The following is a 56281-nucleotide window of genomic DNA, read 5'->3' as shown; positions in this document are numbered from 1 at the left end:
CCTGTAGGAGCGAGCTTGCTCGCGAAAAACATGCGGGCGCCGCGTTAAATCAGAAACGCTGCGTTATCGTTGACGTTTTTCGCGAGCAAGCTCGCTCCTACAGTTATAGGTGTTCGGCACCCAGAGCAGTCACGATCTGTGACAGCACCGCCGACTCCCCCTTGATGCGCACCTTCAAGCCATCGATCTCGCGACGTTCCGGGTAATGCTTGCGCAGCAGGTCGAAGGCCTGGCGCTGCTCCTGCACGGTACCCACCAGGCTGCGACGGAAATCCGCGTCGTCACCGCGTGGGTCGTACACACTGCGGCACAAGGTCGCCAGCGCCCAGGCCGGGTCAGTCTCAGGATGCAGGTGCATCTCGGCCAGCCAGGGGGCCGGCAGCAAATCACTCAGTCGAATACTCGGTTCATGGCCCAGGTGCGCGCACAGCGCCTGGTAAATCTGCGCAGTGCCACGCTGCTTGCCATCAAGGCTGTAACCGGCGATATGGGGCGTGGCCAGCACGCACAGGTCAGCCAGGTCGACGTCCACCTCGGGCTCGCCTTCCCACACGTCCAGCACCGCTTGCAGGTCTTCGCGCGCCAGCAACACCTCGCGCAGGGCCGCGTTATCCACCACCGCACCCCGGCTGGCATTGATCAGCCATGTGCCCGGCTTGAGCTGTTCCAGGCGCTGGCGATCAAGCAGGTGCCAGGTAGAACCGTTGCCGGACTTGATCAGCGGCGTATGCAAGCTGATCACGTCACATTGCTCGATGATCTGCTGCAGGCTGACGTAATCACTGCCCTCGGTAATCTGGCGCGGCGGATCGCACACCAACACATTCCAACCCAGGCCCTTGAGCACCTTGACCAAACGCCCGCCGACTTCACCCGCGCCGACAATGCCGTAGGTGCGCTGCTTGAGGTCAGCGCCTTCGATTTCAGCCAGGGTCTGCAAGCTGCCAAGCACGTAGTCCACCACCCCACGCGCATTGCAGCCGGGCGCGCTGGACCACTGGATACCCGCTTGCTTGAAGTAGTCGAGGTCCAGGTGGTCGGTGCCGATGGTGCAGGTGCCGACAAAGCGCACGTTACTGCCCTCAAGCAAGGCACGGTTGACGTTGGTCACCGAGCGCACCAGCAGTACATCGGCCTGCTCGACGGTGGCGCGGTCGATGGAACGGCCGGGCACGCGGCGAATCTCGCCAAACCCTTCGAAGAATGCATCGAGCAGCGGGATATTTTCGTCGGCAACAATCAGCATGGCAGGCTCCTTTGGCGGATTGGCAGTGTACAGAAGATCCTGTGTAGGAGCTGGCTTGCCTGCGATTGCATCGACCCGGTTTGCCTGATGGACCGAGGTGCCCGCATCGCAGGCAAGCCAGCTCCCACAGGGGTCAGCGCTGGCCCGGGCGCATCGCTTACAAATCCCTAACACAGGTTTTTTCCTGACCGCTGCGTCAACGCGTAGAATCCGCCGTCCTTGCGACTGCCTTTCTATTGGACACCTGTACGTGAACACTGCCACCGCTACCCTCTCCCGCCCCGCCCGCATCAGCCGGGAAGTGCGCGGCCTGCTGACGCTGGCCTTGCCGATCATGATCGGCCAACTGGCCACCACCGCGATGAGCTTCGTCGACGCGGTGATGGCCGGGCGCGTGAGCCCGCAGGACCTGGCGGCGGTGGGCCTGGGTAATTCGATCTGGATCCCGGTGTACCTGTTGATGACCGGCACTCTGCTTGCCACCACGCCGAAAGTCGCCCAGCGCTACGGTGCGGGCCAGTTCAGCGAGATCGGGCCCTTGGTGCGTCAGTCATTGTGGCTGGCCGTCGTGGTTGGCATCGCAGGGGCGCTGTTGTTGCTATGCGCCGAGCCGATCCTGCATGCGATGAAGGTCGAACCCGACTTGATCGAGCCGTCCATGGGCTACCTGCACGGCATCGCCGCCGGTATGCCGGCGGTGGCGTTGTACTACGTGTTTCGCTGTTTCAGTGACGGCCTGGGCCGCACACGGCCGAGCATGGTCATGGGCTTGTGCGGCTTGGCGCTGAATATTCCGCTGAACTACATCTTCATCTACGGCCACTTGGGCGTACCGGCCATGGGCGGCGTGGGTTGTGGCTGGGCTACCGCGATTGCGATGTGGGTGATGATGATCGGACTGGCCATCTGGACGCGCTGGGGCGCGGCCTATCAAAGCAGCGAATTGTTCAAGCGCTTCGACTGGCCGCAGTGGGCGGTGATCAAGCGCGTGTTGGGCATTGGCCTGCCGATAGGCGTGGCGATCTTTGCCGAATCGAGTATTTTTGCGGTGATCGCCTTGTTGATCGGCAGCCTGGGCGCCACGGTGGTCTCCGGTCACCAGATCGCGCTGAACGTCAGCTCCCTGGTGTTCATGATCCCCTATTCCCTGAGCATGGCCGTCACCGTGCGCGTCGGCCAGGCGCTGGGGCGCGGCGAACCTCGGGAAGCACGCTTCGCCGCCGGCGTCGGCATGGGCACCGCACTGGCGTATGCCTGCTTTTCCTGCAGCTTGATGCTGTTGTTTCGCGAGCAGATTGCAGCGATCTACACCCCCGACCCGGTAGTGATCCACCTGGCGTCGATGCTGATCGTGTTCTCGGCGCTGTTCCAGTTCTCTGACTCGATCCAGGTCACCGCCGCCGGCGCATTGCGCGGCTACCAGGACACCCGGGTGACCATGGTGCTGACCTTGTTCGCCTATTGGGGCGTGGGCCTGCCGGTAGGTTACGCCCTGGGCCTGACAAACTGGCTCGGCGAGCCCAGCGGCCCGAGCGGTTTATGGCAAGGGCTGATCGTGGGCTTGAGCTGTGCGGCGGGGATGTTGGTGGTGCGCCTGGCGCGCAGTGCACGCCGACGCATTCGGGCCGAAAAGGCGCAGGCTTAATCGGCTTTCTTGCGGATCCAGTACAGGTAGGTGCCAGCATCTTCCTGCTGACGCACCAGTTCATGGTCGAGAAACACGCAGAACTTGGGGATATCGCGACGGGTCGACGGGTCGGTCGCGATGACCTTGAGCAGGCCGCCCGCCGGCAGGTCGCGGATGTGCTGGTGCAGCATCATCACAGGTTCCGGGCAGTTGAGGCCGGTGGCGTCGAGGGTGCCGTCGACAGGCTGTTCAAGACTCATACTTCACTCCTAAAACTGGCACCGCTCAACAATGTGGGAGCGGGCTTGCCCGCGATGACGGGGGCACATTCAACATAAACTTCGACTGTTATACCGCTTTCACAGGCAACCCAGCTCCCACATTTAATATCAGCGGCCTTTGGATTTCTTTACGTCTACCAGGCGGCGCAGGTGACAGGTCACTTCTTCGCGGTCGTGGTAGAGCTGCTTGCAGCCGATCTCCACACGAATGCCGCGCGCCTTGAAGCCCTCTTCGATGCGCTCCAGCAGGCGCTTCACCTCGGCGTAACGCTGCTTCATCGGCAACTTCAGGTTCACCACCGCCTCGCGGCAATGCCCTTCGCCAATCCAGGTTTCCAAGAGTGCCGCGTTGCGCGCAGGTTTCTCGACGATATCGCAGACCATCCAGTCCACCGGCTGCTTGGGCACGAAGGTGAAGCCGTCGGCCATCAGGTGTTGCACCAGGCCGGTGTCCATCAGGCTTTCGGCCATGGGGCCGTTGTCGATGGCGGTCACCAGCATGCCACGGTTGACCAGTTGCCAGGTCCAGCCGCCCGGTGCTGCGCCGAGGTCGACGCCGGTCATGTCGCCGTGCAGGCGTTCGTCCCACTGGTCACGGGGGATGAAGTGGTGCCAGGCCTCTTCCAGCTTGAGGGTCGAGCGGCTGGGCGCATCACGCGGGAACTTGAGGCGCGGGATGCCCATGGGCCACATCGCCGAGTTGTTCGACTCGGCCAGGCCCATGAACACTTCGCGGCCGCTCTTGAAGGTCAGCAGCAGGCGCGGCTTGCTTGGGTCGTCCACCAGCTTGCCGGCGTTAAGCAGGGCTTTGCGCAGGTGCACTTCGAATTTCTTGCAGAAGTTCGACAGTTCCTTGCCGTCATTGGTGTCGACCATCTCCAGCCACAAGCTGCCGCACAGCGGAAACTCGCGCAGGTGGGCGAGGATCACGCTGATGCGGTCGGTTTCCGGCAGGTCGATAAACACCCCGCGCGCCCACTGCCTGGGGAAGATCAGCTCGGCAAAGCGCTGGCCGTGCATCAGGCGCTGGGCGCCGTCTTCTTCGGTGCAGACAAATTCGGCGCAGGCGCTGCCGGTCTTGGCCTTGGCGTAGCCGGAAACGTTCAGGCGCGCAGCGTGCTCCGCGATCTCGGAACAGACTTCGCCTTCAAAACCCGGGCGGCAGTGCATAAAAAGGGTGTTCATTGAATCTCCTGGTGAATCAACCGGCGTTGCGCTATCGCAATACCTGTCATGAAAACGCGCGCATGATAGCCGAGTTCGGAACCTTGGACTCAGCGATAGAGTCCAGTTATTAGCCTGCTAATGAAAACAGCGCTAACGTGATAGCTCTGTTCGTCCCGTCAGGTCCGTAGCCGTGCGGACCATAAGGAGTCATGTAATGTCATCCCTTGATAGCCTGAGAACCCTTAAGACACTGCAAATAGACAGCAAAACCTACCACTACTTCAGCCTGCCCGAAGCCGCCAAGAGCCTGGGTGACCTGGACAAGCTGCCGATGTCCCTCAAGGTGCTGCTGGAAAACCTGCTGCGCTGGGAAGACGCCAAGACCGTCACCGGCACCGACCTCAAGGCCATCGCCGCCTGGCTCAAAGAACGCCAGTCCGACCGCGAGATCCAGTACCGCCCCGCTCGCGTGCTGATGCAAGACTTTACCGGGGTACCCGCCGTGGTCGACCTGGCCGCCATGCGCGCTGCCGTGGCCAAGGCCGGGGGTGACCCACAGCGCATCAACCCGCTGTCACCGGTGGATCTGGTGATTGACCACTCGGTGATGGTCGACAAGTTTGGCAGCACCAGCGCCTTCGAGCAGAACGTCGATATCGAGATGCAGCGCAACGGCGAACGCTACGCCTTCCTGCGCTGGGGCCAGAGCGCCTTCGACAACTTCAGCGTGGTACCGCCGGGCACCGGCATCTGCCACCAGGTCAACCTCGAATACCTGGGCCGCACCGTGTGGACCAAAGAGGAAGACGGCCGCACCTACGCCTTCCCCGACACCCTGGTCGGCACCGACTCCCACACCACCATGATCAACGGCCTCGGCGTATTGGGCTGGGGCGTGGGCGGGATCGAAGCCGAGGCGGCGATGCTTGGCCAGCCGGTGTCGATGCTGATCCCGGAAGTGATCGGCTTCAAGCTCACCGGCAAGCTCAAGGAAGGCATTACCGCCACCGACCTGGTGCTGACCGTCACGCAAATGCTGCGCAAGAAAGGCGTGGTGGGCAAGTTCGTGGAGTTCTACGGCGACGGGCTGGCCGATTTGCCCCTGGCCGACCGCGCGACCATCGCCAACATGGCACCGGAATATGGCGCGACCTGTGGCTTTTTCCCGGTGGATGAGGTGACCCTGGACTACCTGCGCCTGTCCGGCCGCCCGGCTGAGACGGTCAAGCTGGTGGAAGCCTATACCAAGGCCCAGGGCCTGTGGCGCAACGCCGGCCAGGAGCCGGTCTTCACCGATACCCTGGCCCTGGACATGGGCACTGTCGAGGCCAGCCTTGCCGGGCCCAAACGCCCCCAGGACCGCGTCGCCCTGCCGAATGTAGGCCAAGCGTTCAGCGATTTTCTCGACCTGCAATTCAAGCCCACCAGCAAAGAAGAAGGCCGCCTGGAAAGCGAAGGCGGAGGCGGCGTTGCCGTGGGCAATGCCGACCTGGTCGGCGAGGCGGATTATGAATACGAAGGTAACACCTATCGCCTGAAAAACGGCGCGGTGGTGATCGCCGCGATTACCTCCTGCACCAACACTTCCAACCCCAGCGTGATGATGGCGGCCGGGCTGGTGGCGAAAAAAGCCGTGGAAAAAGGCCTGACCCGCAAGCCCTGGGTGAAAAGCTCCCTGGCGCCGGGCTCCAAAGTGGTCACCGACTACTACAAGGCTGCGGGCCTCACCCAGTACCTGGACAAGCTTGGCTTCGACCTGGTGGGCTACGGCTGCACCACCTGTATCGGCAACTCCGGGCCCCTGCCCGAGCCGATCGAAAAAGCCATCCAGAAGGCCGACCTCACCGTGGCCTCGGTGCTGTCCGGCAACCGTAACTTCGAAGGCCGCGTGCACCCACTGGTGAAAACCAATTGGCTGGCCTCGCCACCCCTGGTCGTCGCCTACGCGCTGGCCGGTACCGTGCGCATCGACATCAGCAGCGAGCCGCTGGGCAATGACCAGCAGGGTAATCCGGTGTACCTCAAGGACATCTGGCCCAGCAGCCAGGAAATCGCCGAAGCGGTGGCCCAAGTCAGCACCAGCATGTTCCACAAGGAATATGCCGAAGTGTTTGCCGGCGACGAGCAATGGCAAGCCATTGAAGTACCGCAGGCAGCCACCTACGTATGGCAGCAGGATTCCACCTACATCCAGCACCCGCCGTTCTTCGACGACATTGCTGGCCCGCTGCCGGTGATCGAGGACGTCAAGGGCGCCAACGTGCTGGCCCTGCTGGGGGACTCGGTAACCACCGACCACATCTCCCCTGCCGGCAATATCAAGGCCGACAGCCCGGCCGGGCGCTACCTGCGCGAACAGGGCGTGGAGCCGCGTGACTTCAACTCCTACGGCTCACGCCGGGGCAACCATGAAGTGATGATGCGCGGCACCTTCGCCAATATCCGTATCCGCAATGAAATGCTCGGCGGCGAAGAAGGCGGTAACACGCTGTATATCCCTACGGGCGAGAAAATGGCGATCTACGATGCCGCCATGAAGTACCAGGCCTCGGGCACACCGCTGGTGGTGATCGCTGGCCAGGAATACGGTACCGGCTCCAGCCGCGACTGGGCAGCCAAGGGCACTAACCTGCTGGGCGTCAAGGCGGTGATCGCCGAGAGCTTCGAGCGTATCCACCGCTCCAACCTGGTAGGCATGGGCGTGTTGCCGTTGCAGTTCAAGCTGGATCAGAACCGCAAGACACTCAAGCTCACCGGCAAGGAGAAGATCGATATCCTCGGACTGACAGCTGCCGAGATCGAGCCGCGAATGAACCTGACGCTGGTGATCACGCGGGAGGATGGCAGCAGCGAGAAGGTTGAGGTGCTGTGCCGGATTGATACCTTGAATGAAGTGGAGTACTTCAAGGCCGGTGGGATTCTGCACTACGTGCTGCGCCAGTTGATAGCGTCTTAAGAGCAACGCAGATCAAAGTTGGGAGCTGGCTTGCCTGCGAAAGCGGTGGGTCAGCCAACATTTTTATAGCTGATACTCCGCCATCGCAGGCAAGCCAGCTCCCACAGTCTTGATCACATTCCAGGCATGAAAAAGGCGCTGTATCTTTCGATACAGCGCCTTTTTACGGTGTGCGGTTTAGCCGAACAGCCACTTCCAGAGCAGCACCAGCACCACCACCGCCAGCACCGGCCGCGCAATGCGGTAGGCTTTGGGATGCTTGCGCTTCCACTGTTTGACCTGGCCGCTGAACTTGTCGCTGAAGGTCTTGCTCCAGGCGTACGCCTGGTTGATGCCGCCCACGCGCTCGTCATCGAGGTTCTGCGGTGCGGTTGCGCGGCCCAGTTGCTTGCTGACCCAGCGGTTGATGCGGGTCATCACGCGGTTGCTCAGTGGCCGCTCGATGTCGCAGAACAGGATCACACGGGTCTGTTCGGTTTCGTTTTTCACCCAGTGCACGTAGGTTTCATCGAACATCACGTCTTCACCGTCGCGCCAGGCGTAGACCTGGCCGTCGACGAAGATACGGCAGTCGTCGGAGTTCGGCGTGGACAGCCCCAGGTGATAACGCAGGGAACCGGCAAACGGGTCGCGGTGCGGGTTGAGGTGACTGCCGCCCGGCAACAGCGCAAACATCGCGCCCTTGACGTTAGGGATGCTGCTCACCAACGCCACGGTCTTGGGGCACAGCGCCTCGGCCGATGGCAGCGGCTTGTCGTACCACTTGAGGTAGAAACGCTTCCAGCCCTTCTTGAAGAACGAACCGAAACCGGCGTCGTTGTTCTTTTCGGCGGCGCGGATGTAGCCCTCGTCGAACAGGTGCATGGCCTCTTCGCGGATCACTTCCCAGTTGTCCTTGAGCACATCCAGTTCCGGGAACTTGCTGCGGTCCAGGTAGGGCTTGGACGGCACCGCGGAAAACAGGTACATCAGGGCGTTATATGGGGCGAACAGCGCCGAATGGTTGACGAACTGACGCAACATCGGCAAACGGGCCTTGCCACGCAGGTGCACATACAGCGTGCTGCCGATGAACAGCAGCAACACCGACAGTTTGGCGGCCAAAGAAAAGGTCATGCAGCAACTCCTGGAAATAAGCGCCTGGCCAGCAAATTTCCGTCAATGGGAAACCAGACGTAACAGCCGGCCATGATAAACACTTGAGCCATTATGCAGAAGGCCCAGACCGACCGGGTGACATACATCAACCTTGTGGCGAGGGAGCTTGCTCCCGCTGGAGTGCGAAGCGCTCCCAGAATAATGGGGCCGCTGCGCAACCCAGCGGGAGCAAGCTCCCTCGCCACAGGGTTGCCCTTAAGATCAGGCCTGGTTTTCCTGCTCGGTAAACAAATCGCTGAACAACATGCTCGACAGATAGCGCTCACCGGAGTCCGGCAAGATCACCACAATAGTCTTGCCCTGCATCTCCGGCTTCTCGGCCAGGCGCACGGCCGCGGCCATGGCGGCGCCACAGGAGATCCCGCACAAGATGCCTTCTTCCAGCATCAAGCGTCGGGCCATGGCTTTGGACTCCTCGTCGGTCGCCAGCTCCACGCGGTCGACCATCGACAGGTCGAGGTTTTTCGGCACGAATCCGGCGCCGATACCCTGGATCTTGTGGGGGCTGGGTTTGATCTCTTCACCCGCCAAGGCCTGGGTGATCACCGGGGAAACCATGGGTTCCACGGCCACCGACAGAATCGGCTTGCCCGCCGTGTTCTTGATATAGCGTGATACTCCGGTGATCGTGCCGCCGGTCCCCACGCCTGCCACCAGCACGTCCACGGCGCCATCGGTGTCGTTCCAGATTTCCGGGCCGGTGGTTTTCTCGTGGATCGCAGGGTTTGCCGGGTTATCGAACTGGGCCGGCATAAAGTAGGTGGCCGGGGCGCTGGCGACGATCTCGGCAGCCTTGTCGATGGCGCCCTTCATGCCCTTGGCCGGCTCGGTCAGCACCAGTTCGGCGCCCAGAGCCTTGAGCACTTTACGGCGCTCAAGGCTCATGGACGACGGCATGGTCAGCAGCAATTTGTAGCCACGGGCGGCGGCGACAAACGCCAGGCCGATACCGGTGTTGCCCGAAGTCGGCTCGACAATGGTCATGCCCGGCTTGAGCTTGCCGCTGCTTTCTGCATCCCAGACCATGCTGGCGCCAATGCGACACTTGACCGAATAACTCGGGTTGCGCCCTTCGATCTTGGCCAGGATCGTCACGCCACGCGGTGCGATGCGGTTGATCTGAACCAGAGGCGTATTACCGATGGAGTGCGCGTTGTCTGCGAAGATGCGGCTCATGACGATTCCTGTTGTCGAGACTTTGGGAAAGGCCCCAAGGGTATGCCTCGTGCTCCCAAGCGTCCAGAAGGAGGAACGTTGCGACGATCAGAACAGTCAATCCCCTACAAGCTAGGAGAACTGCCCAATGAAACGTCGCTACAGTTGGCCGTTAGGGACAATCGCCGCTCTGGTGCTGGTCCTGATTGCCGTGCACATCGCGCTGCCCTACCTGGTGCGCAACTACCTGAACGACAAACTCGCCAACATGGGCGATTACCGTGGCGAGATTGCCGATGTGGACCTGGCGCTATGGCGCGGCGCCTACCGGATCAACGGCCTGCAAATCGTCAAGGTGGACGGCAAGGTCCCGGTACCGTTCGTCAAGGCGCCGCTGATCGAGTTCGCCGTGAGCTGGCATTCACTCTGGTACGACCACGCCGTCGTGGCCGAGGGGCATTTTGTGCGCCCGCAGATCAACTTCGTCGATGGCGGGGCCAACAAGCAGGCGTCCCAGACCGGTAAAGGCACCGATTGGCAGGAACAACTGCGCAAGCTGCTGCCGATTACCCTCAATGAAGTGCGCATCGAAGACGGCGAGATCGCCTTCCATAACTTCAGCTCCAAGCCCCAGGTGAACATCAACGCCACCGGGGTCAACGCCAGCTTCTATAACCTGACCAATGTGCTGGATGTCAAAGGCAAGCGCGATGCACGCTTTGAAGGCAAGGCACTGCTGCAAGGCCAGGCGCCCCTGGAAGCCAACGCCACCTTTGACCCGCTGAGCGATTTCGAAGAGTTCGAGTTCCGCTTCCGCGCCCGCGACCTGCAACTCAAACGCATGAACGACTTTGCATCGGCCTATGGCAAGTTCGACTTCAAGGCAGGCACGGGTGATGTGGTGATCGAAGCCCAGGCTGAAAATGGCCAGCTCACCGGCTACATCAAGCCACTGCTGCGTGATGTGGAGGTGTTCGACTGGCAACAAGACGTTGAAAACCAGGACAAGAATATCTTCCGTTCGATCTGGGAAGCCGTGGTGGGCGCCAGCGAAACCGTGCTGAAAAACCAGCGTAAAAACCAGTTCGCCACCCGTGTGGAGCTGAGCGGTAGCGTGCATCAGCAAAATGTCAGTGCGTTTTCTGCGGTGATCGCGATTCTGCGCAATGGGTTCATCCAGGCGTTCAATGCTCGTTACGAACAGCCCAAGCCCAGCGCTGATTAACCCTGTGGGAGCTGGCTTGCCTGCGATGGCGGTGGGTCAGCCAACTCATCTGTCACTGATACACCGTCATCGCAGGCAAGCCAGCTCCCACACTTCCTGCATGGGCCAGGGCTGATGTGACCCGCCATTCAGAGACTGAATGCCCCGTCTGCGTTCACAGTCGCCGGGGCTGCGCGGTATAGTCAGGCCATTGATGAATTCGAGGAATGACCGATGAAGTTCGAAGGCACCCAGGCCTATGTGGCTACCGATGACCTGAAACTGGCCGTCAACGCCGCCATCACCCTGGAACGGCCATTGCTGGTCAAGGGCGAACCGGGCACCGGCAAGACCATGCTTGCCGAGCAACTGGCCGAATCCTTCGGCGCCAAGCTAATCACCTGGCACATCAAGTCCACCACCAAGGCGCATCAGGGCCTCTACGAGTACGACGCAGTGAGCCGCTTGCGTGACTCGCAACTGGGCGTGGAAAAGGTCCACGACGTGCGCAACTACCTGAAGAAGGGCAAACTCTGGGAAGCCTTCGAGTCCGAAGAGCGGGTGATCCTGCTGATCGATGAAATCGACAAGGCCGACATCGAGTTCCCCAACGACCTGCTGCAAGAACTCGACAAGATGGAGTTCTACGTCTACGAAATCGACGAGACCATCAAAGCCAAGAAGCGCCCGATCATCATCATTACCTCCAACAACGAAAAAGAGCTGCCGGACGCGTTCCTGCGCCGCTGCTTCTTCCACTACATCGCCTTCCCCGACCGCACCACCCTGCAAAAGATCGTGGACGTGCACTACCCGGACATCAAGAAAGACCTGGTCAGCGAAGCGCTGGACGTGTTCTTCGATGTGCGCAAGGTGCCGGGCCTGAAGAAAAAACCTTCCACCTCCGAGCTGGTCGACTGGCTCAAGCTGCTGATGGCCGACAATATTGGCGAAGCAGTGCTACGCGAGCGCGACCCGACCAAGGCCATCCCTCCCCTGGCTGGCGCCCTGGTGAAGAACGAGCAAGACGTGCAGTTGCTGGAGCGTCTGGCGTTCATGAGCCGTCGCGGTAATCGCTGATGCTGCTCAACCTGTTCAACGAAATGCGTGCCGCCAAGGTACCGGTGTCGGTGCGCGAGCTGCTCGACCTGATCAACGCGCTCAAACAGCGCGTGACCTTCGCCGACATGGACGAGTTCTACTACCTGGCCCGGGCGATCCTGGTCAAGGACGAGCGGCATTTCGACAAGTTCGACCGGGCCTTCGGCGCCTATTTCAACGGCCTGGAAAAGCTCGACGACCACCTGCAGGCGCTGATCCCCGAAGAATGGCTACGCAAGGAATTCGAACGTTCCTTGAGCGATGAGGAACGCGCGCAGATCCAGTCCCTGGGTGGCCTCGACAAGCTGATCGAGGAGTTCAAGAAACGCCTGGAAGAACAGAAAGAACGCCACGCCGGTGGCAACAAGTGGATCGGCACCGGCGGCACCAGCCCCTTTGGTTCTGGCGGCTACAACCCCGAAGGCATTCGCGTCGGTGACGCCGGCAAGCGTCAGGGCAAGGCGGTGAAAGTCTGGGACCAGCGCGAGTACAAGAACCTCGACGACCAGGTGGAACTGGGCACGCGCAACATCAAGATCGCCCTGCGCCGCCTGCGCAAGTTTGCGCGCCAGGGCGCGGCCGAAGAGCTGGATATCGACGGCACCATTGACCACACCGCCCGCGATGCCGGCTTGCTGAATATCCAGATGCGCCCCGAACGGCGTAACACTATCAAGCTGTTGCTGCTGTTCGACATCGGCGGCTCGATGGATGCCCACGTGAAGATCTGCGAGGAGCTGTTCTCCGCGTGCAAGACCGAGTTCAAGCACCTGGAATATTTTTACTTCCACAACTTCGTGTACGAATCGGTGTGGAAGAACAACCAGCGCCGTACTTCCGAACGCACCTCCACCCAAGACCTGCTGCACAAATACGGCGCCGACTACAAAGTGATTTTTATCGGCGATGCAGCCATGGCGCCCTATGAAATCACCCAGGCCGGTGGCAGCGTCGAGCATTGGAACGAGGAGCCCGGGTATGTGTGGATGCAGCGTTTCATGGCCAAGTACAAGAAGCTGATCTGGATTAACCCTTACCCGAAAGATACCTGGGGCTATACGGCGTCGACGGGGATTGTGCGGGAGTTGGTGGAGGATCAAATGTATCCGCTGACGCTGCGCGGGCTTGAAGAGGGCATGCGTTTTCTATCCAAGTGAACCCTGGCCTGTAGCCGATGCTAACGGCTACAGGCACGGCACTCAGCAGTGCTCGTTGTCGATCCAGGAAAACCTGAGAAAGAGCGCAGCGAACTGTTTGATCAGTTCAGAATCCTGGCGGTCTACTTTCCCGTCGTTGTTCACATCCTGATTGATCGAAACACTGGCCCCTTGACCATTCCCGTCGCTGTATACCGCCGCCGAATAGACGATGGTTTCATCTCGAGGGTCTCCCTCGCCATGGTGGAAGTGCAGCCGTACCGTATCAGGAATCCCGTTGTCATCGAAGTCGCCGGCAAACACCTTCAGGTATTTGTCAAAGGGCTCATCGAGACTGAACCACTGGAAAGCCAGAAACAGCTGGGAAAACTCCAGTGCCATCTCCCGGTCAACCTTGTCGACAATGCCGTCTTGATTGAGATCATCCGCAATAATCCAGTCAAACTGGCCATCGTCAGTAATATCAAATGCCGTTGCCCGATGCACAAGCGCGGGGGTTTGGGCGGTGTCATAAAACTCCAGATAGACCACATCCGGAATATCGTTATCGAGTACATCCTGGGCATATATCTTCAAATAGCGCATAGCAAAGCCTGATAGTGAATAAGCCAATCAAGGCTTGCATGGCTGTGCGCTGGGGCAAAGACGACAAAATTCTGCAATGTCGTAGGACTCATCTTTAAAACCCACTTACGCTGAAAACCTGCGTAAATACTCTATGTGCTGCCGATGCGCTGTTTCCTGCACCACCGGGGCCAACCGGACTTTCTCCCCCGGCAAACACTGCGCCAGCCGCGCCAAGGATAAAGGCGTCAACGCGCCCAACCGCGGATAACCACCGATCGTCTGCCGGTCATTGAGCAACACAATCGGCTGCCCATCCGGGGGCACCTGGATCGCGCCCAACGGTATCCCTTCGGAAATCAACGACGGCCCCTGATACTGCAACGGCGTGCCGAGCAAACGCACGCCCATACGGTCGGCACGGCTGTCCAGAGACCATTCGGCGTTGAAGGCATCAAACAAACTCTGCCCGCTGAACTGGCCTATCTGCGCGCCGACGATCACGTCCAGTGATGCACCGGATTGCACATCCGGGTTGGCCAGCACCTTCATTGCACCGCCCGTACCGGAATAGGCCAACCGCCCGCCTTGGGCCAGTGCCTTGCCGCAACCGTCCACCCCGCCCAACGCTTCGCGCACGACCGTGGCACAACTGCCCAGTACCGCCTGCGCATCAAAGCCACCGGGCGCGGCCAGATAAGCGCGTGCCCCATTGCACGGCTGAGTGAAGCGCAGTCGCTGGCCCTTTTGCAGGATAAAACTGCGACCGGGGCTTATCGCCCGCTCATCGACATAGGCGCCCAGGTCCGCACCGGCCAAGGCCAGCAGGCAATAATCCTCAGCCTGTACGGTAAAGCCCCCCAGGGTAATTTCCACCACCGGGGCATCCAGGGCATTGCCCAAAAGCCAGTTGGCCCAGGACATCGACACCCAATCCAGCGCGCCGCCCTGGGTCACGCCCAGGTGGCGTACACCAAAACGACCGGCGTCCTGCAACAGGCACAGTGGCGTGCTGGCCTCGATGATCAAGCGGCTCATGCTTGCGCCTCCAGCGGCGTGTCGTCGCCACCCAAGTGGATGAATTCGGCGTGGCTGACCGAGGCGAAGCGCACCGTGTCGCCGGGTTGCATCAGGCTGTAGCCGTCGCGCTCCCGGTCGAACAGTTTGGCCGGGGTGCGGCCGATCAGGTTCCAGCCGCCCGGGGACACCACCGGGTACGCAGCGGTTTGCCGTTCGGCGATACCGACACTGCCAGCGGCCACGCGTTTGCGCGGCGTGTTGAGGCGTGGGGTGGCGAGCACTTCGTCCACCAGCCCCATAAAGGCAAACCCAGGGGCAAAGCCCAGGGCGAATACCTGGTACTCGTGGGCGCTGTGGCGGCGGATCACCTCCTCCACGGCCAGCCCGCTGCGCTGGGACAGCAAGGTCAGTTCCGGGCCGACACTCAGGTCGTACCACACTGGCAACACATGGCATTGGCCGCTGCCCTGGGCCTGGGGTTGCAGGTCGGTAAGGGCCTGGTCAATCAGCGCCCGGGCCTGGGCCGGGGTTAGCGCAGTGAGATCGTAATGCACCATCAAGGTGGTGTAGGACGGCACCAGGTCCACCAATGCCAAGCCAAAGCCATTGCGCAAGCGCTCGGTAGCCGCGAGCATCCACGGCATGTTGGGCTCGGCGATCACGTCAAACAGGCGCACCATCAGGCAGTCGATCGCCACCACTTCGATGCGTGGGTTCATGCTGTTTTCAACGCTTCGCGGATACGCTGCACGGCAGCCACCGAGCTGGCGTTGTCGCCATGCACACACAGGGTATTGGCCTGGAGTACCAATGAGCTGCCGTCGCTGGCAATCAGCGATTCGCCACGGGAAAGGGTCAAGGCCTGCTGCACAATGGTTTCGCTGTCGTGGTGCACCGCGCCGGGCAACTGGCGGGAAACCAGATGGCCGTTGCTGTCATAGGCACGGTCGGCAAAGGCTTCGAACCACAGCGTCACCCCGTATTCATCACCCAACGCTTGGGCCGCGCGGTTATCCCGGGTGGCCAGCAGCATCAGCGGCAGGTCGCCGTAGGCGGCCACGGCCTGGATCACCGCACGCAACTGCGCGGGGTTGGCCATCATGTCGTTGTACATCGCACCATGGGGTTTCACATAGCTGACGCGCCCGCCCTGAGCGCGGCAGATGCCATCCAGCGCGCCGATCTGGTAGTGCAACAGGTCCTGGATTTCCTGCGGCGTGTAATTCATGGAGCGCCGGCCGAAGCCTTGCAGGTCCTGGTAGGCCGGGTGGGCGCCCACTTGTACGCCGTGCTTGAACGCCAGGCTGACGGTCTTGCGCATGATGCTCGGGTCGCCGGCATGGAAGCCGCAGGCCACGTTGGCGCAATCAATGAACGGCATGACTTCGGCGTCCAGACCCATGGTCCAGTTGCCAAAGCTTTCGCCGATGTCGCAGTTCAGTAGCAGGCGGCTCACGGTGGTCGCTCCTGTAGGTTTTGTTTTTTTGTAGTGTGGGATTTATTACACAGAACTCGCAACTTGTCCTGGCACCCCAACGACGCTTATCGTGGAACGGCTCGATTTTTGGCGCTTGCCCGGTGCGACGTCCAACTAATAAAAACCGATTCATGCATAAGAAAAAGTTGATCCCATGAATTTGAAGTTCCTCGAAACCTTCGTCTGGGTGGCCAGGCTCAAGAGCTTCCGGCTCACGGCCGAGAAGCTGTTCACCACCCAGGCCTCGATTTCCAGCCGCATTGCGGTGCTGGAAAGCGAGTTGGGGGTGAAGCTGTTCCTGCGTGATTCGCGTGGCGTGAGCTTGACGCCGGAAGGCTTGAAAGTGCTCGACTATGCAGAGCAGATGATGGTGACCATGCAGGGCTTGAAGCAGTCCCTGGAGACCACCAGCAGCAAGGTCGGGCGCATTCGGATCGGCGCGATGGACACGGTGATCCACACCTGGCTGAGCCCGCTGGTCGCTGAACTGATGAAGCTGTACCCGCTGGTAGAGATCGAGTTGATCGCCGATACCGCGCTGAACCTCAGCGATCAGTTGCAAAAAGGCTTCCTTGACCTGATCCTGCAAACCGACCTGCTGCGCCTGGAAACCGTGCGCAGCCTGGAACTGGCCAGCCACCCCATGGCCTGGATCGTGGCCAGCCAGTCGATCTACAACCGCGACTACGCCTCCCTCGCCGAACTGGCCCAGGAGCGCATCATCACCTACTCGAAAAACTCTCACCCGCATCAGGACGTGTTGAGTTTGATGCAGGCCAATGGCGTGGCCGCACCGCGCATGAACTGCGTGAACTCGGTGTCAGCGATTACCCGGTTGCTGCGCGATGGCTTCGGTATCGGCGCACTGCCGCCGGTGCTGGTGAGCGAAGAGCTGGAGCGAGGGGAATTGGTGATGCTGCCAATGGCCCAGCGCCTGCCGAACTTGCAGGTGGTGGTGTCGTGGCGCGTAGGAGTGGAGTTGGTGGAGGAAATTGTGGGGTTGTGCCAGAAAGTCGTCGCCCGCTATGCCGAGCAAGTCGGTGCAGAACGCATGCAACTGCATAAACCCGATTAATCGTTCCCATGCTCTGCGTGGGAACGCAGCCTAGGGCGCTCTGCGCCTCCAAGCGCGACGCGGAACGTCAGAAAAAGCATTCCCACGCGGAGCGTGGGAACGATCAGTGGGTCGTTAGAGGCCCTTGAGGTCCCGTTCTTCGATGGGCCGGCTCTGGCGCAGGCGCCGGCCGCCTAACACCACCCAGTCGATCAAGCGGTACAGGCACTCGATGCCGAACGACAACAGCATCGCCCCGCCCAGGCCCCAGCCCATGGCTTCAGGCGTCAGCAGAATCTGGTAGCTGTAGCCATTCCAGGTCTCCGAACGGATATCCGGGTCGGCAGCCACCGCCACTTGCAGGGCACGGATGTACCACGGGCCTTGCATGGCCTGGTATTGCTTGTCCAACTCGAGTTGGCGATCGAGCATAGCGCCCAGGCTGCTGGCGTCGCTCTGGAATACCGGGTCATCGCTGGCGCGGTAATGCGCCACCAAGGCTTGCATATCACCGTTGAAAAACTGCTGCGCCGTGGACTCGAAACCGCGCAAGCCGGTCTGGGCCTCGATCAAGTGGGCTTCGACGCGCTTGGCGTAGTCATTGATAAACCCCGGCACCTGCACGCCGACCAACAAGCCAACGGCAAACAGCACCAACCGCAGATAGCTAAGCAACATGCTCGATTCCTTACTCGGTAACGCCCTGGCTGACACATTCACCGCGTCGCCACAGGCTCCATTGGCCCGGTTCGTAGCGGGTCCAGTTTTCGTTGTCGGTCAACGGCTCGGTGGCGATCACCGTTACCACATCATTGGGGGTGGTTTCGGCCTGAAAATCGACGATCACGTCGACATCTTTCAAGCGCGCCGGGCCAAAAGGCGCCCGCCGGGTGATCTGTGCCAGCTTGGTCGAGCAATAGCAGAACAGCCAGTCGCCATCGCTGAGCAGGCAGTTGAATACGCCCTTGCTGCGGTATTCGGCGCAGGCGGCGATCAGGTCGGGCAGCACCTGTTCGATGTCCACCGGCTCGGGGAAGGCTTCGCGCACACGGTTGAGCAAGTCGCAGAACGCCGCTTCGCTGTCGGTATCGCCCACCGGGCGGTAGAAGGTGGCGCGGGGATTGAAGTCCGCCAGTTGGCCGTTGTGGGCAAAACACCAGTTACGCCCCCACAGCTCGCGCACGAACGGATGAGTATTGGCCAGGCTGACCTTGCCCACATTGGCCTGGCGGATATGGCCGATCACCACTTCGCTCTTGATGGGGTAACGCTGAACCAGCAATGCGACTTCCGACTCGCTACTGGCAGCCGGGTCCTGGAACAGGCGCAGGCCACGGCCTTCATAGAAGGCAATGCCCCAGCCGTCGCGGTGCGGGCCAGTGCGCCCACCGCGCTGCATCAGCCCGGTAAAGCTGAACACGATATCGGTGGGGACGTTGGCACTCATGCCCAATAATTCACACATGCCAGGGCTCTCGCTGCAGGGCAGACAACGTTAAAGGCGCGGTTCGACCCGCATACCACCGGCAGGCGCCGGACGACGGAACGGTTCGTCGTCTTCTTCCGGCTCGGCGGCCAAGGCCGCATCCGCAGCCGCCTTGCGCTCACGGCGAGCGTTGGCGGCGCGCTCGATGGGCCAGCGGATCAGCACAAACACGATGTACAGGGCAAACACGATCATCGTGTACATGAACAGGTCGGAAATGGCGCGCCAGGCGTTGTTGCCGACCTTGAGCACCAGGTCCAGGGCGGTAATGGCCACGGCCGGCGCAAACTGGGTCTTGACCGGGTCGACAATGGTCGGGCTGAGCAGCAACACCGCCATCAGCAATTGCAGGGGCTCGCGCAGCCAGCGCCAGATCCAGCGGGTCATGCGCCACCACACCAACAGGCAGCCCAAAGCGGCGAAGGCGTAAAGGCCCCAAGCGGTCAGATAGTCGTTCTCGGTCATGGTGTCCATGGCAAGGTTGGCAAACAGGCGGCTATGATAACGGCTTTTGCGTGTCGCGGCTGCAATGCCTGCCACCGTCTGCCAGATAGGGAATTATCCATGCCTATTTCCACCGCACCGATTGCCCGCAAGGCCCCAGGCCCAGACCCGTACGCTTGGCTGCAAGAACGCGACAACCCTGAGGTGCTCGACTACCTCAAGGCCGAAAACGCCTGGCAGGAAGCCCAACTGGCCGATCAGCAAGCGTTGCGCGAGACCCTGTTCGAAGAGATCAAGGGCCGCATTCTGGAAACCGACCTGTCCCTGCCCTCCCCTTGGGGCCCGTATCTGTATTACACCCGCACCACCGCCGGCGACGAATACGCCCGCCACTACCGCTGCCGCCGCCCGGCCGATGACAGCAACCAGGTGGACACCAGCAGCGAAGAGCTGTTGCTGGACCCGAACGTGTTGGCCAATGGCGGCTTTTTCTCCCTGGGCGCGTTCAGCATCAGCCCCGATCACCAACGCCTGGCCTACAGCCTCGATACCAGCGGCGAAGAGATTTACACCCTGTTCGTGAAGGAATTGGCGACCGACAAGGTCAGCGAACTGGCGTTCGACAACTGCGATGGCAGCATGACCTGGGCCAATGACAGCCTGACGCTGTTTTTCGGCGAACTGGACGACACCCATCGCCCGCACAAGCTGTATCGCTATCGCCTGGACGGCACCGCAGCGCAGGAAGTCTTCCACGAGCCCGACGGTCGTTTCTTCCTGCATTGCTACCGCTCAAGCTCCGAACGCCAACTGTTGCTGGCCCTGGGCAGCAAGACCACCAGCGAAGTCTGGGCGCTGGACGCCGATCAACCGCACCTGGCCTTCACCTGCCTGGCGTCACGGGTCGAAGACCACGAATACGACGTCGACCACGGCAAGCGCAATGGCCAGTGGACCTGGTTTATCCGCAGCAACCGCGACGGCATCAACCATGCGCTGTACGTGGCCGCCGACACCGGCACGCCGCCCACCGAAGCCGACTGGCAGAACCTGATCCCCCACAGCGACGAGGTCATGCTTGACGGCGTGAGCCTGAACGCCAGCGCCATGACCTTGAGCCTGCGCATCGGTGGCCTGCCAGTCATCGAAGTGCACCCTGAGGATGTGCCGGCCTATCGGGTGCAATTGCCTGACGCCGCCTACAGCCTCTACGTGCAGAACAGCCTGGAGTTCCCCAGCGACAAGATCCGCCTGCGCTATGAGGCCTTGAACCGCCCGGCCCAAGTGCGCCAGCTTGAGCTGGCGACAGGCGCACAGGTCGTGCTCAAGGAAACCCCGGTACTGGGCGTCTTCAACGCCGACGATTACGTCAGCCAACGCCTGTGGGCCACTTCCGCCGACGGCACTCAGGTACCCATCAGCCTGGTGGTCAAGCGTGACCAGCTCGGCAAGCCGACGCCGCTGTACCTGTATGGCTACGGTGCCTACGGCTCAAGCCTGGACCCGTGGTTCTCCCATGCGCGCCTGAGCTTGCTCGACCGTGGCGTGGCGTTTGCCATCGCCCATGTGCGCGGCGGCGGTGAGCTGGGGGAAGCCTGGTATCGCAACGGCAAGCAGGAACACAAGCAGAACACCTTCAGCGACTTTATCGCCTGCGCCGAACATTTGATTGCCGAGCGCCTGACCACCTCCCCGCAACTGGCGATCAGTGGCGGCAGTGCCGGCGGCCTGTTGATCGGCGCGGTGCTCAACCAGCGTCCGGAATTGTTCCAGGCGGCAATTGCCGAAGTGCCGTTCGTCGATGTGCTCAATACCATGCTCGACCCGGAACTGCCGCTGACCATCACCGAGTACGACGAGTGGGGCAACCCCGAGGACCCCGAGGTGTACGCGCGCATCAAGGCTTACGCGCCGTACGAGAACGTCAGCGCCCAGGCTTACCCGGCCACGCTGGTGATCGCCGGCTATAACGACAGCCGCGTGCAGTACTGGGAAGCCGCCAAGTGGGTGGCCAAGCTGCGGGATATCAAGACGGACGACAACCTGCTGCTGCTCAAGACCGAGCTGGGTGCCGGCCATGGCGGCATGAGCGGGCGCTATCAGGGCTTACGTGACGTCGCCCTCGAATATGCCTTTGTGTTCAAGGCCCTCGGTCTGGTCTAACCGCCCGGCGTTTTCGGCTTGCTGTCGTTCTGCTGCAGGCCAGGGACCGTCTGGTCCTTGGGCGGCGCCGGCAACACGATGGGCGCCAGCGGCGGCGAGCCATTCTGGGTCTTGGGCGCAACGGGCGGAGTGACTTGCGGGTACAACGTGGGTGTTGGCGTGCCCGGCGCGCCTGGGGTTGGCGTGGGCGCGACCGGTACGGTTTGTAACTCCTGAGCCTGCGCGGTACCCAATGCGAGCGCGCTCAACACAATGACCGTTAGAATGCTGCACTTCATCGATGGCTCCATGGCCTGACCGGAATGCCCTAAGGCTACTCCCAACCGCGCAAGAATGCCCTTCCCAATGAGATTTCCATGAAACGTTTTGTTCTGCTGGACACCACCCCAATCCCCGACAACGGCGGTGCCTTGTGCCTGTTCGAATACGGCGAGGACTTCGTCATCAAGATCCAGGGCGGTGACGGTGGCCAGTTGATGAACACGCGCATGCACGGCTCCGAAGATGCCTTGGCGGAGATTCCCTGCCGCAAAGTGGCCGGACGCCCAGGATCACGGGTGCTGATCGGCGGCCTGGGCATGGGCTTTACCTTGGCCGCGGCGCTCAAGCATTTGGGCAAGAGCGCCGAAGTGGTGGTGGCCGAACTGGTGCCCGGCGTCGTGGAATGGAACCGTGGGCCACTGGGGGAGAAATCCGGACGCCCGCTGCTGGACCCGCGCACCGTGGTCCGCCTGGAAGACGTGGCCAAGGTACTGCAGGCCGAGCCCCAAGGCTTTGATGCGATCATGCTCGACGTCGACAACGGCCCCGAGGGGCTCACGCAAAAAGCTAACAGTTGGCTGTACTCGGCCAGTGGCCTGGCCGCGTGCGCCAAGGCCCTGCGGCCCAAGGGTGTGCTGGCGGTGTGGTCGGCCAGCGCCGACAAGCTGTTCAGTGACAAACTGCGCAAGGCCGGTTTCAAGGCCGAGGAAGTGCAAGTGTTTGCCCATGGCAACAAGGGCACGCGGCATACCATCTGGATTGCAGAGAAGCTCAAGGGCTGATCACGGTTGATTCAATAGCGCCAATCCCCTGTGGGAGCGGCTAGAATCAACCTTGTCCGTGAACCACCCAATAATAGCCAGGAGCCATGATGAGCTCGAATAACCCACCCTCCCACACCGCCAAGCTGGACCGCATCCTCGCCGATGCCCAGCGCGACCGCGAAATGGGCTACCGCGATAAAGCCTTGAAGATGTACCCCCACGTGTGTGGCCGCTGCGCCCGTGAGTTTTCCGGCAAGCGCTTGAGTGAACTGACCGTCCACCACCGCAACCACAACCATGATGACAACCCCCAGGACGGCTCCAACTGGGAGTTGCTGTGCCTGTACTGCCACGACAACGAACACTCGCGCTACACCGACCAGCAATACTTCGGCGAAGGCTCCACCAGCAGCCCGAGCATTGCCAAGGCAACGCACAACCCGTTTGCGGCGTTGGCGGGGTTGATGAAGAAGGAAGACTAACGTTCTTCTTTGCCTGTTCCGGCCTCATCGCAGGCAAGCCAGCTTCCACAGTAGGAATGCATTTCCCCGTGGGAGCCGGGCTTGCCCGCGATGCGATCGCCCAAGCACTGCATCCCCCCAGGCCGTATAATCGCCGTTTTTCTCAAGGCACCCTTCCCCGTGGGCAATAAACGCTACAGCTGCATCGGTCTGTATAACCCCAAATCCCCCGAAAACGTCGGCTCGGTGATGCGTGCCGCCGGCTGCTACGGCGTGGCCTCGGTGTTCTACACCGGCGTGCGTTACGAGCGCGCCCGGGATTTCATCACCGACACCAAGAAGGTGCACCACGATATCCCGCTGATCGGCATCGACGACCTGAAAAAGATCCTGCCCCTGGGCTGCATTCCGGTGGCCGTGGAACTGGTCGAAGGCGCCCGTCCGCTGCCTGAATACACCCACCCCGACCGGGCCCTGTATATCTTCGGCCCCGAAGACGGCTCCCTGGACAAAGAGATCCGCGACTGGTGCGAGGACGTGGTGTACATCCCCACCACCGGCTGCATGAACCTGGCGGCCACGGTCAACGTGGTGCTCTATGACCGCCTGGCCAAGGGCAATAACACCCGTTCGGGCCCCAAGTACTGACATTGCGGGAACATCCGGCACATGCGCGCAGTCAGCTAATAACACTTGCCCTTGTTGGAGACTGATCATGAGCGACAGCAAAACCTTGCGACCTATCATCGAAGCCGCCCCCTTGAAGCCTCAACCCACCCAGAACGTGCATGGCTGGGAGCGCATCGGCTCGGTGGCCGGCGGGGTAATGATGGTGGGTAAAGGCTTGCGCCGCGGCGGGATTTTCGGCTTGATCCAGGTGGCGATTGGTGGCGTGGCACTGGCCCGTGGCTTTACCGGGCACAGTTCGCTCAAGGACAAACTGGAACAGGGCCGCCAGGAAATGAACAGCGTGCGCACCAAGATCGAACGGGCCGGTGAAGAGTTGAAGAACCTGAAGACCAAGGCCGAAGTGGCGGCTGAAAAGGCGGTGAAACCTAAAGCCTGACCTGAGACTTGGACATGCTGGAGATTCAAATGTGGGAGGGGGCTTGCCCCCTCCCACATTTTGAATTGCACAGGGGTTTGGATCAGCGCAGCAGTTTGCTGTCCAGTACCACCGACGACTCACCGATCACACTCTCGGCCAACTGCACGAATTCTTTGGTGTTGACGCTGTTCACCCGCATCAACGCCTGCGCCAGATCGTCCAGGGAGCGTTTGTTGTGGGTCTTCACGCGGATCTCACGGTCCAGCTCCTGCAATACCACCACCGAACGCGACAGCCTCGCGCCGTTGACGTGCTCGCCTTTGAGAGTGGTGACGTCTTTGCCTTCTTTGGTCAGCCGCGCCTGGATCGCCGCATAGCGTTCATCGGTGATGCCACCGGCACGTCGCATCAGCTCAATCGCGTAGTACTCGCCCAAGCCCTCGCTGATCCAGTCGCTGCTGTCGTGGTCATTGAAGCGTCCGATGGCCTGCACCACTTCGCGCAGCAACGGGCTGCTGCCATTTTCGCCCACCAGCGGCGTGCGGCTGTTGAGGTAGATCGAATCGCGTAACGAATAAGCGCCCCGCCGCATCGGGTCACTGGCACCGACAATCAACAGTTTGCCGGGATGGCGCGGGAACGCGGCTTCCACCTGGGGCCAGACAAACGTCAGCAACGTCAGCACGTCCATGCGGCGCATGCCCTGGCCCTTGGGCGAGGCCACGGTGACGTCGGTTTCACCCAGGCGCAGGCGGCGGCTGCCGAGGTTGCCCGCCAGCATCCAGCCGGTGGGACGGTCGAACAGGCGGGACACGTTGTCGATGCGGAATTTGTTCTGGCCGATGCGCGGCCAGGCCGTTTCGACGCTCTTCCAACCCGTCGGCAGTTCGAACATCAGACGTGAGACCAGCTCGACGCCGTCTTGCTGGTCGAGACGTGCGGCCGGCACCAGGTCTTCGCCGCGCAGCAACGCCCAGCCGGGCGTGATGCGTGTGTCATACACGCCGGGCTTGCGCGCATGGGCCAGGCGCACCCGGTAGGTCAGGCTGGCCTTGTCAGGGCTGGGTTGCCACAGGCCACGGTTGCCCGTGACTTGCCACTGGCCATCGGCCTTGAAGTCGCTGTAGTCACCGTCGCGGCCCAGGTCGAAGTTCAGGCTGCGCACCGCCGCGCCCTGGGACAGGCTGACGCGCACCTCCGCCTGCTGGCTTTGGGGCAACAGCTTGATGTGGTAATCCAGGTCGACTTTCTTCGCGCACCAGCCCGGCCCGCTCAGCGCCAGCACGACCAGGCCCGCTGCCCACTTGGCGGCCACCTTCATACACACTCCTCATTCAGCCTGCGCGGAAAATCAGGTAATCCTCCCAGTCGTCCTCGGGCACGCTGCCTTCGCTGAGCATGCGCCCGGACTGGGAAATGCGTTCATGGTGCACCGCGTCACGGTCGCCGCAGACCAGGTGATGCCACAGCGGCAAGTCCTTGCGCTCGCTGACCAGGCGATAACCGCAGGTCGGCGGCAACCATTTGAACTGATCGGCCTGGCCCGGTGTGAGCTGAATGCAATCAGGCACCGAGGCGCGGCGGTTGGGGTAATCAGTGCACTGGCAGGTTTTCAGGTCGAGCAGTTTGCAGGCGATACGCGTGTAATAGACGCTGTTGTCGTCCTCATCCTCAAGCTTTTGCAGGCAGCACAGGCCACAGCCGTCGCACAATGACTCCCACTCCTCTTGGTCGAGGTGCTCAAGGGTTTTGCGTATCCAGAAAGGTTCGACTTTGGCGGCCATGGCTCTGCATCAGTATCGGAAGGTGAAAAGGCCGCCAGTCTAGTGCCCAAGCCCGTTGGGGCCAAGCGCTTACGACTGACGGTGTTGCAAGACTTGTCAGGCCTGGGTGGGCGCAGTAGTTTTGAATCCCGTTTTTTTCATCAGGGTCTGTCCATGAGCAATAACCCCCGTGTTGCCGATTATCCGATCCACACCCAATTCACCGAGCGCTGGTCGCCCCGCGCCTTTACCGGCGAGAGCATCCCGCAGGAGACGCTGCTGAGTTTCTTCGAAGCAGCACGCTGGGCGCCTTCGGCCTACAACTCGCAGCCGTGGCGGTTTCTGTATGCGCGCCGTGACACGCCGGACTGGGAGCGCTTCCTGGGCCTGCTGAATGAATTCAACCGCAATTGGGCGCAGCATGCGTCGGCCCTGATCATCATCGCGTCGAAAACCGACTTCATCGCCCCGGGTGCTACCGAAGAAACCCCGGCGCTGTGGCACACCTTCGACACCGGCTCGGCCTGGGGCCACCTGGCGCTGCAAGCCAGCCTCAGTGGCTGGCACACCCACGGCATGGCCGGTTTCGACCAGGAACTGACCCGCAAGGAGCTGAAGATTCCCCAGGGTTATGCGCTGCATGCGGCCGTGGCGGTGGGCAAGCTGGGTGACAAGTCGAGTTTGCCGGAGTACCTGCAAGGGCGCGAAATGCCGAGCCCGCGCAAGCCGTTGAGCGAGCTGGTGTCCGAGGGGAACTTCAGTCTCTAAGCATCGCCCTCTCATCCTCTGTAGGAGCGAGCTTGCTCGCGAAGAACGTCAACGATGACGCGCACTTTCTGAATAAGCGCGGCGCCTGTGAGTTTTTCGCGAGCAAGCTCGCTCCTACATGAGGCCATCGGGCAAGCTCTTCAGTACCCGCGCTCGAAATCCACTTCCCCGCGTAGCGCTTGCTTGGCCTGATACGCCCGCAGGTTCTGCACAAACAACTCCACCATCATTGGCGGCGAGGTCGGGGCCGAGCTGTGCCCGGTCAACAGCAAACCCCACGCCGTCCAGAACGGGTGGCGTTGCGGCAAGGGCTCCTGGCGGCACACGTCGATCACCGCGCCGGCCAGGTGCCCTTCTTTGAGCGCCTCGACCAGATCGGCGTCCACCACCGCCACGCCGCGTCCGACGTTGATAAACAACCCGGTGGGCTGGAATTGCTTGAACAGCGCCGCGTCGTACAGGTCATGGGTATCAGGCGTGTTGGGCAGCAGGTTGATCACGTAATCCACCTCCCCCACCAGCCGGCCCAACTGGTCGAGCCCCGCCACTTCGATAAACGGTGCCTGCTCGCGGGCCTGGCTGGCGATGCCATACAACTGCACGCCGAACGGCAGCAGAAACTCAGCCACGCGCTGGCCGATGTCACCGGTGCCGACGATCAGCGCCTTACGCCCCGCCAGGCTCTGGCCCATGCGGTTATCCCATTTGCGCTCCACCTGGCTGACCAACCGCGCCAGCACTTCACGCTCGTGGCCCAGCATGTAGGTGAGGACAAACTCGGCCATGACCTGGCCAAAAATGCCTACCGCGCGGGTCAGCCGGTAGTCGCGTGGCAAGCCATCGGCCAGCAGTGGCGTGATGCCCGCCCAGGTCGATTGCAGCCATTGCGGATGATGGCCCTGGCGCAGCAGGTTAGCCAACAGATCGGGCTGGCCCAGCCACACCGGACAGTCGGCGGCCAGGCGCGAGAGTTCGGCCGAGTCGCCGCTGGTCAGCACTTCGAGGTCTGGGGCGGCGTCCCTGAGCAATTGGGCGTAGAGCGGATGATCCTGTTCAGCAATCAGAACACGCATGGTTCAAACCTTTGAAAAAACAGTGCAGACGGCCGCCCGCATCCTTACGGCCACCGTCCTCTAATACGATTCCATTGAAGCTGTGCCCTGAAGCGGGCACTGGTCGATCACATCGGGTCGTTGCGGCGCAGCAGCTCTTCGGGCAAGTGCTCGATGTACTCGTCCTCGGCCGGCGGCATTTGCAGGTGGTAGCCCTGCTTGTCGAGGTTTTCCAGCACCACGGCGATGTCTTCGCGCGACAGCTTGCGCTCCGGCGTCAGCACCATGTCAAAGGCGTGATGCGCCTTGCCAAAGGCTTCCATCAACGGCTCGGGCACGCGCTCCAGGGCATCGCTTTTGAGCACATAGAGGTACATGCCGTCTTTTTTCTTGCTGCGGTAGATGGAGCAAATACGTTTCAAGGCTGTTCTCCGGCATTGGCCAGGCTGTCGAGCAACGCCTGGCCCATCAACTCGCGGCGCCAGCCACGCAGCGAGTCTGGCAATTGGTAAGGCCCATCGGGGTAGCCACTTTTAACCAGGGCTTCGAGGGTTTTCTTGCGCAGCATCAGTTCCGGCGCCATGTCCAGGCGCTCGGCGAAGGTTTGGCCCAGGGCCCGCAGTTGCTTGATCAACGCTGCAGCGTCCACCGGTAACGGCTCTGCCACGGCAGGCGGCCATTGGTCCATGGGCAGGCTGGCAGTGCGTTTGATCAGGTCCAGCAGGAACTGGCCGTCCTGGCGCACCGTACGCGGGTGCATGTCTTCGATCTTGCCCAGGGCGGCGAGGTTATCCGGCTGGGATTTGGCCAGGGGCCATAACGAGTGCTCGCGAACGATGCGGTTGCGCGGCAAGTCGCGGGCACGAGCCTGCTGCTCGCGCCAGGCGCAGAGTTCACGCAGCACCGCGAGTTGGGCACGGGACAATTTCCACGCCAGCTTGGCGTCGCGGTACAGCTCGTAGGGGTCGATCTCACGGCGCAGGTTGGCCACCAGTTCGGCGCCGTCTTCCAATACCCACGCGTATTTGTCGTCCGACAGTTGCGGGCGCAGGCGGGTGTAAACCTCGGCCAGGTGCACCGCGTCTTCGGCGGCGTAGCTGACCTGCGTCTCTGACAATGGCCGCTGCAGCCAGTCGGAGCGGGTTTCGCCCTTGGGCAGCTCGATATCCAACACCGCCTGCACCAGGCGCGAGTAGCCCATGGAGAAACCGAGGTTGAGGTACGCCGCCGCCAATTGGGTGTCGAACAACGGCACTGGCAAGCTGCCAGTCAGGCGCAACAGCACTTCCAGGTCTTCGCTGCAGGCGTGCACCACCTTGATCACCGCCGGGTTCTCCAGCAAGGCGGCCAAGGGTTGCCAATTGTCGATAGTCAGGGGGTCGATCAGGTAAGCGCGCACGCCATCACCGATCTGGATCAGCCCGGCAATAGGGTAAAAGGTGTCGACCCGCATGAATTCGGTGTCGAGGGCGACGAATGGCAACTGCTGCCATTCGGCGCAATGCTGGCCGAGGCTATCGTTGTCGCAGATCCAGTGAATATCGATGGCCACACGGCTCTCCCTTGAAGAATGGCGCGCAGTATATATCGCGAAAGGGGCTTGCGAGCATCCGCAGTGCACACGCCATCATGAAAACTCCGACAGGAGATGAAGAATAGTCCGACAAACGGGCGTTATCCTCTCTTACGCAAAACGTAGACGCACCATCGCCGCGAGCCCGGCAGGAACTCTTGGTAATTGAGGATTTTGAAGCCGGCTTGGCGAAACTCGCTCTCTACCGGCGTGCCCACGTTCACGGCAACAATCACCGTGTCGCGACTGACGCGGTGAAACTCATGCAATAACATGAGCCGTGCATCGCTGCCGGGCACATGGCGAAACAAATCCAGGCAGAAAATGCAGTCCACCGCATTCGCCGAAAGGCCAATGGAAAACGCCGAGCCCTGGAATGTTTTGACACGTTTGAGCAACGTACCCGGGTGATGGGTGCGCGCGTGATCGAGCATCGCCTGGGAGTTGTCCGAGGCCAGGATCACACGGTTGACGTGTTCGGCCAGCACCGGCCAGAAGCGCCCGGAACCGCACGCCAGGTCGAGGATAAGCCCTGGCTCGCCCGCCACTTTCAGGGCCTGGCGTACCAACCGCGCATCGCGCCACGCCGACAGGCGCTGCAACAGCCTGGGCGGACGCGGGTCGCCACAGCCCCTGGCATGCTCACGGTCATAGCGCTCGGTGAATTCGGTCTCGATGGAGGATGGAGGTTGTGGCGACATCGCGGGCTCATGTGAATGAAACGGTAGTGAACGACCTTGATCCGCAGCTTAACCTTCGCAACGTGAAAAAAAGGTCGAAAGCCCACCCCGCTAAAACCGGTCACGCTTGATGCAAGTACCACCGCCAATCCTGCTCCCCCACCTCGCCCATGAACTGGCGGTATTCGGCACGTTTGACCGCCAGGTAAACGCTTAGGAATTCGCGCCCGAACGCATCCGGTGCCCAGCGGGAGGTTTCCAGCGCGCGCAAGGTGGTCAGCCAGTCGGTGGGCAGCAGTTCCTTGGCCTGGGCGTAGCCGTTGCCTTGCACCGGGGCGCCAGGGTCGAGCTGTTCGCGGATGCCTCGATGAATCCCGGCCAGGATCGCAGCAGCCGCCAGGTAGGGGTTGGCGTCGGCACCGCAGATGCGGTGTTCGATATGCCGGGATAGAGCCGGGCCACCGGGCACGCGCAGGCTGACGGTGCGGTTGTCCACGCCCCAGGTGGCAGCGAGCGGCGCATAGCTGTTGGTTTGGAAGCGTCGATAAGAGTTGGCGTTGGGGCAGAACATCAACAGTGAATCGAGCAAGGTACTGAGCATGCCGCCCACGGCTTGGCGCAGCAGTGGCGTGCCGTCGGTCGCTTCACTGGCAAACAGGTTATTGCCCTGGGCATCGGCCAGGCTGACGTGCATGTGCATGCCGGTGCCGGCCAGGTCGTCGAACGGCTTGGCCATGAAACAGGCGGTCATTCCATGTTTGTGCGCCACGCCCTTGACCAGGCGTTTGTAGCGCACGGCTTCGTCCATCGCCTGCAGCGCGTCGGTGCGGTGTTCGAGGGTGATTTCCACTTGCCCCGGCGCGTACTCGGAGATAGCTGTGCGCGCCGGAATCCCTTGCAGTTTGCAGGCGCTGTAGAGGTCGGCAAGAAACGGCTCGATCTGCTCCAGTTCGCGCAGGCCGTAGACTTGCGTCGAACGCGGGCGATTGCCATCCACATCCCGCGCCGGTTGCGGGCGGCCGTTGCTGTCGGGCTTCTGGTCGAGCAGATAGAACTCCAGCTCCGCCGCCATCACCGGGTAATAACCGTCGGCCTTGAGCGCCTCGATAACATTGGCCAGCAGGTGCCTGGGGTCGGCCACGGTGGCGGGCAGGCCTTCGGTGGGGTGCATGCTGACCTGCACCGCTGCGGTGGGGATCAAGCGCCATGGCATGCGCTGCAAGCTGCCGCTGATCGGGTAGGCGCGGCAGTCAATATCCCCCACCTCCCAGACCAGCCCGGAGTTTTCTACGTCATCGCCATTGATGGTCAGGCCGAGGATGGTACTGGGCAGAGGCCGGCCACTTTCGTACACCGCCAGCAGTTCGTCGCGGTGCAGCAGCTTGCCGCGCGGTACGCCGTTGTTATCGAGGATAAACAGCTCGAACATTTCAATGTCGGGGTTCTGTTCAAGGAAGGTCTGGGCTTCATGCAGGCTGGCAAAAACACTCATGGGAATTCTCATACGTTTGCGTCAGGCAAGCGCGCAGGCGCCGCCGGGCAGATGCGCACAGGTGCGCGTCATCCTTGGGGTAGATCAACGTAGGAGAGAGGTATCTGGCGGGCGCGCGTGTCGGCAATGGAACAAGGCCCAGAACGCAAGCGCAGACGGCAATGTCGCGGTGTGAGTGTCGGGGCAAGCGTGCATGCGCGGTTCACAGTGATAGAGAGACTGGAGCGTCACACGCGAGGTTACACGGGTAAATTCAGGCTTGATGGAGTTTGGTTGCAGTTTGGCTAAACATTCTGTCTGGAGGAGCGAGATTGCTCGCGAAGATCGTTAACGATAACGCGGGGTGCCTGGTTCACAGCGGCGCACACAGCTTTTTCGCGAGCAAGCTCGTTCCTACAAAAAACGGGCATTATGGCTGCTTCAACCGAGCCCTAAGGATTCGACTCCATGAAAGCGCCTCTGGCCCTCTGTGTACTGGCAAGCCTGGCCAATGTCGCCCAGGCCGACACCGCTGCATCTCGCCTTGACGACGTGATTGCGCGCGGCACCCTCACCGTGTGTACCACCGGCGACTACAAGCCTTACACCTCGCTGCGCAGCGACGGCGGCTATGAAGGTATCGACATTGCCATGGCCGAGTCCCTGGCCAAGAGCCTCAACGCCAAAATCAACTGGGTGCCCACCACCTGGAAAACCCTGATGCCGGACTTTCTGACCCAACGCTGCGACATCGCGGTGGGCGGAATTTCCGTGTCGTTGGAACGTCAGAAAAAAGCCTTCTTCAGCCAGTCTCTCGGGGTCGATGGCAAGATCCCACTGGTGCGCTGCGCCGATGTGCAGCGCTACCAGACGGTGGAACAGATCAACCAGCCCCAGGTGCGAGTGATCGAACCCGCCGGTGGCACCAATGAAGTGTTTGCCCGTGCGCACCTGGGCCAGACGCAGATTCGCCTGCATGACAACGTGACGATTTTTGATGAATTGCTGGCGGGCAAAGCCGATGTGATGATTACCGACGCCAGCGAGGCGCGTTATCAGCAGAAGCTCAAGCCTGGGTTGTGTGCGGTCAACCCGGAGCAACCGATGCAGTACAGTGAAAAAGCCTTTTTGCTGCCGCGCGATGATGTGGCCTGGAAGAGTTATGTGGATCAGTGGTTGCATTTGAGTGTGGCGACGGGGGCGTATGCGGGGATTGTGGGGCAGTGGTTGGCTGCGCCTTGAATGCGGGGTGTCAGGTAGATCGGTCTTGATTGTCCGGCCGTCATCGCAGGCAAGCCAGCTCCCACATTGGGATCCTGGGGCGTCAGCCCGGTCCTACGCCTTGATCAACGCTACAAACGCCGCACACGCAGCGCTGCGATACGCGCCCTTGCGGCTCAGGAGTGCCGCGGTGCGCTGCGGCAACGGTGGATTGATCACCACGGCATGCAGGCCCGCCTGAGCCTCGGCCAGTGCGCGGGGCAGGATGGTTGCCAGGGGCGTGCTGCGCACGATTTCGATGATCGCGCTGATGGAATTGGCTTCCATGGCAATCTGCGGTTTAACCCCTTGCTGGTGGCAGTAGTCGTCGATATAGCGGCGGGTGGCGAAGCCTGTGTTCAATAGCACCAGGGGCTGTTCGAGCCAGGCTGGTTGTGTGCGTTCTGGATGGCTGGCACTGACGACCAGGCTCAGCTCTTCGACAAACAGCGCCTCACAGTCGATCTCCAGCCCATGCTCGCCGGTAAAGCCGATGCCGATATCCAGCAGGTCCTCGCCCAGGGCGGCTTCGATGCGGTCTTGGGTCAGTTCCTCAATGCTCAAGGTGATGCCGGGATACGACGCATTGAAGCGTGCCAGCAGCGGGCCGATCAGGTAGGCGGTGAAGGTCGGCGTCATGGCCAGGCGCAAATGCCCCCGGCGCAGGTCCTGCACGTCATGTATGGCGCGGGTGCCGGCCTGTAGATCCTGCAAGGCCAGCCGCGCATAACGCACATAGGCCTGCCCCGCGTCGGTCAGGCTGACACTGCGCCCGGAACGGTCCAGCAGTGGCGCGCCCAGGCTTTCTTCCAGTTGCTTGATCTGTTGCGACAAGGTCGGCTGCGACACGTGCAGCGCCTCGGCGGCACGCGTGAAATTGCGATGCTCGGCAACGGCCAGCAAGTAACGGATATGACGCAACAGCATGGGCAGCGCTCCAACTATAGGCATGACTTATAGAAAGCATAATAAACCGGTCTTGGACGCTATAGCCGAAAACTTCCATCCTTGCCCCATCAGCGACGCAAGGAGAACCACCATGCAGCACCTCATCGACGGCTTTCGCAAATTCCAACGTGAAGCCTTTACCCCGCGCAGTGACTTGTTCAAACACCTGGCGACCACGCAAAACCCCGGCACCTTGTTCGTGTCCTGCTCTGACAGCCGCGTAGTCCCCGAGCTGTTGACCCAGCAGGAACCCGGTGACCTGTTCGTCATCCGTAACGCCGGCAACATAGTGCCGTCCTACGGCCCGGAACCGGGAGGCGTGTCGGCCACAGTCGAATATGCCGTAGCGGTGCTGGGCGTCAGCGACATTGTGATTTGCGGGCACTCGGACTGCGGTGCAATGACTGCAATTTCCACCTGCAAATGCCTGGACCACCTGCCCGCCGTGGCCAACTGGTTGCGCCATGCCGAGTCGGCCAAGGTGATCAATGCCGCCCGTACGCATGCCTCGGACGCTGCCCGCCTGGATGCCTTGGTGCGCGAAAACGTGGTCGCCCAACTGGCTAATCTCAAGACCCACCCTTCGGTCGCCCTGGCGCTGGAACAAGGCCGGATGAACCTGCATGGCTGGGTGTACGACATCGAAACCGGCGGCATCGACGCTTTGGACGGGCACACCGGGCGCTTCGTCTCCCTGCTCGACCACCCCAGCACCCGCGCCCACGCCGCCTGAACCTTATTCAACCCAAGAGGACGTCACCATGTTGCAATCCCAATTCGCCCAAACCCCACGCCTGGCCCTGGCCGACACCGTTATCGACCTCAAGGCACGCAAAAACCTGGCGTGGCAGGACCTCACCGACGGCACCGGGCTGAGCCTGGCATTCGTCACCGCAGCCCTGCTCGGCCAGCACCCGCTGCCCAAGGAGGCGGCCGACATCGTGTGCGGCAAACTCGGCCTTGACGAGGACGCCAGCCGACTGCTGCAAAGCGTCCCACTGCGCGGCAGCTTCCCGAGCGGTGTGCCGACCGACCCAACCATGTACCGTTTCTACGAAATGCTGCAGGTCTACGGCTCTACCTTGAAGGCCCTGGTGCATGAGCAATTCGGCGACGGCATCATCAGCGCCATCAACTTCAAGCTGGACATCAAGAAAGTCGAAGACCCGGACGGCGGCTCCCGTGCGGTCATCACCCTGGACGGCAAATACCTGCCGACCAAACCCTTCTGATTTGCCGCCAACCGTCTACGCTCTTGGCACACCAACAAGAACGAGGGACGGGTAAATGAAGAGACTGCTCCGATTCACCTGGCTGCTGCTGTTGTGTTGCAGCCAGGTGCATGCCGCCACGGCACAGGAAGCGGATGCCCAAGCCGCCAAGGCCCTGCTGGAAAAAGCCTTGGCGTACTACCACAAGCAAGGTGACAAGGCCTTCGCCGCCTTCAGCCGTCAGGGCGAGTTCATCGACCAGGACCGCTATGTGTTTGTGGTCGATACAAAAGGCGTGCTGTTGGCCAGTGGCGGGCCCTCCTCCGCGCTGATCGGTCGCGATGTGTCCGAGGTGCTCGGGCCCGACCTGCAAGCCTCGTTCAAACAAGCCCTTAGCGTGCCCGAAGGCCAGGGTATCCAGCAGGCTGACTATCGCTGGCAGAACTGGAATGACGGCAAGGTCGAACACAAGCATGTGTTTTATCAGCGGGTGGGCGAACGCATCCTGGCGGTCGGTTATTACTTGCCGCGCGCCACGCCGGAACAGGCACGGGCGCTGCGCAACAAGGCGGTGGAGGCGTTAGTCAAGGATGAAACCGGCACGCTCAAGGCGATCAACTCTTTGCAGGGTGGCTTCCTGCAAGATGACCTGTACGTGTTTGTGGTGGACCTGAACACCCGGCGCTACGTCGCCCACGGCACCAACCTGCGCCTGATCAACACCGATTTTGCCAAGATCAAGGACCCGGATGGCAAACCGGTGGGTGTGCCGATCCTCCAGATGATGGCCGAACAGGACCAGGGCGAATACAAATACCGCTGGAAAAACCCGGTGACCGGCAAGGTCGAGAACAAGCATGCCTATGTGCGCAAGAGCGGGCATTTCATGGTTGCGGTGGGGTATTACAGCCCCTGATCCTGATCGTTCCCACGCTCTGCGTGGGAACGCCGCCTGGGACGCTCCGCGTCCGCTTATCTAACTTTGTCTTCACGGCCGCGCAGTACCCGATTCGGCATCGCTATCGCAGCGGCCAACCCCAGCAGCGACACCGCCGCACTCACCATCAGCAAATGCCGGAACGTCACCGCCAGCTCGTCGCGCAACGCATCCTGCGCCGGGCCGGGTGCGGCGTTGAGGCCGTCGAGCAGTACGTTGCCGGAACTGCCTTCGGCCACCAGTGCGCCGCTCGTCAAATGGGCGAAACTGGAATCGTGCAACAGCGCCAGCAGCAACGCCGACATGCAGGCCACCCCCACTGCCCCGCCCAGGGAGCGAAACAGGTTGGTGGTGCTGGTGGCCACACCGATATCCCGTTGCTCTACCGAGTTCTGCGTACCCACCAACGAGGTCGGGAACTGCATGCCGGCGGCGATACCGCACAACAACATGAAGACGCTGGTAAGCGCCACCGCCTGGGGGGCGCTGTAGGCCATGCCGAGAATCGCCAGCGGGCTCAACACCGCGCCGCTGAGGATCATCGGTTTATAGCGGCCGGTCACCGAGGTCATGCGCCCGGCGAAATACGCGCCCATCGGCAAGCCCATCGCCAACGGCAGCAAGTGCAGGGCTGCGCTGTCGGCACCAGCGCCGGTCACGGTCTGGTAGCGCAGGGGCATCAGCACCGTCAGGGAAATCGCCTGGAAGCTGGTGACGAAAATCGTGCACCAGCACAACACCGCACTGCGGTTGGCAAACAAGTGCATCGGCAACAGCGGTTCCCGTGCGCGGCGTTCGTGCCATACAAACACGCTCAAGGCCAACAGGGCACAGGCCAGCAACCCCAGCACTTGATCGTCACGCCACGAATGGCCCTGGCCGATTTCAGTGATGCCCAGCAACAAGGCGGTGAGGCCGACGATCATCAGCACCGTGCCGAGGTAATCGATGATCGGCTTGCGCTGCGGCACCGGCAGCCCCACCAGAGTGCGATGGGCCACGTACCAGGCACCGACGCCCAGTGGCAGGTTGATCAAAAACACCCATCGCCACGACAGGTACTCGGTCATATAACCGCCCAGTACCGGCCCGGCCACGCTGGCCACCGCGTACATGCTGCTGAAATACCCCTGATAACGTCCCCGTTCGCGGGGAGGAATAATGTCGCCAATGATCGCCTGGCTCACCGAGACCATCCCGCCAGCGCCGATACCCTGCAGAACCCGCGCCAGCACCAGTTGCTCCATGCTTTGCGCAAGGCCGCAGAACAGCGACGCGAGGGTGAACACGCCCATGCCGATGAGCATCATGGGGCGGCGCCCATACAGGTCACCGAGCTTGCCGTAGATCGGCACCGCCACGGTCATCGCTACCATGTAGCCGGAGATCACCCAGGCGAGCAGGTTGACGTCATGGAACTGTGCGGAAATGGCCGGCATGGACACGGCGACAATGGTCTGGTCCAGGGCACCCAGGAAGATCGCCATCATCAGCGCGACCAGGATACTGCGCACGGCGGGAACGGTTGGAGCGGGCTGATAGAGGTGTGTCACGGCAGAACCTTCGAGCAGGGCCCACAGGCAACGGTCACCGGTGGGAATGCTCGATACGATAGCAGGCTATTCGATAGGCTCGTAAGGAAGGCCGACGTAATTTTCTGCGATGGTTTTACGCCCAGCCTCAGAGCGAATGAAATAGTCCAGTTCGCTTTCGGCAATACGCTGGCTGAAGTCATCCGCCTGGGGAAACTGATGCAGCATCGAGGTCATCCACCAGGAAAACCGCTCGGCTTTCCACACTCGGCGCAGGCAGATTGCCGAGTATTTTTCCAGCAAGTCCAGGCGCCCTTCGCGGTACACCTTGAGCAAGATGCGGAACAAGGTGCTCACATCACTGGCTGCCAGGTTCAAGCCCTTGGCACCGGTGGGCGGCACAATGTGCGCGGCATCGCCGAGCAGGAACAGGCGCCCGTACTGCATGGGTTCCACCACAAAGCTGCGCAGCGGCGCGATGCTTTTCTCGATAGACTGGCCGGTCACCAATTGTTCGGCCAATGAGCCGGGCAGGCGGCTTTTGAGTTCATCCCAGAAACGTTCATCCGCCCAGTCTTCCAGCTTCTCTTCGACCGGCACTTGCAGGTAGTAACGGCTGCGGGTCGGCGACCGCATGCTGCACAGCGCAAAACCCCGCGCATGTTTGGCGTACACCAGTTCGGCATGTACCGGCGGCGTGTCGGCCAGCACGCCCAGCCAGCCGAAGGGATAGACCCGTTCGAACACCTTCAGCGCTTGCGCCGGTATCGACTGGCGGGCCACGCCATGGAAACCGTCGCAGCCGGCAATGTAGTCGCACTCCAGGCGACAGGCTTGGCCTTCATGCTCAAAGGTCAGCCACGGCTGTTCACTTTTCAGGTCATGGGGTTGAACATTGGAGGCTTCGTACAGAGTGATGGCACCCGCGGCTGCGCGGGCGGCCATCAGGTCGCGGGTGACCTCGGTCTGGCCGTAGATCATCACCGACTGGCCGCCGGTCAAGGCCTTGAGGTCGATGGAGGTGAGTTGGCCATTGAGGGCAATATCAAACCCGTCGTGCACCAGACCCTCGGCGTCCATGCGTTGGCTGACGCCGGCTTCGCGCAGCAGGTCGACCATGCCCTGTTCCAACACACCGGCACGGATACGGCCTTGTACGTAATCGGCGCTCTGACGCTCTAGAACGAGGGTCTGGATGCCAGCGTTGTGCAGCAGTTGGCCGAGCAGCAATCCGGAAGGACCGGCACCAATAATGGCGACTTGGGTTTTCAGGGTTTTCATTATTTTTATGACCTTCAAGCTTCACGCGAACGTATGGAGTGAAAGAGTTGTCATTGCTCTTGTGGCTGACATTTTTCACTTGAGTGAGGCTCATAAGAAGGTGAAAACTGCGTCAAAACCTGTGCTTTTCGCCAATCGGGGCGATTACCGAACCATTATCCTGAGTATCGGATTGAAACCATGACCAAAACCGCGATTCCGGTCTTCAAGCTTTACGGGGAAAGCCAGCAGTGGCCGACTCCCGATTTGTTGCACTGCGAAACCATTTCCCGGCGCAGTCGGGAATACCAGTGGGAAATCCAGCCCCACCGGCACGCGGACCTGTGCCAGTTGCTGTATGTGCACAAAGGCCAGGCACAACTGGAAATCGAGGGCCAGCGCACCACGCTTAACGAGTCGAGCCTGCAAGTGCTGCCACCGCTGTGCGTGCATGGCTTTCGTTTTTCCGAGGATGTGGAAGGGTTTGTGGTAACGCTTTCGGCGCCGCTGGTCAGCCACTTGCAGGCGCAACTGGGCTCTACCGTCGATGGCCTGCACACACTCGGCAGCTACCCGGCGGGCAAGGACAGCGATTACTTGAACAGCCTGTTCGTACGCTTGCAGGACGAATACGCCGATGACCAACCGGCACGGGACATGATGCTGCACGCCCTGGTCAGCGTGTTGTTGGTATGGGTCAGCCGCCAGGCGATCGAGCGCCGCCATCCACGCGCGCCGCGGGGTCGTGAGTACTTTCGGCGGTTTACGCAACTGGTCGAACAGCATTACCGCGAACACCCGAAGATTGAAGACCTGGCCCACAAGCTGGGCATCTCGGTCTCACATTTGAACGGGACGTGTCGGGAGTTGGGTGGGCAACCGGCGTTGCAGATCATGCATGACCGCCAATTGCTGGAAGCCAAGCGCCTGCTGACCTACACCAGCATGACCATCAACGAGATGTCCGAAGTGCTGGGCTTTTCCGACCCGACCAACTTCTCACGGCTGTTTCGCCGCAGGGTCGGGTTTTCACCCAAGGCGTTTCGTGAACAACTGAAGGCAGAGCAGCCTACCTGAGCGCACTGAAACTGCCGGTGCGGGGAACGCATTGGTCCTGATGGCAGCTGATAGCGAACGCCGCTGGCTGCATGCGCGTTTGCTCGACGCGGTAGGCGGCAGTCCCATACAGCGCTGTCGCCAATGCGCAGAGGGTGAAAATTGTCAGGTACTTTCTGGTTTTGATGCTCATGGCACAGACCTCTGAACGGATCTACAGGGTGCTGTTTAAAGCATAGGTCAACTTGCCCTGATGCGATGCCATTCAGCGCGCTTATTTCAGCTCAAAGCCAGACATCCCAAACTGGCTCTTCGGGAAAGCGCAGCACCAGGAAATCCAGGAGGCTACGCAACGCCGAAGGCATGTGTTTGCGTGAGGCGTACACCGCATAGATGTTCATTTGTCGTGGCTCGGCGTGCGGCAGCAAGCGCACCAACTCCCCACTGCGAATCAGCTCGCCGGCCTGATAACTGGGCAGCATCGCCACACCTGCCCCGGCCAGCGTCACGCGCATTAACGTGCTGGCCTCGTTGGCCGTGATATTGCCGTGGACCGGCACCGACACGTGCTCTCCGTTTTCTTCGAAATGCCACAGGCTCTTGCCGAAGTAGGAGTGAGTCAGGCAATTGTGCCGGGCCAGGTCTTCGACTTTCTGCGGCGCCGGATGCTCGCGCAGATAAGCCGGTGTGGCGCACACCACCGAGCGACATACGGTCAGGCGCCGGGCGATCAGGTTGGGGTCCAGATCGTTGCTGGTGCGGATCGCCAGGTCGATGCGCTCGTCCACCAGGTTCACCGTGCGATCAAGCATCTGCAAATCCATCGTCACCAGGGGGTAAAGCTTGACGTATTCGGCAATCGCCGCGCCCAGCTGCGCCTGGCCGAACGAGGTGCTGACGCTCAGGCGCAACAGACCTCGGGGCGCGTCATCGGGTTCGCTGACGGCGGCCTGCATATCCCCACACAAATCCAACAATTGCCGGCAACGCGGTAGTGTTTCACCCCCGGCGGCAGTGAGGCTGAGCTTGCGCGTGGTGCGGTGCAGCAGGCGTGCGCCCACCCAGTCTTCCAGCTCCGCCAGGTAACGCGAGACCACCGGGCGCGACAGGTCAAGGTGGTCGGCGGCGGCGGATTGGCTGCCCAGGTCCACCACGGTGACAAACACGCGCATTGCTTGAAGACGATCCATGATTTGCCCGATTTTAGAAACAAACTATGTCCCAGCATCGCATTTTTTGTCGCGTTTTATGCAACTAAGCTCTGTGCATCCCTTATCTATGGCAGGAGCTGCCCGATGTTCTCGACCTTCAAACGCTTGACCCTGGCTACTGCCGCCCTGGCATTCGCTGCCCACGCTGCGGCGGCAGAGCTGAAACTGGACGTGTACAACCCAGGCGAAGCCGCGATCTTCCCGGTCAGCTCGGTGCTGGTGAGCGGCGAGAAAGACGCGATCCTGGTGGATGCGCAATTCGGCAAAGGCCAAGCCGAGCAACTGGTGCAGAAGATCCGCGCGAGCGGCAAACGCCTGACCACCATCTACATCAGCCATGGCGACCCGGACTACTACTTCGGCCTGGACACCCTCACCGCCGCTTTCCCCGACGCCAAGGTGCTGGCGCCGCAGCCGGTGGTCGACCATATCAACGCCACTGTCGCCGACAAGCTGGCCTTCTGGGGCCCGAAAATGGGCGCAGACAAACCGGCCAAGACCCTTGTACCGCAGGTACTTAAAGGCCACAGCCTGACCCTGGAAGGACAGCAGCTTGAAGTGGTGGGCCTCGACGGCCCGCAGCCAGATCGCAGCTTTGTGTGGATCCCGTCGATCAAAGCCGTGGTTGGTGGTGTGGTTATCGCTGAAAACATCCACGTCTGGATGGCTGATACCCAGAGCGCGCAATCCCATAAAGACTGGTTGGCCACCCTCAAGCGCATTGAAGACCTGAAACCGAACACCGTGGTGCCAGGCCATTACCTGGGCACGCCATCGCTGGCCTCGGTCAACTTCACCGCCGATTACATCAAGGCCTTCGACCTCGAAACCGCCAAGGCCAAGGACTCCGCCGCCCTGATTGCGGCCATGAAAAAACGCTACCCCACCCTCGCCGACGAAAGCTCGCTGGAACTGAGCGCCAAAGTCGCCAAGGGCGAAATGAAGTGGTAACTGGCTTTAAACCTTAACCCTGTTGGAGAACATCATGAGCAAGATTGCAATCATTGGTGCCACCGGCCGCGCCGGTAGCCAACTGCTGGAAGAAGCGCTGCGTCGCGGGCATACCGTCACCGCCATCGCCCGCAATACCGACAAGCTGGCTGTGCGCCCAGGCGTTACGGTCAAACAGGTTGATGCCCTGGATGCCGAGGCCTTGCAACACGCCATCAGCGGTAGCGACGTGGTGGTCAGCGCGGCGCACTTCGCCACCCTTCCCGCCAGCGCCGTGATCGGCCCGGTGAAAAAGGCCGGGGTGAAACGTTTGTTGGTGGTCGGCGGCGCAGGTTCGCTGTTGTTGCCCGGTGGCGGGCGCGTGATCGACAGCGAAGGGTTCCCGGCTGAATATAAAGCTGAAGCCAGTGCCGGGGCTGACTTCCTGGAAACGTTGCGTCAGGAAAAGGAGCTGGACTGGACCTTCCTGTCGCCATCGGCCCTGTTCGACGGCACCGAGCGCACGGGCAAATTCCGCCTGGGCACGGATGATCTGCTGATGGACAGTGACGGCAACAGTTCGATCAGTTTTGCCGACTTCGCCATCGCCATGCTGGATGAAGTGGAGACACCGAAGCACTCGCGCCAGCGCTTTACGGTCGGTTACTGACCCAACGCTGGCTTGCCTTTTTTGTAGGAGCGAGCTTGCTCGCGAAAAACTCACAGGCGCCGCGTTCATTCAGGATGTAGGCGTTATCGTTGACGTTTTTCGCGAGCAAGCTCGCTCCTACATAGGGCGATGTACGGGCAAGCCAGCTCACGCACTGGCCTCACTCACCAACCAATCCATCAGCGCGACCAACCCAACCGACGGTTCCGTCCCCGGCGGATACACCAGGAAATACCCCATCCCCGTCGACACCCGCAGTTCAAACGGCATCGCCAACCGCCCCGCCTTCAGATCCTCGCCAATCAGCGCACTGTCGCCCATCGCCACCCCGGTGCCCTGGGACGCTACGGTCATTGCCAAGTCCAAGGTTTCGAAGTGGTGCCGTTGGATGGGATCGCTCAAGCAGGCATTGGCAGCCTTGAGCCACAACGTCCAATCGCGCTCGTCTCGGGTCGGGTGCAACAGTACCTGATGCTGCAAATCCTGCGGCGTACGCAAACTGCCCAGCAACCCAGGCACGCAGACCGGCGTTAGGCGCTCGTCGAATAAGTGCCGCGCCTCGGCCGACTGCTCGGCGATGGGCCCGTAGATCACCGCCGCGTCAAACGTCTCACGACGAAAGTCGACGTTATAGGCCACCGTCGTGGTGAGCTCCACCGGCACATCCGGGCGTTCTTTTTGCCATTGCAGCAAGCGCGGCAACAACCAGCGCATCACGCAGGTGGACGCTTTGAGCTGCAAGGTGCGGCGCCGGTCACCGATGTGCTCCACCGCGTCAGCGAGCAAGCCAAACACCTGTTGCGCGCACGCCAGCCATTCGCGCCCCTCCTCCGTCAGGCTCAAGCCCCGCGCCTGGCGCTGAAACAGGGCATAGCCCAACTGGCTTTCCAACCCGGCCACCTGCCGGCTCACCGCGCCCTGGGTGATGTGCAGGTGTTCGGCGGCACGGGTGAAGTTGCAGCACTGGGCCGTGACCCAGAAGGTGTGCAACGCAGGTAACGGAGGGAGGCGTTTCATCGGGGTGCAGCCATGACGGGAGGACATGGCGAGTATGACTTTTTATCGATTGTTGCCGCCACTGGCCAACCGCTCCAATAGCGCTTCGAATCCATCACAAGAGCGACCTGTATGGCGACCTGCGGCGAAGTATTGGTGCACCTCCTGGAACGCTACGGCGTGGACCACGTGTTCGGCATTCCCGGCGTGCACACCGTGGAGCTGTACCGGGGCCTGGCGCGCTCCAGTATTCGGCATATCACCCCGCGCCACGAACAGGGCGCCGGCTTCATGGCCGACGGTTATGCGCGCACCTCTGGCAAGCCCGGCGTGTGCTTTATCATCACCGGCCCCGGCATGACCAATATCACCACCGCCATGGGCCAGGCCTATGCCGACTCGATCCCGATGCTGGTGATTTCCAGCGTGCAGGCACGCAGCCAGTTGGGCGGCGGGCGCGGCAAGTTGCATGAACTGCCGAACCAGAGCGCGCTGGTGGCCGGGGTGGCGGCGTTCTCCCATACCTTGATGTCAGCGGCCGAACTGCCCGCCGTGCTGGCGCGGGCGTTTGCGTTGTTCCAGGCTGGTCGGCCGCGCCCGGTGCATATCGAGATCCCCCTGGATGTGTTGGTGGAAAATGCCGACGCGTTGCTGGGCAGCACGCCTGTCAGCGTCACCCGTGCCGGCGCAGCACCGGCTGCCATTGAGCAGATGCGCCAGTGGCTGGCTGCGGCCAAGCGCCCGCTGATCCTGGCCGGTGGCGGCGCCATTGACGGCGCCACCGAACTGACCCACCTCGCAGAAACCCTCGGCGCGCCCGTGGCCTTGACCATTAACGCCAAGGGTATGTTGCCCGCCGCGCACCCGCTGCTCATCGGCTCCACGCAGACACTGCCCGCCACCCGTGCCTTGGTGGCTGAAGCTGACGTGGTATTGGCGATCGGCACCGAGTTGGCGGAGACCGACTACGACGTCACCTTCGCCGGCGGTTTCAACATTCCCGGAACGCTGCTGCGCATCGATATCGACCCGGACCAGACCGTACGCAACTACCCGCCCCAAGTGGCACTGGTGGCCGATGCGCGCATTGCCGCCCAAGCCCTGCTTACCGAAATCAACCGCCAGCCGCTGGCGCCGCGCACTGCCGACTGGGGTGCAGCACGCGTCTCCCGTTTGTGGGCCGAGCTGGAACCTGCCTGGGACGCTGCGACGCGTGCGCAAACCCGGTTTCTCAACGCGGTTCTGGAGGAATTGCCCGGCGTGATGTTCGTGGGCGACTCCACTCAACCGGTGTACAGCGGCAACCTGACCCTGAACCTCGACCACCCACGTCGGTGGTTCAACGCCTCCACCGGTTACGGCACCCTGGGTTATGCCCTGCCCGCCGCCATGGGTGCCTGGCTCGGGCGCGGCGATGGCCAACCGGTGGTGTGCCTGATCGGCGACGGCGGTTTGCAATTCACCTTGCCGGAACTGGCCAGCGCGGTGGAGGCCCGTACTCCTGTGATTGTGCTGTTGTGGAATAACCAGGGTTATGAAGAGATCAAGAAGTACATGGTCAACCGTGACATCGAGCCGGTGGGTGTGGACATCTACACGCCGGACTTTATCGGCGTGGCCACGGCCTTGGGTTGCGCGGCAGAAAGCATCCGCGGCATCGAACATCTTCGCACCGCATTGCATGCTGCTGCTGATCGCCAGGGGCCGACGCTGCTTGAAATCGACCAAGGGCGGTGGGAGTTGACGAATCTGTAATCCCGCAACGCTGGACCTGTGGCGAGGGAGCTTGCTCCCGTGACGCCCTGCCAGCCAGCGCCCAATGCGCGCTTACCTCACCCCTCGGCATCTGCATTTTTTCAATAGCCCCTGCGACTTTCTGATTTGCCCCGCTGCACGCTCCATGGCCTGATTCGCCCTTGTTCATTCAAGGCAGGCCCATGGAAAACGTTCAGGCAAAATCCACCTCCGCACTATGGCTGATGATCAGCGTAGTGCTCGTCGCTCTCAACTTGCGCCCCTCGATGGCGGCCGTGGGGCCCTTGCTGGCGTCGATTCGTGCGGATGTGCCGCTAAGTTTCAGCAGCGCCGCCTTACTGACCATGTTGCCGGTCATGGCCATGGGCCTGGCGATGTTCTTTGGCATGGACTTGGCCAAGCGCGTGGGCGAGCATCGCAGCATTGTGCTGTCGCTGCTGGTGATTGGGCTGGCGACCTTGTCGCGGTTGTTCCTGGATTCGGCACTGGAACTCATCGTGAGTGCCATCGCGGCGGGAGTCGGCATTGCGCTGATTCAGGCATTGATGCCGGCGCTGATCAAGTCGCGGTTCAGTGCCAATGTCTCGTTATTCATGGGCCTGTATGTCACCGCGATCATGGGCGGCGCGGCTCTGGCTGCTTCGTTCTCGCCGTTGGTGCAAGCCCGGACCGGCAGTTGGCGTATCGGCCTGGCTATCTGGGCACTGCTGGCGTTGCTGGCCCTGGTGTTCTGGTATGCCCAGCGTGCGGCACTGCCGCCGTTGCCTCAAGCCGGCTCGGGCCCTCAGGAGGCTTTTTTCAGCAATCGCCGCGCCTGGTTGCTGGCGATCTTTTTTGGCCTCGGCACCGCGTCCTACACCTGTGTGCTGGCGTGGCTGGCGCCCTACTACGTCGAGCAGGGTTGGAGTGAACAGAATGCCGGCTTGCTGCTGGGCTTCTTGACCGCCATGGAAGTGATCTCCGGCCTGGTCACCCCGGCCATCGCCAACCGCCGCCAGGATAAGCGTAGCGTGGTGGCGGTGTTGCTGGTGCTGATCATCCTGGGTTTCTGCGGGCTCATTCTCAGTCCGCAACACTGGAGCCTGTTGTGGCCATGCCTGCTCGGCCTGGGGATTGGCGGCCTGTTTCCGATGAGCCTGATCCTGTCCCTGGACCACCTCGACAACCCGCGCCGCGCCGGTGGCCTTACCGCGTTTGTGCAGGGCATCGGTTATCTGATCGCCGGCCTGTCGCCGCTCATCGCCGGCATGATCCGCGACCAATTGGGCAGCTTCGAATGGGCCTGGTGGTCATTGATGGCAGTGAGCGGGCTGATGCTGCTGATCGTCATGCGGTTCAACCCGGCGCATTACGCACGCCATATCCGCTGACGTCGTATTACAAACATTTTTTGTCCCACACAAAACATTGAAGGGTCCTACAGAGCTTTCTATTGGTACGAGCGTTCCGTTAACATTTTGCTCAGTCTTGTACTGAGTTCGGTACAAAGGGTTTACGGACGAAACCGATGCTAAACAGTAACTTGCTCAGAAAGCTCGATATGCAGGATTTGATGGTGTTCATCGCCGTCTACGACCAGAGCAGCGTTACCGAGGTGTCTGAAACGCTGTTCGTCAGCCAGTCCACCGTGAGCTATAGCCTGAAGAAGCTGCGCACCAGCTTTGAAGATGAGCTGTTTATCAACACCCGCGCAGGCATGCGTCCTACGTACAAGGCCACCACCATGTACGAGCACGTGCACAAGATTCTGGAAAGCATCAACCTGTGCCATGCCGGTGGCCAGGCTTTTGATCCGACCCAACAGGCCGTGACCTTCAATGTGTGCGCGCCGGAATATTTCGAACAGTTGATCCTCCCGCGCCTGCTGAAGCGCTTCGACCATGCCGACCTGCCGGTAATCGTCAATGTGCAGAAGCTGGAAACCGACATCCCCGCCGACGACCTGCGTGAAGGTCGCCTGGACCTGGTGATCTGCTTCGGCCCGCACTTTCACCGCGCTCACAAAGACTTCAAGACCCAGATGCTGTTGGAGGACGACTTGGTCTGCGTGTGCGACCAACGCTCAGCGCCGAGAGAACAGGCGTTCAGCCTGCAATCCTTCGTTGAGCGGCGCCACGTATTCCCTACGCCGTGGACCTCCGACACCAACATGATCGATGGCTGGCTTGCGCGCCAGGCCCGCAAGCGTCAGGTGATTGCACGGGCCAACAGCTACAGCGCGGCATTGAAGATGATTGCCGGCACCGATTTCATCGTCACCTTGCCCCGCCGCGTGCAAAAGTTACTGGCACCAGCGCCGGCATTCGGTGTTTGCGAAGCACCTAACGGTTTGCCGGGGTTCACCCTGGATATGCAGTGGAACGAAACCAGTGGGCAGGACAGCGCCAATACCTGGTTTCGGGAACAAGTGGTGAAGGTGTGTGCGGATCAGGGTTTGTTATAGGAACGCGCCTGATCAAGCTCTCCACCCCCCTAATCAGATAGCCAGTGACGTTCGGCGCTTAATGACAGCCTGCGACGCGACATCCCGAGCGACAGGGCAATCGATATGGCAGTCTGCTATTACTTTGACCATCCACGCCAGAAACTGCTTTACGGCACCTGAACGCTCACGCCCCGGCACGCATACAGCTGAAAACTGCGCGCCCGGAATCTTGATGTCGGGCCTGTAAGGAATCAGCAATCCATTCGCAACATAGTCTGCCGCCAAGACCGTGCTCGCCAGCGTCAAGCCATGCCCGGCAATAGCGGCCTGGAGCGCAAAATGCTCATCGTTGTATTCACGATAGACCGCGTTTGATAGCCAACTTTCATGATTCGCAGCCGCGCACCAGGACGCCCAACTAATTGAAGCGGGCGATGACGTAGCCCAACGTATATTTATAAGTTTCAAAGAAGCTTCAACTTCCTCTTGCCTCCAGTGGGCATGAGAGAAAACACCAAACTGTTCGCGCATAAGCGCGTGGCTGTACAAGTCTGGAAAATCGCGAAACCCACAACGAATCGCTAAATCAACAGATGAGTCACGAAACAAATCCACCACTTCATTACTGGTTTCAACACTGACATGAATGTCTGGATGTTCGCTATAAAATTTCGCCAGCCGAGGGATCAACCATAAAGACGCAAATGCCGGCGTGGTAGAAACTCGGAGTGTGTTGGAGTCGGCGGGTGGCTTGAGCGAAGACATACTACCGCTTATATCCAGAAACGAAAGATGCACCTTTGAATATAGCCTCTCACCGTTCGCTGTGAGTTGAACACCGTGGGGAGTGCGTACAAAAAGCATACTGCCCAGTAAGTTTTCAAGTGTTTTTATTTGTTGTGATACTGCCGCTGGGGTAACAAACAACTCCGCGGAGGCTGCTTTAAACCCACCGAGTCTTGCGGCAGATTCAAATGCACGAATGGCTGTCAACGGCAATTTTGCGAACATTAATCAATCCCCCTTCCATGGTAAAAAAACTAAGCCAGGCTTACTTTATCTGATTTGCCTTCGCTTTCATAGAAGTGAATTCTAGGCTACGCCACCTAGCCGGTAACAGGAGGCGCGTCGATCGAGAATGTCGAGTCCATACTGACTGCGCTTGCGGATTGACGAAATTCTTTAGTCTAACTAAATGACACTGGCCTATATACGGTCTATCCCTGAGTGCACTTCAGCGTTCATGGAGTAGGTCTCGTTGCGCCTTTTTTAGAGCACATGGTGCATTCATGGAAAAGAACATACCTATCATTGACGTCGGTAGTTTGACGCAGGGAGCAGAGATATCACCACGTCTAGTAAAGGAGATCGACAACGCGTGCAGGGAGGTCGGATTTTTCACCGTCGTCAATCACGGTGTAGATAACACGCTTATTTCAACTGTCTTCTCTCAAATAGAATCGTTTTTTGACCTGCCTGTTCAGGCCAAGGAAAAAATCGAAATTCATAAATCCCCCTATATGCGTGGCTACTTTAGCGAAGGCGCTGATAAGTCGGATGGCATATTGGGCGATGTCAAAGAGGGTTTTGACATGGCCGCGGACTTGTCGCTTGACGACGAGTTCGTAAAAGCCAAATTACCTTTTTACGGCCCCAATGTATGGCCAGAGGAATTACCCGACTTCAAGCTTGCGATGAGGGAATATCACTCGCAAATGCTTGCGTTCGGAAAAAAACTGCTAAACGTGTTTGCCCTTGCTCTCAATATGCCGATCGATTACTTCGATGATAAATTCAAGAAGCCGATGGCCCAATTGAGAGTCCTGCGTTATCCCTCCACCCAATATACGCAGGGAGCGCCGATGGGTGCTGGAGAGCATACAGACTTCGGCTGGATCACGATGATCTCGGAAAGTGCCACCGGGGGGTTAGAGGTACAGAGTGCCAACGGCACCTGGATCAAAGTCAAACCCATCCCAAATGCCTTTGTCGTCAATGTCGGGGATCTAATGTCTCGCTGGACGAATGACCGTTACAAGGCAACGCTGCATCGAGTGATAAATACCTCCGGCAAATTACGCCATTCGGCGGCGTTCTTTATGGACCCAGACTACACCGCCAAAGTGGAGTGCCTGCCCAGCTGTTGCGCAGACGGCAGTCCTGCGAAATACGGAGCGATCATCGCGGGTGAGTACATGGACCAGAGGTTCTTGGAAACCACCACATTTCGTGAACTTGAACCCAACTAGTAGGAGTATTGAACGTGCTAGGTAAAGAATACACATTCTATCTATCAGCGATCGTAGCGATACTGGGCACCGTGGGCTATCACATGCTCATGAAGAAAATACCGTCTACGATCAACCCCTTGGTTTCAATTGTCAGTATTTATGTGGCGATCGTTATCCTGTCCACCTTGATGTTGCCGTTTTTTTTGGGCAGTGGAACGTTACTCGCGGGCTTGAAGCAAATGACCTGGCTTCAGGGAGGCATCGCGTTTTGCATCTTGATGATGGAAATCGGCTTTTTGATGATGTATCGCAGTGGATGGGACCTCAGTACGGGCAATATCGTTACCGGCGCCATTATCAATATTGCGCTCGGCTTTATCGGGGTATTTCTGCTTAAAGAAGGACTCTCTTATTTAAATATTGCCGGTGTTTTATTGTGCATCGTCGGCGTGATACTGATCGGCTACAAATCCAGTAGCAGCGAACAACCCGTGGACGCGGATACGCACGCTACGGTCTCGCTAGTACCACCTTCACTGGTGCCAGATGCAACACCAAAAGAACCCTAGCCAGCCGTACACCTGCAATACATCTCTGGCATTGTGTATGCACACATATTCAAACCCCGCCGTTAGTTCCACATGCGCACGGAAGTGATTACACCTGTCCAGGCATGATAGGTTGTTCAATGCTAGCCCCCAAACCAGCTCAATAAGCGTTTCAGTGATTTTGCTCTTGAAGGTGATGAGATGTCTTTACTGTATGCTGATAATTATCTGCGCGCCATCAAAGACGCCAACGTGAAAACCCTGCTTATTTCAATAGCTAAAGAGCGAAGACTGTTGCCATCGGTGATGATACTAAGTGCAATAGCATCCTTCACTGTAGGGGGCATATTCCTGGCGTATACTCAACAGATCGTTGCGGTACTCGGTGCGATTATCTTGATTGCCCTTGCCAAAATCTGGTCCTGGTACCTGAGCCACGATTGCGCGCACAATTCTGTTTTCAAGTCGAAGAAAGTCAATTCTGTCATCGGAGAGTTGCTGTCTTTCCTTAACGGCCTCTCTTTCTTTTCATTTGAAGCCTATAGAAAAGATCATGTTCGCCATCATGCCGAAAAAATTGATATTGGTGGGTTCGATAGTGGTCACTTTGCTGTCGCTCATCCGAGGCTATTCAGTGCAATCATTGTTGCAGAAAAAATATATCTTCCCGCCTTCTACTATGTGATCAAGCTTACCAATATTTACTCCGTGATATTCAGCGGCAGCAGGCGCGAAGTTGCAAGGGGTATTGGAAGCCTGTGCATTTACATTGTAGCCTTCGCTACGTTTGCCCGGTTCTCCCTGATACTTGTGGTGGTATGGCAAGCCTCCTCCTTCCTTAGGATACACATCGTACGATTCGTCGACTGTTTCCAGCATTCTTTCCAGCAGGTGTATACGGCGGGAGAAAAGCTAACCCATGGAAAACACTACGAAATCCAGAATACCTTCTCCGTACCGGTGGCAAGAAAGTTTACCTTCCTCAATCTGATTATTTTGAATTTTGGTTACCACGCGGCCCACCACTGCTTTCCAACATGCCCTTGGTATATGTTGCCACAACTGGAAGCTGCCATAACCAAACAGTTGAGGCTTTACGGAATAACGGACACAAGAGAAGAAAGCACGCCATTCTTCAACTTCATGACTGCCTACCATCGTGGGCGGTTATCAAGAATCATCAGCACCGATGAAGGACAACCCTACGATGTTGATGGCCAATTTAACACCCACCATTTCACCGGTGCGTACACAGATAAGCTCTTAGGTTGAGTCACCCACTCAGGTCGGGCCTTATCAAAGCATGGACACTGTCAGGTCGTGGATACGGAGACCCCCACCTCAGCGCTTGAAAGTCGTAACTTACTTATAACTCAACTCATGACAAATCAATCAGATCTATAAAGGAGTGCGTGTGGACGATTCATGTGCAGACGCCAACAGCTTCTGGCTGACGGCTGTTGAAAAAGAGAGTATTCGGGACGCGCTCATAGACATTTGTTACGAGCCAACGGGAGGGCGAGACTACATCCACCTCATTCGCATGACCGCTTATCAAAAGTTTCCCGCGCGACTTCTAAAAAAGCTTGAATCACTTAAAGATGACGATGCTTCTTATTGTGTATTTGAGAACCTTCCGATTGATGACGCATTTGGCAGCCCGCAAGGCGACGCTAATAGCTTGAACTTCAAAAGTGGTTATCTTTCTGAAAATGTGCTGGTTGCCCTGGGCAGTTTGATAGCGGAGCCCTACTCCATCAAGCATGAGGGGCCAAAACTGGTCAATGACTTGGTACCGCATCCGGAGGCCGTAGGCGAGTATACCGGCAACGGTTCGGACCTGGAGTTGGACCTGCACACCGAAAATGCCTTTCAGGCTTATGACTCCCGTGGAGACACCTCGCCGCTGGCTCTTCTGCTTCTCGGCGTTCGCGGTGACCCTGCCGGGGTGGGCCCGAAAACCTGGGTGGCCGATGCGAGGGAAGCCCTTCAGGTTCTGGAACAGGCCGATATTGAAATCCTATATGGCAAACATTTCATCATTCGTCAGCCCTACCGCTGGAGGAACAGTGCCGCAGGCGCGAAAGAAACTCATGTGTACCCAATTCTGAGCGGCCCGCTGACTCACCCTAGAGTCACTGCTGCGTTTTACCCGGACATGGTAATTGCCGCTGATCACGAAGCACAAAATACCCTGTTGAGGTTTTACAACGCGCTTAAAAGCGTAGCGCGGCCGCTGGACATTCAACCTGGCAAGTTGGTGTACATCAACAATCGTTTCATGCTCCATTCGCGTGACAAGTTCACCCCCAGTTTCGATCCAGAGGGGCATGCGTATCGTTGGATCCAGCGTTTGTTCATCACGAACAACTTGTGGAACTTCCGTTCATTCAACAAGTGTGGCGCGCGGATATTCGAACCCGTTACTCGATGATATAAAGAGATAAATTAAATGTCGAACCATAAGCCATATACATCAATTATTCATAATATAGGCACTTTCCTCACGGGTGATCTCGCGTCTCCACTCATTACAGCAGATACCCTCGTCAGTGTTGATGGAATGATCACCTACGTGGGTCAGGCAGCAGATGTGGATTTTTCACACGCAGACCTGGTGATTGACGCCAAGCAGAGCACGGTCATGCCAGGTTTGATCGACAACCACACTCACCCGACCCTGGGTGAGTACAGCCCGCGCTCTGGCAACCACAATTGGATCTGGCACTCCTTGCAGGGCGGCGTGACGACCATGATCTCTGCCGGGGAAGTGCACGTTCCGGGGCTACCGACCGACAGGGTCGGTACTATCGCCATGGCAATCGCAGCGCAGCGCTCTTTCTCCAATGCGCGCCCTAGCGGAATAAAAATGGAAGCCGGCGCGCCACTGCTCAACGATGAATTTTCGGATGAGGATTTCGCCGCAATGGTTGCTCAAGGCATCAACCAACTGGGAGAGGTCGGGATAGGCCCGGTCAAGTCAGTCAGTCGTGCAGCTGAATTGGTCAAGATGGCTCGCAAACACGGCATGACTTCCATTACCCACACGGGCGGTCCTTCAATTTCTACCTCCCAGAGCATGGGTGCAGAAGAGATCCTTGAAATTGCGCCCGATATCATCGGGCACATCAATGGCGGCTATACCGCACTGGCACCCAGCCAAATCAGATGCCTGTGTGAAGGCTGTCTGGGTGCCCTGGAAATCGTACATAACGGCAACGAGTTCGCGGCGGTCACCACCCTGAATTACGCACGAGAAATGAACCAACTGGACCGTATCGTCATTGGCACGGATTCCCCTGCCGGATGTGGGGTTCCCGCGCTTGGCATGCTCAGGGCAATTGCCTTGCTCAGTAGTTTCGGCGACGTTCCACCGGAAAAGGCCGTCTGTTTCGCAACGGGTAACACCGCCAAGGTGAGAAAGTTGAATCGGGGGATTCTGGGCGTCGGAAGAGAAGCCGACATTCTGATCGCCTGTGGGCCTTTGGGAGGAGCGCAACCCAGCGTACTTGGAAGTTTCAGCAGTGGTGACCTTCCAAGTATTACCTCGATTCTGATCGATGGGCGCCTGGTCGTGAGGCAATCCAGGAACTCGCCACCGCCATCTGTCACACCTGAAATAACTCTGCGTACCTAATAGCAGCGTCCCGAAAGGGACGTCGCCTCGAGAGCACTCATATGCATAGAATTCTGCCCGAAATTACGCGCAGAGGGCCTACCGTACTCGCATGCGGTTGCGCAATTGGATTGGCTATTCCCTATCTTGCAGACTTGGCGAGGCCATTGCTCGCCGTCATGGTTTTCATATTTGTCCTGGGCACTCTCCTGCGTATTAACAACGCTGAAGTCATCACTGCAGCCAGAAACTTGAAAATATCCCTGATATTTCCAGCCCTGATGGTGGTGGCTTGCCCTTATATTTTTGGAATGCTTTCGCTTTACCTCACCGGCAATCAAGAACTTTCCCTTGCGATAGCCATCGCTGTTGCCGCCCCGCCCGCCAGCGGAAATGCAGCCGTCGCGAGAATGCTCGGGCTTGACCCTTCCATGTCACTGGTGACTGCGCTCTGCTCAATGGCAATTATCCCTGTCACCGCTCCGATGATACTCCACCTATTCGCTGATGGCCTTTCACTCTCCTTGAACCCCGTTGATCTGGCGATCAGACTGGCCGTGTTGATAGGAGGCGCCGAAGGCGCTGCTATTTTGATACGTCGTTTTTCGCACACCTTCGTCGCCACGCACGGCCTGGCTATTGACGGTATTGTCGTCATCGCGCTTTTCCTCTTTGCAGTAGGCACGATGGCGGGCATGCAGCAGGTAATTCTGGAGACCCCGTCGTTGGCCATCTCGATGATCGCCATTGCCTATTGCATCAACGTCTGCCTGCAGCTCCTCATGGGCTGCTTATATCCCGGGTCATTGATCGCCAAGTTCACCATGGCACTCAACGGTGGCAATAGAAATGTTGGACTATTATGGTCTGCTCTTGGTGTCAGCTTATCGCCCACAATGGCGTTGTATTTTGCATGCTGCCAACTGCCTATTCACACCATGCCGAAGATACTGCAGTTTGTTTTACCCAGAGTTGAAAGCTATTTGAACAAACTGGTTTTAAGCAAGAATCGAATCTGAGCTATTACTGCCTGGAACTGCATAAAAATGATACTCACGCCAGAAAATATCAGGCAGATTGCCGAACGCTCTTCGCTGGAGACTACTGCCTGCTCTTGTATTCGGGGCTTGTCGCAGGGGTGGGAAACCTTACCCAAAACACTCGAGGCGAGCAGCCTGTTGCGCTTCCTAGGCGAAATCTCGACCGATAGGGCACAAGAACTCAGCCTTGAGGAATACCACCCGAACGGTACCCATTTCTGGTCTGAAGACGCGCCTATCTGCTTTGATTTCTTTCCTTATAATATTTCAAGCGTCTGGGGCTGTAAGTGTTGCGCGCGAGCATTCCTCAGGTTTACGGAAGCAGGCGCCTATCACTCCGAACAACGCATCCGTATTTTGCGTGCGTCGCTGATTGGCAACCCCGTTCAAGAAGAGCACGTTCAGGATTAGCCGTTCTTGAGGCGCCCCCCTCCTTCCCCTAGCACGGGTATAAACCTCAGGCTTTATTCGCTACCAACCCGCGATCACTCATGAATGCCTCCAGCCGCGAGCGCATCCAGCGTTCCGCCGGGTCTGTGTCAACGTGGCTGAGCCACACCATGGACAAATCCAGGGTCGGGGTTTCGAACGGGAACGGCTCGCAGAACAGATTCCCGCTGGCGGCCATAGCCTGGGCGGTGTAATCCGGCAGGCTGGCGATCATGTCGGTGCCGGCAAGCAAGGCCGGCAACGAACTGTATTGCGGCACCGAGAGCACTACATGGCGTTTGCGGCCCACCTCTGCCAGCCACTCATCGGCAAACCCGGCCACATTGGCGGTGTGGGACACCAGCACGTGGGGCCGTGCGCAATATTCGTCAAGGGTCAGCGGGGTGTCCGAGGCATCGGCGCGCAGCAGGCACGGGCGGATGTGCCGCAATAGCTTGCGCTTGGCATTGGCCGGCAACCCGCGGGTCTGGGTGATTCCGACGGTAATATCGCCAGAAGCCAGCAGGTCGGGAATGCGCCAATAATCCACATGCTGCACCACGAACACCACCTGCGGCGCTTCCTGACGCAAGGCCCGTAGCAAGGGTGGCAGCAGGCCGAACTCAACGTCATCGGACAGGCCGATGCGGAAAGTCATGGTGCTGATGGACGGGTCGAAATCATGGGTCAGGCTCAGGGCCGAAGACAGCGAGTCGAGGGCCGGCGACAGGTGCTGGATGATCTCCTCGGCGCGCGCCGTAGGCTCCATGCGATGGCCGACACGAATAAACAGTGGGTCGTTGAAGAGGGTACGCAGGCGGTTGAGGGCCGAACTGATGGTCGGTTGGCCGAGAAACAGCTTCTCCGCAACCCGCGTCACATTGCGCTCGAGCATCAGTGCTTCAAAGACCACCATCAGATTGATGTCGGCCTTGCGTAATTCATTGCGATTCATCGGCGCCTGCCCCTTTCCCCAAGACAAGCGGCAGTTTAGGAAGGCTGCGGGGCTGCGTCTATGTGCGTACTGCTCAATAACGGGTTGGGGACGGTAAATCTGCGTTTGAAGGTTGCCGCTGCGCTTAAAAATGTGGGAGCGGGCTTGCTCGCGAAGGCGGTAAGTGGAGA

57 protein-coding genes are annotated in these 56281 nt (G+C 59.9%); 29 read left to right on the top strand and 28 right to left on the bottom strand.

Annotation, left to right across the window (positions count from 1 at the left end):
- Positions 1 to 103: 103 nt before the first annotated feature.
- A complete protein-coding gene (pdxB, locus tag OC445_RS04840) occupies positions 104 to 1246 on the bottom strand; it encodes a 4-phosphoerythronate dehydrogenase PdxB (protein WP_198791493.1) in 1143 nt (380 codons plus the stop codon).
- Between the two features lie 250 nt (positions 1247 to 1496).
- On the opposite strand from pdxB, the gene OC445_RS04835 reads away from it, so the two are divergent.
- Positions 1497 to 2891: an MATE family efflux transporter gene (locus OC445_RS04835; protein WP_014717502.1), complete on the top strand. Its 1395-nt coding sequence runs from the start codon at positions 1497 to 1499 to the stop codon at positions 2889 to 2891.
- Here OC445_RS04835 and tusA read toward each other — a convergent pair.
- Both tusA and rlmM read right to left on the bottom strand, forming a co-directional pair.
- Positions 2888 to 3133, bottom strand: coding sequence for a sulfurtransferase TusA (gene tusA / locus OC445_RS04830; protein ID WP_054919964.1), 246 nt, complete (start codon positions 3131 to 3133; stop codon positions 2888 to 2890). The genes OC445_RS04835 and tusA overlap by 4 nt on opposite strands.
- A gap of 129 nt (positions 3134 to 3262) precedes the next feature.
- Entirely contained in the window at positions 3263 to 4339 is a 1077-nt protein-coding gene (gene rlmM, locus OC445_RS04825; RefSeq protein ID WP_054919968.1) for a 23S rRNA (cytidine(2498)-2'-O)-methyltransferase RlmM, read from the bottom strand.
- A gap of 196 nt (positions 4340 to 4535) precedes the next feature.
- On the opposite strand from rlmM, the gene acnA reads away from it, so the two are divergent.
- Positions 4536 to 7277 carry an aconitate hydratase AcnA gene (gene acnA, locus OC445_RS04820; protein WP_054898800.1) on the top strand — a complete coding sequence of 914 codons (2742 nt, stop codon included), beginning with the start codon at positions 4536 to 4538 and terminating at the stop codon, positions 7275 to 7277.
- A gap of 177 nt (positions 7278 to 7454) precedes the next feature.
- Here acnA and OC445_RS04815 read toward each other — a convergent pair whose 3' ends face one another.
- Both OC445_RS04815 and cysK read right to left on the bottom strand, forming a co-directional pair.
- Entirely contained in the window at positions 7455 to 8393 is a 939-nt protein-coding gene (locus tag OC445_RS04815; protein ID WP_005786126.1) for an aspartyl/asparaginyl beta-hydroxylase domain-containing protein, read from the bottom strand.
- A 243-nt stretch (positions 8394 to 8636) separates the two neighbouring features.
- The gene (gene cysK, locus OC445_RS04810; protein WP_186526614.1) at positions 8637 to 9611 is read right to left on the bottom strand and encodes a cysteine synthase A; all 975 of its coding nucleotides are present in this window, start codon (positions 9609 to 9611) and stop codon (positions 8637 to 8639) included.
- Between the two features lie 127 nt (positions 9612 to 9738).
- Between cysK and OC445_RS04805 the strand changes: the two genes are divergently transcribed.
- From OC445_RS04805 to OC445_RS04795, 3 genes are all read left to right on the top strand, one after another.
- Positions 9739 to 10815, top strand: coding sequence for a DUF748 domain-containing protein (locus OC445_RS04805; protein ID WP_198791492.1), 1077 nt, complete (start codon positions 9739 to 9741; stop codon positions 10813 to 10815).
- A gap of 213 nt (positions 10816 to 11028) precedes the next feature.
- Positions 11029 to 11874 carry an AAA family ATPase gene (locus OC445_RS04800; RefSeq protein ID WP_198791491.1) on the top strand — a complete coding sequence of 282 codons (846 nt, stop codon included), beginning with the start codon at positions 11029 to 11031 and terminating at the stop codon, positions 11872 to 11874.
- A complete protein-coding gene (locus tag OC445_RS04795; protein ID WP_003189625.1) occupies positions 11874 to 13052 on the top strand; it encodes a vWA domain-containing protein in 1179 nt (392 codons plus the stop codon). The genes OC445_RS04800 and OC445_RS04795 overlap by 1 nt, the downstream gene beginning before the upstream one ends.
- Before the next feature lie 42 nt (positions 13053 to 13094).
- Here the strand turns inward: OC445_RS04795 and OC445_RS04790 are convergent, their stop codons facing one another.
- From OC445_RS04790 to OC445_RS04775, 4 genes are all read right to left on the bottom strand, one after another.
- Positions 13095 to 13637 carry a hypothetical protein gene (locus OC445_RS04790; RefSeq protein ID WP_054919976.1) on the bottom strand — a complete coding sequence of 181 codons (543 nt, stop codon included), beginning with the start codon at positions 13635 to 13637 and terminating at the stop codon, positions 13095 to 13097.
- Positions 13638 to 13742: 105 nt separating this feature from the next.
- Positions 13743 to 14654 carry a biotin-dependent carboxyltransferase family protein gene (locus OC445_RS04785; protein ID WP_057975688.1) on the bottom strand — a complete coding sequence of 304 codons (912 nt, stop codon included), beginning with the start codon at positions 14652 to 14654 and terminating at the stop codon, positions 13743 to 13745.
- Entirely contained in the window at positions 14651 to 15355 is a 705-nt protein-coding gene (locus OC445_RS04780; protein ID WP_057975687.1) for a 5-oxoprolinase subunit B family protein, read from the bottom strand. The genes OC445_RS04785 and OC445_RS04780 overlap by 4 nt, the downstream gene beginning before the upstream one ends.
- Positions 15352 to 16092, bottom strand: coding sequence for a 5-oxoprolinase subunit PxpA (locus OC445_RS04775; RefSeq protein ID WP_057975686.1), 741 nt, complete (start codon positions 16090 to 16092; stop codon positions 15352 to 15354). Before OC445_RS04775 ends, OC445_RS04780 begins: the two co-directional genes overlap by 4 nt.
- Before the next feature lie 175 nt (positions 16093 to 16267).
- Here OC445_RS04775 and OC445_RS04770 point away from each other — a divergent pair, with 175 nt between their 5' ends.
- Entirely contained in the window at positions 16268 to 17188 is a 921-nt protein-coding gene (locus tag OC445_RS04770) for a LysR family transcriptional regulator (protein WP_057975685.1), read from the top strand.
- Between the two features lie 114 nt (positions 17189 to 17302).
- Here the strand turns inward: OC445_RS04770 and OC445_RS04765 are convergent, their stop codons facing one another.
- Genes OC445_RS04765 through OC445_RS04755 form a run of 3 tightly spaced genes read right to left on the bottom strand, consistent with a single transcriptional unit; the run spans position 17303 to position 19193 of the window.
- The gene (locus tag OC445_RS04765; protein ID WP_034126628.1) at positions 17303 to 17845 is read right to left on the bottom strand and encodes a DUF2937 family protein; all 543 of its coding nucleotides are present in this window, start codon (positions 17843 to 17845) and stop codon (positions 17303 to 17305) included.
- Positions 17846 to 17855: 10 nt separating this feature from the next.
- Entirely contained in the window at positions 17856 to 18632 is a 777-nt protein-coding gene (locus tag OC445_RS04760) for a class II glutamine amidotransferase (RefSeq protein ID WP_003189615.1), read from the bottom strand.
- Positions 18633 to 18662: 30 nt separating this feature from the next.
- Positions 18663 to 19193, bottom strand: coding sequence for an MFS transporter (locus tag OC445_RS04755; protein ID WP_236281693.1), 531 nt, complete (start codon positions 19191 to 19193; stop codon positions 18663 to 18665).
- A gap of 24 nt (positions 19194 to 19217) precedes the next feature.
- Between OC445_RS04755 and OC445_RS04750 the strand changes: the two genes are divergently transcribed.
- The gene (locus OC445_RS04750; protein WP_198791488.1) at positions 19218 to 21260 is read left to right on the top strand and encodes a S9 family peptidase; all 2043 of its coding nucleotides are present in this window, start codon (positions 19218 to 19220) and stop codon (positions 21258 to 21260) included.
- On the opposite strand, the gene OC445_RS04745 is transcribed toward OC445_RS04750, so the two are convergent.
- Positions 21257 to 21538: a hypothetical protein gene (locus OC445_RS04745; RefSeq protein ID WP_034126625.1), complete on the bottom strand. Its 282-nt coding sequence runs from the start codon at positions 21536 to 21538 to the stop codon at positions 21257 to 21259. The genes OC445_RS04750 and OC445_RS04745 overlap by 4 nt on opposite strands.
- A gap of 78 nt (positions 21539 to 21616) precedes the next feature.
- Between OC445_RS04745 and OC445_RS04740 the strand changes: the two genes are divergently transcribed.
- The 4 genes from OC445_RS04740 (at position 21617) to OC445_RS04725 (ending at position 23812) form a co-directional block, all read left to right on the top strand.
- Positions 21617 to 22303, top strand: a complete 687-nt coding sequence (locus OC445_RS04740; RefSeq protein WP_034126624.1) for a spermidine synthase — start codon at positions 21617 to 21619, stop codon at positions 22301 to 22303.
- 89 nt (positions 22304 to 22392) lie between these two features.
- The gene (locus tag OC445_RS04735) at positions 22393 to 22767 is read left to right on the top strand and encodes a YajD family HNH nuclease (protein WP_054898999.1); all 375 of its coding nucleotides are present in this window, start codon (positions 22393 to 22395) and stop codon (positions 22765 to 22767) included.
- Between the two features lie 159 nt (positions 22768 to 22926).
- The gene (locus OC445_RS04730; protein ID WP_003189607.1) at positions 22927 to 23394 is read left to right on the top strand and encodes an RNA methyltransferase; all 468 of its coding nucleotides are present in this window, start codon (positions 22927 to 22929) and stop codon (positions 23392 to 23394) included.
- A gap of 67 nt (positions 23395 to 23461) precedes the next feature.
- Positions 23462 to 23812, top strand: a complete 351-nt coding sequence (locus OC445_RS04725) for a DUF2892 domain-containing protein (RefSeq protein WP_014717485.1) — start codon at positions 23462 to 23464, stop codon at positions 23810 to 23812.
- A gap of 82 nt (positions 23813 to 23894) precedes the next feature.
- On the opposite strand, the gene OC445_RS04720 is transcribed toward OC445_RS04725, so the two are convergent.
- Both OC445_RS04720 and OC445_RS04715 read right to left on the bottom strand, forming a co-directional pair.
- Complete coding sequence (locus OC445_RS04720; RefSeq protein WP_200582813.1) at positions 23895 to 25115, bottom strand: hypothetical protein; 1221 nt, start codon at positions 25113 to 25115, stop codon at positions 23895 to 23897.
- Positions 25116 to 25128: 13 nt separating this feature from the next.
- Complete coding sequence (locus OC445_RS04715) at positions 25129 to 25578, bottom strand: YcgN family cysteine cluster protein (protein ID WP_003172524.1); 450 nt, start codon at positions 25576 to 25578, stop codon at positions 25129 to 25131.
- A gap of 153 nt (positions 25579 to 25731) precedes the next feature.
- Between OC445_RS04715 and OC445_RS04710 the strand changes: the two genes are divergently transcribed.
- Positions 25732 to 26325 (top strand): nitroreductase family protein, encoded by a 594-nt coding sequence (locus tag OC445_RS04710; RefSeq protein ID WP_034126620.1) that lies wholly within the window; start codon positions 25732 to 25734, stop codon positions 26323 to 26325.
- 140 nt (positions 26326 to 26465) lie between these two features.
- On the opposite strand, the gene OC445_RS04705 is transcribed toward OC445_RS04710, so the two are convergent.
- From OC445_RS04705 to OC445_RS04685, 5 genes are all read right to left on the bottom strand, one after another.
- The gene (locus OC445_RS04705; protein WP_262019978.1) at positions 26466 to 27398 is read right to left on the bottom strand and encodes a D-2-hydroxyacid dehydrogenase; all 933 of its coding nucleotides are present in this window, start codon (positions 27396 to 27398) and stop codon (positions 26466 to 26468) included.
- A 107-nt stretch (positions 27399 to 27505) separates the two neighbouring features.
- The gene (locus OC445_RS04700) at positions 27506 to 27799 is read right to left on the bottom strand and encodes a YcgL domain-containing protein (protein ID WP_003189597.1); all 294 of its coding nucleotides are present in this window, start codon (positions 27797 to 27799) and stop codon (positions 27506 to 27508) included.
- On the bottom strand, positions 27796 to 28929 hold the full coding sequence (rnd, locus tag OC445_RS04695) for a ribonuclease D (protein WP_034126618.1): 1134 nt from the start codon (positions 28927 to 28929) through the stop codon (positions 27796 to 27798). The genes OC445_RS04700 and rnd overlap by 4 nt, the downstream gene beginning before the upstream one ends.
- 122 nt (positions 28930 to 29051) lie before the next feature.
- Positions 29052 to 29651, bottom strand: coding sequence for a class I SAM-dependent methyltransferase (locus OC445_RS04690; protein WP_054919994.1), 600 nt, complete (start codon positions 29649 to 29651; stop codon positions 29052 to 29054).
- A gap of 100 nt (positions 29652 to 29751) precedes the next feature.
- The gene (locus OC445_RS04685; protein WP_034126616.1) at positions 29752 to 31122 is read right to left on the bottom strand and encodes a glutamine synthetase family protein; all 1371 of its coding nucleotides are present in this window, start codon (positions 31120 to 31122) and stop codon (positions 29752 to 29754) included.
- 447 nt (positions 31123 to 31569) lie between these two features.
- On the opposite strand from OC445_RS04685, the gene OC445_RS04680 reads away from it, so the two are divergent.
- On the top strand, positions 31570 to 32343 hold the full coding sequence (locus tag OC445_RS04680; RefSeq protein ID WP_034126615.1) for a transporter substrate-binding domain-containing protein: 774 nt from the start codon (positions 31570 to 31572) through the stop codon (positions 32341 to 32343).
- A 93-nt stretch (positions 32344 to 32436) separates the two neighbouring features.
- On the opposite strand, the gene cynR is transcribed toward OC445_RS04680, so the two are convergent.
- Positions 32437 to 33288, bottom strand: a complete 852-nt coding sequence (gene cynR, locus OC445_RS04675; RefSeq protein WP_034126614.1) for a transcriptional regulator CynR — start codon at positions 33286 to 33288, stop codon at positions 32437 to 32439.
- 112 nt (positions 33289 to 33400) lie between these two features.
- Between cynR and OC445_RS04670 the strand changes: the two genes are divergently transcribed.
- From OC445_RS04670 to OC445_RS04660, 3 genes are read left to right on the top strand one after another with little or no spacing between them, the layout of a single operon-like run.
- Positions 33401 to 34042: a carbonic anhydrase gene (locus OC445_RS04670; protein WP_003189587.1), complete on the top strand. Its 642-nt coding sequence runs from the start codon at positions 33401 to 33403 to the stop codon at positions 34040 to 34042.
- Between the two features lie 28 nt (positions 34043 to 34070).
- Positions 34071 to 34541, top strand: a complete 471-nt coding sequence (gene cynS, locus OC445_RS04665) for a cyanase (protein WP_262019977.1) — start codon at positions 34071 to 34073, stop codon at positions 34539 to 34541.
- A gap of 55 nt (positions 34542 to 34596) precedes the next feature.
- Positions 34597 to 35436 carry a cache domain-containing protein gene (locus tag OC445_RS04660; RefSeq protein WP_034126612.1) on the top strand — a complete coding sequence of 280 codons (840 nt, stop codon included), beginning with the start codon at positions 34597 to 34599 and terminating at the stop codon, positions 35434 to 35436.
- A gap of 56 nt (positions 35437 to 35492) precedes the next feature.
- Here OC445_RS04660 and OC445_RS04655 read toward each other — a convergent pair whose 3' ends face one another.
- Positions 35493 to 37010, bottom strand: coding sequence for an MDR family MFS transporter (locus tag OC445_RS04655; protein WP_054898836.1), 1518 nt, complete (start codon positions 37008 to 37010; stop codon positions 35493 to 35495).
- Positions 37011 to 37076: 66 nt separating this feature from the next.
- The gene (pobA, locus tag OC445_RS04650; RefSeq protein ID WP_262020013.1) at positions 37077 to 38261 is read right to left on the bottom strand and encodes a 4-hydroxybenzoate 3-monooxygenase; all 1185 of its coding nucleotides are present in this window, start codon (positions 38259 to 38261) and stop codon (positions 37077 to 37079) included.
- A 189-nt stretch (positions 38262 to 38450) separates the two neighbouring features.
- On the opposite strand from pobA, the gene OC445_RS04645 reads away from it, so the two are divergent.
- Entirely contained in the window at positions 38451 to 39326 is an 876-nt protein-coding gene (locus OC445_RS04645) for a helix-turn-helix domain-containing protein (RefSeq protein WP_054898838.1), read from the top strand.
- Here the strand turns inward: OC445_RS04645 and OC445_RS04640 are convergent.
- Both OC445_RS04640 and OC445_RS04635 read right to left on the bottom strand, forming a co-directional pair.
- On the bottom strand, positions 39319 to 39498 hold the full coding sequence (locus OC445_RS04640; RefSeq protein ID WP_003189580.1) for a hypothetical protein: 180 nt from the start codon (positions 39496 to 39498) through the stop codon (positions 39319 to 39321). The genes OC445_RS04645 and OC445_RS04640 overlap by 8 nt on opposite strands.
- A 91-nt stretch (positions 39499 to 39589) precedes the next feature.
- Positions 39590 to 40495: a LysR family transcriptional regulator gene (locus OC445_RS04635; protein ID WP_198791483.1), complete on the bottom strand. Its 906-nt coding sequence runs from the start codon at positions 40493 to 40495 to the stop codon at positions 39590 to 39592.
- Positions 40496 to 40600: 105 nt separating this feature from the next.
- Here OC445_RS04635 and OC445_RS04630 point away from each other — a divergent pair, with 105 nt between their 5' ends.
- Positions 40601 to 41467: an MBL fold metallo-hydrolase gene (locus OC445_RS04630; RefSeq protein ID WP_060764432.1), complete on the top strand. Its 867-nt coding sequence runs from the start codon at positions 40601 to 40603 to the stop codon at positions 41465 to 41467.
- A gap of 34 nt (positions 41468 to 41501) precedes the next feature.
- The gene (locus OC445_RS04625) at positions 41502 to 42116 is read left to right on the top strand and encodes an NAD(P)-dependent oxidoreductase (protein WP_262019976.1); all 615 of its coding nucleotides are present in this window, start codon (positions 41502 to 41504) and stop codon (positions 42114 to 42116) included.
- Between the two features lie 147 nt (positions 42117 to 42263).
- Here the strand turns inward: OC445_RS04625 and OC445_RS04620 are convergent, their stop codons facing one another.
- A complete protein-coding gene (locus tag OC445_RS04620; protein WP_252950333.1) occupies positions 42264 to 43133 on the bottom strand; it encodes a LysR substrate-binding domain-containing protein in 870 nt (289 codons plus the stop codon).
- 111 nt (positions 43134 to 43244) lie between these two features.
- On the opposite strand from OC445_RS04620, the gene OC445_RS04615 reads away from it, so the two are divergent.
- From OC445_RS04615 to OC445_RS04605, 3 genes are all read left to right on the top strand, one after another.
- Positions 43245 to 44867 (top strand): 5-guanidino-2-oxopentanoate decarboxylase, encoded by a 1623-nt coding sequence (locus tag OC445_RS04615; protein WP_054898842.1) that lies wholly within the window; start codon positions 43245 to 43247, stop codon positions 44865 to 44867.
- A 182-nt stretch (positions 44868 to 45049) separates the two neighbouring features.
- Positions 45050 to 46237 carry a cyanate transporter gene (locus OC445_RS04610; RefSeq protein ID WP_054898843.1) on the top strand — a complete coding sequence of 396 codons (1188 nt, stop codon included), beginning with the start codon at positions 45050 to 45052 and terminating at the stop codon, positions 46235 to 46237.
- 137 nt (positions 46238 to 46374) lie between these two features.
- A complete protein-coding gene (locus OC445_RS04605; protein WP_034126603.1) occupies positions 46375 to 47310 on the top strand; it encodes a LysR family transcriptional regulator in 936 nt (311 codons plus the stop codon).
- Positions 47311 to 47343: 33 nt separating this feature from the next.
- Here the strand turns inward: OC445_RS04605 and OC445_RS04600 are convergent, their stop codons facing one another.
- Positions 47344 to 48303 (bottom strand): LysR substrate-binding domain-containing protein, encoded by a 960-nt coding sequence (locus OC445_RS04600; RefSeq protein WP_054898844.1) that lies wholly within the window; start codon positions 48301 to 48303, stop codon positions 47344 to 47346.
- A 278-nt stretch (positions 48304 to 48581) separates the two neighbouring features.
- Here OC445_RS04600 and OC445_RS04595 point away from each other — a divergent pair, with 278 nt between their 5' ends.
- From OC445_RS04595 to OC445_RS04565, 7 genes are all read left to right on the top strand, one after another.
- Positions 48582 to 49541, top strand: coding sequence for an isopenicillin N synthase family dioxygenase (locus OC445_RS04595; protein WP_034126602.1), 960 nt, complete (start codon positions 48582 to 48584; stop codon positions 49539 to 49541).
- Positions 49542 to 49555: 14 nt separating this feature from the next.
- Complete coding sequence (locus tag OC445_RS04590; RefSeq protein WP_057975672.1) at positions 49556 to 50092, top strand: hypothetical protein; 537 nt, start codon at positions 49556 to 49558, stop codon at positions 50090 to 50092.
- 180 nt (positions 50093 to 50272) lie between these two features.
- Positions 50273 to 51343 (top strand): fatty acid desaturase family protein, encoded by a 1071-nt coding sequence (locus OC445_RS04585; protein WP_054897595.1) that lies wholly within the window; start codon positions 50273 to 50275, stop codon positions 51341 to 51343.
- A 142-nt stretch (positions 51344 to 51485) separates the two neighbouring features.
- Complete coding sequence (locus OC445_RS04580) at positions 51486 to 52505, top strand: TauD/TfdA family dioxygenase (RefSeq protein ID WP_082423408.1); 1020 nt, start codon at positions 51486 to 51488, stop codon at positions 52503 to 52505.
- 18 nt (positions 52506 to 52523) lie between these two features.
- A complete protein-coding gene (locus OC445_RS04575) occupies positions 52524 to 53708 on the top strand; it encodes an amidohydrolase family protein (RefSeq protein ID WP_054897596.1) in 1185 nt (394 codons plus the stop codon).
- A gap of 110 nt (positions 53709 to 53818) precedes the next feature.
- Positions 53819 to 54706, top strand: coding sequence for a hypothetical protein (locus tag OC445_RS04570; protein ID WP_229999924.1), 888 nt, complete (start codon positions 53819 to 53821; stop codon positions 54704 to 54706).
- Between the two features lie 27 nt (positions 54707 to 54733).
- Entirely contained in the window at positions 54734 to 55138 is a 405-nt protein-coding gene (locus OC445_RS04565) for a hypothetical protein (RefSeq protein WP_054897598.1), read from the top strand.
- 46 nt (positions 55139 to 55184) lie between these two features.
- Here OC445_RS04565 and OC445_RS04560 read toward each other — a convergent pair whose 3' ends face one another.
- Positions 55185 to 56111 (bottom strand): LysR substrate-binding domain-containing protein, encoded by a 927-nt coding sequence (locus OC445_RS04560; protein WP_003189553.1) that lies wholly within the window; start codon positions 56109 to 56111, stop codon positions 55185 to 55187.
- Positions 56112 to 56281: the final 170 nt, after the last annotated feature.

The sequence above is a fragment of the Pseudomonas sp. Pse35 genome, assembly GCF_024519715.1.
GTDB classification, from domain to species: domain Bacteria; phylum Pseudomonadota; class Gammaproteobacteria; order Pseudomonadales; family Pseudomonadaceae; genus Aquipseudomonas; species Aquipseudomonas paracarnis.
Note: the sequence above shows the minus strand (reverse complement) of the source record. Positions and strands in the feature narration are given on the sequence as shown.

Coding starts and splice junctions, on each gene's coding strand:
- OC445_RS04780 (WP_057975687.1), bottom strand. CDS start 15,355: ATGAACCCACGCATCGAAGTGGTGGCGATCGACTGCCTGATGGTGCGC.
- rlmM (WP_054919968.1), bottom strand. CDS start 4,339: ATGAACACCCTTTTTATGCACTGCCGCCCGGGTTTTGAAGGCGAAGTC.
- OC445_RS04620 (WP_252950333.1), bottom strand. CDS start 43,133: ATGAAACGCCTCCCTCCGTTACCTGCGTTGCACACCTTCTGGGTCACG.
- OC445_RS04645 (WP_054898838.1), top strand. CDS start 38,451: ATGACCAAAACCGCGATTCCGGTCTTCAAGCTTTACGGGGAAAGCCAG.
- cynR (WP_034126614.1), bottom strand. CDS start 33,288: ATGCTGTTGCGTCATATCCGTTACTTGCTGGCCGTTGCCGAGCATCGC.
- OC445_RS04770 (WP_057975685.1), top strand. CDS start 16,268: ATGAATTTGAAGTTCCTCGAAACCTTCGTCTGGGTGGCCAGGCTCAAG.
- OC445_RS04725 (WP_014717485.1), top strand. CDS start 23,462: ATGAGCGACAGCAAAACCTTGCGACCTATCATCGAAGCCGCCCCCTTG.
- OC445_RS04815 (WP_005786126.1), bottom strand. CDS start 8,393: ATGACCTTTTCTTTGGCCGCCAAACTGTCGGTGTTGCTGCTGTTCATC.
- OC445_RS04565 (WP_054897598.1), top strand. CDS start 54,734: ATGATACTCACGCCAGAAAATATCAGGCAGATTGCCGAACGCTCTTCG.
- OC445_RS04800 (WP_198791491.1), top strand. CDS start 11,029: ATGAAGTTCGAAGGCACCCAGGCCTATGTGGCTACCGATGACCTGAAA.
- OC445_RS04745 (WP_034126625.1), bottom strand. CDS start 21,538: ATGAAGTGCAGCATTCTAACGGTCATTGTGTTGAGCGCGCTCGCATTG.
- OC445_RS04740 (WP_034126624.1), top strand. CDS start 21,617: ATGAAACGTTTTGTTCTGCTGGACACCACCCCAATCCCCGACAACGGC.
- OC445_RS04635 (WP_198791483.1), bottom strand. CDS start 40,495: ATGGATCGTCTTCAAGCAATGCGCGTGTTTGTCACCGTGGTGGACCTG.
- OC445_RS04585 (WP_054897595.1), top strand. CDS start 50,273: ATGTCTTTACTGTATGCTGATAATTATCTGCGCGCCATCAAAGACGCC.
- pdxB (WP_198791493.1), bottom strand. CDS start 1,246: ATGCTGATTGTTGCCGACGAAAATATCCCGCTGCTCGATGCATTCTTC.
- OC445_RS04795 (WP_003189625.1), top strand. CDS start 11,874: ATGCTGCTCAACCTGTTCAACGAAATGCGTGCCGCCAAGGTACCGGTG.
- OC445_RS04735 (WP_054898999.1), top strand. CDS start 22,393: ATGAGCTCGAATAACCCACCCTCCCACACCGCCAAGCTGGACCGCATC.
- OC445_RS04785 (WP_057975688.1), bottom strand. CDS start 14,654: ATGAGCCGCTTGATCATCGAGGCCAGCACGCCACTGTGCCTGTTGCAG.
- OC445_RS04750 (WP_198791488.1), top strand. CDS start 19,218: ATGCCTATTTCCACCGCACCGATTGCCCGCAAGGCCCCAGGCCCAGAC.
- OC445_RS04765 (WP_034126628.1), bottom strand. CDS start 17,845: ATGTTGCTTAGCTATCTGCGGTTGGTGCTGTTTGCCGTTGGCTTGTTG.
- OC445_RS04660 (WP_034126612.1), top strand. CDS start 34,597: ATGAAGAGACTGCTCCGATTCACCTGGCTGCTGCTGTTGTGTTGCAGC.
- OC445_RS04710 (WP_034126620.1), top strand. CDS start 25,732: ATGAGCAATAACCCCCGTGTTGCCGATTATCCGATCCACACCCAATTC.
- OC445_RS04790 (WP_054919976.1), bottom strand. CDS start 13,637: ATGCGCTATTTGAAGATATATGCCCAGGATGTACTCGATAACGATATT.
- OC445_RS04605 (WP_034126603.1), top strand. CDS start 46,375: ATGCTAAACAGTAACTTGCTCAGAAAGCTCGATATGCAGGATTTGATG.
- OC445_RS04600 (WP_054898844.1), bottom strand. CDS start 48,303: ATGTTCGCAAAATTGCCGTTGACAGCCATTCGTGCATTTGAATCTGCC.
- OC445_RS04560 (WP_003189553.1), bottom strand. CDS start 56,111: ATGAATCGCAATGAATTACGCAAGGCCGACATCAATCTGATGGTGGTC.
- OC445_RS04805 (WP_198791492.1), top strand. CDS start 9,739: ATGAAACGTCGCTACAGTTGGCCGTTAGGGACAATCGCCGCTCTGGTG.
- OC445_RS04625 (WP_262019976.1), top strand. CDS start 41,502: ATGAGCAAGATTGCAATCATTGGTGCCACCGGCCGCGCCGGTAGCCAA.
- OC445_RS04640 (WP_003189580.1), bottom strand. CDS start 39,498: ATGAGCATCAAAACCAGAAAGTACCTGACAATTTTCACCCTCTGCGCA.
- OC445_RS04715 (WP_003172524.1), bottom strand. CDS start 25,578: ATGGCCGCCAAAGTCGAACCTTTCTGGATACGCAAAACCCTTGAGCAC.
- OC445_RS04760 (WP_003189615.1), bottom strand. CDS start 18,632: ATGTGTGAATTATTGGGCATGAGTGCCAACGTCCCCACCGATATCGTG.
- OC445_RS04705 (WP_262019978.1), bottom strand. CDS start 27,398: ATGCGTGTTCTGATTGCTGAACAGGATCATCCGCTCTACGCCCAATTG.
- OC445_RS04685 (WP_034126616.1), bottom strand. CDS start 31,122: ATGAGTGTTTTTGCCAGCCTGCATGAAGCCCAGACCTTCCTTGAACAG.
- OC445_RS04630 (WP_060764432.1), top strand. CDS start 40,601: ATGTTCTCGACCTTCAAACGCTTGACCCTGGCTACTGCCGCCCTGGCA.
- OC445_RS04610 (WP_054898843.1), top strand. CDS start 45,050: ATGGAAAACGTTCAGGCAAAATCCACCTCCGCACTATGGCTGATGATC.
- tusA (WP_054919964.1), bottom strand. CDS start 3,133: ATGAGTCTTGAACAGCCTGTCGACGGCACCCTCGACGCCACCGGCCTC.
- OC445_RS04595 (WP_034126602.1), top strand. CDS start 48,582: ATGGAAAAGAACATACCTATCATTGACGTCGGTAGTTTGACGCAGGGA.
- OC445_RS04575 (WP_054897596.1), top strand. CDS start 52,524: ATGTCGAACCATAAGCCATATACATCAATTATTCATAATATAGGCACT.
- cynS (WP_262019977.1), top strand. CDS start 34,071: ATGTTGCAATCCCAATTCGCCCAAACCCCACGCCTGGCCCTGGCCGAC.
- acnA (WP_054898800.1), top strand. CDS start 4,536: ATGTCATCCCTTGATAGCCTGAGAACCCTTAAGACACTGCAAATAGAC.
- OC445_RS04680 (WP_034126615.1), top strand. CDS start 31,570: ATGAAAGCGCCTCTGGCCCTCTGTGTACTGGCAAGCCTGGCCAATGTC.
- cysK (WP_186526614.1), bottom strand. CDS start 9,611: ATGAGCCGCATCTTCGCAGACAACGCGCACTCCATCGGTAATACGCCT.
- OC445_RS04690 (WP_054919994.1), bottom strand. CDS start 29,651: ATGTCGCCACAACCTCCATCCTCCATCGAGACCGAATTCACCGAGCGC.
- OC445_RS04670 (WP_003189587.1), top strand. CDS start 33,401: ATGCAGCACCTCATCGACGGCTTTCGCAAATTCCAACGTGAAGCCTTT.
- OC445_RS04720 (WP_200582813.1), bottom strand. CDS start 25,115: ATGAAGGTGGCCGCCAAGTGGGCAGCGGGCCTGGTCGTGCTGGCGCTG.
- OC445_RS04615 (WP_054898842.1), top strand. CDS start 43,245: ATGGCGACCTGCGGCGAAGTATTGGTGCACCTCCTGGAACGCTACGGC.